The sequence below is a fragment of the Actinacidiphila polyblastidii genome, from assembly GCF_036353415.1.
Taxonomy (GTDB): Bacteria; Actinomycetota; Actinomycetes; order Streptomycetales; family Streptomycetaceae; genus Actinacidiphila; species Actinacidiphila polyblastidii.
The window spans coordinates 54,745-105,255 of sequence record NZ_JAZEWV010000023.1 but is presented as its reverse complement, the minus strand read 5'-3'; the positions used below and the strand labels follow the sequence as shown (position 1 = coordinate 105,255).

The window sequence follows — 50,511 nt, the reverse complement described above, 5'->3', positions numbered from 1 at the left end:
CGGTGGGGCGGGGGGGGGCGGCGCCGCTGAGGGCGCCGCCGCCGGGCTCCGGGCCACCGGGCACCCGTGGGTCAGTGCGTGATGATCGCCGGGTCGCTGACGCCGGGCCTGCCGGTCTCGACGTGCCCGGCGAAGCGCCGGGAGAAGGCCGCGTCGTGGTCGCTCACCACCGTGAGGTCGTACCAGCGCCCGCTGCGCGCGAGGTCGGCCGTGTACCTCTCGCTGTGCCCCGCGCGTACCACGACGGTGCGGTGCCGGCCGTCGTAGGCGTTGCGGACGGTGAGCCGGACGTCGTGCCGGCCGGGGTTGGCCAGGGTCAGCTCGACCCGTCCGCTCGCCGCCTCATGACGGGCTGTCACCTCGGGACCGGCGGTGTGCGCCGTGCCCTGGAAGCCGCGCAGGAAGCCGTTCGGGCCGTGCACGGTGAGGTCGTACCCGCCCTGCGCCGCGGAGGTGTCCCAGCTGCCGGAGATCTTCTTGCCGGCCTCGGCGGTGTACGTCCAGGGGCCGTCGGCGCGGTCGGCGGCCGTGACGTGGAAGCACACGCCGGCCGCGGCGCCGCCGCCGAAGGTCAGCGTCGCCCGGCCGGTGGCCGCGGTGACGGCCGCGTCGGCGAGCGGCGCGTACGCGAGCGGGCGGGTGGGCCGGGCGCCCCGCTCCTGCTTGGGCAGCACCGCGGTGGCCGGCGGCACCGGGACGTAGCTGTCGTGCCGCCGGCCGTCGGTGGGCCGGTAGCCGTCGGTGCCCGGCAGGTCGGCGGGGCGGTCGTGCCCGAGGGAGAAGTCGAAGGCGGAGGTGAGGTCGCCGCACACCGCGCGCCGCCACGGCGAGATGTTGGGCTCGTGGACGCCGAAGCGGCGCTCCATGAAGCGGATGATCGAGGTGTGGTCGAAGACCTCGGAGCACACGTAACCGCCGGTGCTCCAGGGCGAGACGACGAGCATGGGCACCCGCTGGCCGAGCCCGTAGGGGCCCGCGGCGTAGGTGCCGCCGCCCTGGTACACCTCGCCCTCGGTGCTCACCGTGGAGGCGCCGCGGCCGGCCGCGGGCGGTGCGAACGGCGGCACGACGTGGTCGAAGTAGCCGTCGTTCTCGTCGTAGGTGATGAACAGCGCGGTCCTGCTCCACACCTCGGGGTTGGAGGTGAGCGCGTCCAGGACCTGCGAGACGTACCAGGCGCCGTAGTTGGCGGGCCAGTTGGGGTGCTCGGAGAACGCCTCGGGGGCGGCGATCCAGGAGACCTGCGGCAGCCGGCCGGCCTGGACGTCGGCGCGCAGCACGTCGAAGAAGCCGTCGCCCGCCTTGGCGTCGGTGCCGGTGCGGGCCTTCTCGTAGAGCGCGTCGCCAGGCTGGGCGTTGCGGTACTGGTCGAAGTACAGCAGCGAGTTGTCGCCGTAGTTGCCGCGGTAGGCGTCCTCGATCCAGCCCCAGGAGTGCTCGGCGTCCAGGCCGTCGCCGACGTCCTGGTAGACCTTCCAGGACACCCCGCGCTCCTCCAGCCGCTCCGGGTAGGTGGTCCAGGAGTAGCCGGCCTCGGAGTTGTCGAGGACCGGGCCGCCGCCCTTGCCGTCGTTGCCGGTGTGACCGGACCACATGTAGTAGCGGTTGGGGTCGGTGCCGCCGATGAACGAGCAGTGGTAGGCGTCGCAGACGGTGAAGGCGTCGGCGAGCGCGTAGTGGAACGGGATGTCGTCGCGGGTCAGATACGCCATGGTGCCGGCCGACTTGGCGGCGATCCAGCGGTCGTAGCGGCCGTCGGCGAAGGCCGCGTGGCTGCCGGTCCACTCGTGGTTGAGGCCCTCGATGAACTGCAGCCCCAGGTCCTCGGCGTCCGGGCGGTACGGCAGCACCTCGCGGTCGCCGTCCGGCTGGTGCCACACCGACCTGCCGCTCGGCAGCGTCACGGGGCGCGGGTCCCCGAAGCCGCGCACGCCGCGGAGCGAGCCGAAGTAGTGGTCGAAGGACCGGTTCTCCTGCATCAGGACGACGATGTGCTCGACGTCCTTCAGCGTGCCGGTCCTGCGGGCGGCGGGGATGGCGGCAGCGCGGGTGATGCTGCCGGACAGGGCGGTGAAGCCCGCGGTGGCGCCGGCGACCTGGAGGAAGCGCCGCCGGTTGAGTTCGGTCATGGCTGCGAGGACCTCTTCGGGTGGGAGGGGGATCGTGAGGTTCCACCAAGGTCAGCGAGCGCAGGCGAAGGGGCGGTGTCGCACGCGTGACGGCGCCCGGTACGCGGCACGAACAGCCTGGCCCGCGCGGGGCGGCGGGACGGACGGGATGGCTGGGGCGGAAGGGTGAACGGCTGCGCGGTCGCCTCGTCACAGCGCGTTCCGACGCCGTCCCGCAAGGCGGCGTTCAACTGGGCGTCGCCGCCGGGCGCGAGTCTTCACGGGTTCCCCGTCCAGGCACCAAGGAGCAACCATGGTTGCACAGTTGGACTCGTCGACGCCGTCCGGTGACGGCAGTGAGACGTCCGGCGCCACCTCCGGGCCGGCCGCCGGTGCGGCCGACCGGTCCGCCGGCCGCGTCACCCGCCGCACCGCGGTCGGGCTGCTCGGCACCGCGGGCGTCGGCGCCGTCGCCGCCCCGCTGCTGACGGCCGGGCCCGCGGCGGCCGAGCCGGCCGGCGCGCCGGCCTTCCACCCCTCCCCCGACGTCGGCGGCGCGCCGCCGGTGCAGGGCCTGCACCTGACCTTCGGCGCCGACCCGTCCAGCCAGATGGTGGTCTCCTGGATCACCGACGGCCCGGTCAGGCGCCCGCGCGTGCTGTACGGCACGCTGGGCCACGGCCTGGGCTCGGGCGCGTCCGCGCGCACCAGGACGTACACCGACGGCAAGTCGGGGCGCACCGTCTACGTGCACCACGCGCCGCTGACCCGGCTGCGGCCGGAGACCGACTACCTCTACCTGGTCTCGCACGACGGCGCCACGCCGGACAGCGGCACCTTCAGGACGGCGCCGCGCGGCCGCCGCCCGCTGACCTTCACCAGCTTCGGCGACCAGTCGGCGCCGCAGGTGACCTGGTCGGCCGCCGGGGTGGCGACACTGGACGCCAACTCGACGCCCGCCACCAAGGACATCGTGACCGGCGTGGAGTCGGTGGCGCCGCTCTTCCACCTGCTCAACGGCGACCTGTGCTACGCCAACCTGGACGTCGACCGGGTGCGGACCTGGAACAACTTCTTCACCAACAACACGCGTTCGGCCCGGTTCCGGCCGTGGATGCCGGCCGCCGGCAACCACGAGATCGAGAGCGGCAACGGCCCGGTCGGCCTCGGCGCCTACCAGACCTACTTCGATCTGCCGTCCACCGAGACGGACGCCGAACTGGCCGGTCTGTACTACGCGTTCACCGCCGGCTCGGTGCGGGTGATCGTGCTGCAGAACGACGACAACTGCCTCCAGGACGGCGGCGACCTCTACGTCAACGGCTACTCCGGCGGGCGCCAGATGGCCTTCCTGGAGCGGGAGTTGAAGGCCGCCAGGTCCGACCGCGAGGTCGACTGGGTGGTCGTCGCCATGCACCAGGTGATGATCAGCTCCTCCGACGCCAACGGCGCCGACCTCGGGCTGCGCGCCAAGTACGGTCCGCTGTTCGACCGTTACGGGGTGGACCTGGTGGTCTGCGGCCACGAGCACAACTACGAGCGGTCGCTCGCGGTGCGGGGCGTGGTCAGCGGCAGCGAGACGCTGACGCCGAACCCGGCCTCGACCCGCACCGACGACATCGACACCGGCCTCGGCACCGTGCACATGGTGCTCGGCGGCGGCGGCGTGTCCGGCACGACCAACCAGGCCTTCTTCAAGGACGGCACCGCCAAGGTCATCACCGCGGTCGCCGACACCCGGCCCGAGGGCGGCAAGCGCGCCGCCACCTACGTCAGGGAGCAGGCGGTCTGGAGCGGCGTCCGCGACCTGGACCACCCCTACGGCTTCGCGGCCTTCACCGTGGACCCTGGCCGGTTCCCCGGCGACACCACCCGGCTGCACGTCACGTACTACAACGTGAACAAGCCGAACGGCGACCTGTCGGTCTTCGAGCGGTTCACGCTGCACAGGAAGCGGTCGGACGGGCACCGCTGACCCCCCGCCCGGGACGCCGATCCGTCCCGGGTGCGGCCCGCCGCCGCGTCGCGGCGGCGGGCCGCCCGCTCACCCGCGCCGCTGCCGGTCCAGGGTCTCCAGCAGCCGCAGCCAGACCTCGCTCGGCGTCGGGTAGCTGGGCACGGCGTGCCAGAGCAGGTCGAGCGGCACCCGGCCGACCACCGCCACCGTGGCGGAGTGCACCAGGTCGGCGACGCCGCTGCCGACGAAGGTCGCGCCGACCAGGGTGTCGCCGCCGCGGTCGACGACCAGCTTGGCGCGCCCCGTGTAGTCCTCGCGCTGCACGTAGGTGCCGGCCAGCTGGGCCATGTCGTACTCGACCGTCTCCACGTCGACGCCGGCCTGCCGGGCGTCGCGCTCGGTCAGGCCGACGGAGCCGATCTCGGGGTCGGTGAAGGTCACCTGCGGCAGGGCCCGGTGGCCCTCTGCGGCGCTGAACCGCCCCTGCGGCGCGCCGGCCGGCATCCGTCCGAGCGCCCGCGCCGCGATCACCTCTCCGGCCACCCGGGCCTGGTACTTGCCCATGTGGGTGAGCAGCGCCCGGCCGCAGGCGTCCCCGATGGCGTAGAGCCACTGCCCGTCGACGCCCCTGACGGTCTGCTGGTCGTCGACGTCGAGGTACCGGCCCTCGCTCTCGGCGAGTCCCACGCTGGACAGCCCGATGTCGGCGGTGTTGGGGGCCCGGCCGGTGGCGACGACGATCTCGTCCACGGTCCGCTCCGAGCCGTCGTCGAGGGTCAGCGTCACCTCTCCGCCGTGCACGTGCCCGACGCCGGTGTCGCGGGCGTCCTGCCGCCGCACCGCGGTCACGCTGCGGCCGAGCAGCAGGTCCACGCCGCTCTCGCGCAGCCCGGCGGCGACCATCTCGCCGGCGAAGGGCTCCTGACGCGTCAGGAGGGCGGCGTCGCGGTGGATCACGCTCACCTCGGCCGCTCCCAGGCCGCGCAGCCAGGTCGCCGACTCGCAGCCCACCACGCCGCCGCCGAGGACCGCCACCCGGCGGGGCACCTCGTGCAGGTTGGTCACGTCCCGCGACGTCCAGGGCAGCGCCTCGCGCAGCCCCGGCAGGCCGGGGACCAGCGGCGAGGAGCCGGTGTCGATGACGACGGCGTGCCGTGCGGTCAGCGTGCGGACGGCGCCGTCCGGCCCGGTGACGGCGACCGTGCGCTCCCCGGTCAGCCGCCCGTAGCCGCGGACCACGTCGATGCCGGCGCCGAGCGCCCAGGAGATCTGGCTGTCGTCGCTGAGGTGGTTGACGATCGCGTCGCGGCGGGCCAGGGCCGCGGCGACGTCGATCGAGGCGCCCTCGACCACGGAGGCGACGCCGGGGAGGTGGCGGGCGGTGTTCATGATCTCGACCGGCCGGAGCAGGCCCTTGCTGGGCATGCAGGCCCAGTAGGAGCACTCGCCGCCGAGCAGGGCCGCCTCCACCAGGACCGTGTCCAGACCGGAGAACTGGCCGGCGTACTGGGCGGCGTTCTCGCCCGCGGCGGCGCCGCCCACGACGATGACATCCCACTCGGACCGTTCTGGGTCGACCGATGCCGCCATGACCACCTGTCCCTCTCTGCGCGGACCGGGTCCGCCGGCCGGACCTGGCGGCCACCCTACGGGCGGCGCGGCCGGGCCACCGCGACCCGGCTCGGCGTGCCGCCCGTTCTTCCCGCCGGGCGGCGGCCCGGCGGGCGGCACCCGGCGGGCGGCACCCGGCGGGCGCGCCGCGGGGCAGCCGGCCTCGGCGGGTCAGCCGGCCTCGGTCGGTCCGGCCTGGTCCCAGTGCGCGGCGACGGTCTCGCGGTGCAGGTCGCGGCCCTCGACCTGCCGGCCGCACACCGTGCAGACGACCTCGCTGCGCAGTTCGTGCCGCTCGCCGCTGTCCGGGTCGGTGTGCCAGAACCGCTGGGGCGGTTCGGTCACCACCCACCGGTCGCCCCAGCGCACCAGCTCCCGGATGACCGGTCCCAGGTCCCGGCCGGCCTGGGTGAGGTGGTAGCCCTGGTAGCGGGAGTTGCCGGGGCTGGGCCTGCGCTCCAGGACGCCGGCCGCGACCAGGTCCTTCAGCCGCGCCGCCAGCCGGTCGGTGGGCGCTCCGGTGTTGCGCGCGATCTGCCCGAACTGGTGGTTGCCGAAGCTCACTTCGCGGATCGCCAGCAGCGCCCACCGGTCGCCCACGAGCTGCAGCGCCGAGGCGGCCGAGCACGGCCGGCCGGGCAGCGTGGCGGGGTCGATACGGAGGTCTGTCATTCCTCCACGGTGGCACACCGGGGTTTGATTTCCAAAGTCCGCCGTGCTTGGCTGGGCCCATGCCCTCAGCACTTGGATTCTCAAAGCACAGCTTCCCGCAGCGCGAACGGGTCGCCTCCGTCGTCGTGGTCCTCGCGGTCTTCATGACCAACCTGGACCTGTGGATCGTCAACGTGGCGCTCCCCGCGATGGGGCACAGCTTCACCAGCGGCGGGCACGCCGCCTCGCTGGGCAGCCTGTCCTGGGTGCTGAACGCCTACGCGATCACGCTCGCCGCCCTGCTGGTCGTGCTCGGCCGGATCGGCGACCGGATCGGCCAGCGGCCGGTGTTCCTGGCCGGGGTCGCCGTCTTCACGCTGGCCTCGGTCGGCTGCGCGGTGGCGCCGTCGCTGTGGGTGCTGGTCGTGGCCAGGATCGTGCAGGCGGTCGGCGCCGCCGCCCAGCTGCCCACCTCGCTCGCGCTGCTGCTGGCCACGGTCCCGGCCGGGCGCCGCACCCGCGCCACCCGCGGCTGGGCCGCGGTGGGCGGGCTGGCCGCGGCCGCGGGGCCGGTCTTCGGCGGACTGCTGGTCCAGGTCGACTGGCGCTGGGTCTTCGTGGTGAACGTCCCCATCGGGGCCGCCACCTTCGCCGCGGGACTGGCCGCGCTGCCCCGGCCCGCCGCCCGCGAGACCGGCCCCTTCCCCGACGTGTGGGGCGCCGCCCTCGTCACCGCCGCGGTGGCCGCGCTCTCCGGCACGCTGGTGCAGGCTCCCGACTGGGGCTGGACCGCGCCGCGCACGCTCGTACTGCTCGCGGTGGCCGTGGCCGCGGGGGCGTGGTTCCTGCGGCGCTCGGCGCACCACCGGGCGCCGCTGCTGGAGCTGCACCTGCTGCGGCTGCCGCGCTTCGGGGTCGCCAACGCCGGGACCTTCATCTACGGCACCGCGTTCGCCATCATGCTGCTGTCCAACGTGCTGTGGTGCCAGGACGTCTGGCACTGGAGCGCGCTGCGCACCGGCCTGGCCCTGGTGCCGGGACCCGCCCTGGTGCCGGTCGTCACCGTCCTCACCGCGCGGGCCGCGCACCGCTTCGGGCACGGGCCGCTGATCGCGGCCGGCGCGCTGCTCTTCGCGGCCGGCCTGACCTGGCGGGCTGTCTTCGTGTCCGTCGCCCCCGACTACCCCGGCGACCTGCTGCCGAACATGCTGCTCGGCGGCGCGGGCGTCGGGCTGGCGCTCGGGACGCTGGTCGCCGCCGGGGTGCAGTCGCTGCCCGGCGACCGGGCCGCGACCGGCTCCGCGCTGGTCAACTCCGTGCGGCAGATCTCCTCAACCGTCGGCGTGGCCGTCCTGGTCACCATCCTCGGCTCGCAGGTCACCGCGGGGTCGGTGTCGGACTTCCGGCTGGCCTGGGCGATCGGCGCGGGACTGAGCCTGGTCACCGCGCTCCTCGGCGTCCAGCTGGCGAGGACCGCCGCGCCCGCCCCGGCCGGCTCGCCGGTCTCCGCGGCCGGCCGGGCGGCGCGTCCGGCGCGGGCCGGGGCGGACGGCGGGGACGCCGCCTCCTGAGCCGGCGCGCACCGCGCCCCGGACCCGGATCGTGCGCAAGTGCTTGACGTGGCCGCGTCACCGCCCGAGACTCCAGCTCGGCCCCACGACTGAGAGCGCTCTCAGACCGAGGGTCCGCAGCTTCTTCTCCTTCCCCTCGGGCGGCGGAAAGGTCATGACGCCTTATGAGCACTTATGCAGGTCCGGACCGGGGTCCGGGCAGCCGGCGCGGCGGCCGGCGGATGCGCCGGCTGCCGCTCGTCCTCTTCGGTGCGCTCCTCCTCGTCCTGTCCGCGGTGGCGGGGCTCGCGGTGACCGGAGGTTCGGCCGCGGCCGCGGTGCCGGGGCCGCCGGCAGGCTGGAGCACCGTCTTCAGCGACGACTTCAGCGGCGCTTCCGGCAGCGGGCTGAACCGCGCGAACTGGCTGTACGACCTCGGCACCGGATACGCCTATCCGGGAGCCGCCGGCAACTGGGGCACGGGTGAGCTGGAGTCGGCGACCGACTCGACGGCCAACGTCTACCAGGACGGCTCCGGGCACCTGGTGATCAAGCCGGTCAAGGACGCGTCCGGACACTGGACGTCCGGCCGCGTCGAGACCCAGCGCACCGACTTCGCCGCGCCCGCGGGCGGCCAGCTGAAGATCAGCGCCTCCATCCAGCAGCCCAACCCCCAGCACGGACTGGGCTACTGGCCGGCGTTCTGGGCGATGGGCGCGGCCGCCCGGCCGGTCGGCGCGACCAACTGGCCGAGCATCGGCGAGCTGGACATCTTCGAGGACGTCAACGCGCTCAGCCAGCACTCGACGACCTTCCACTGCGGGGCGTGGGCCGGTGAGTGCCACGACCCGGACGGCATCAGCAGCGGCCTGCAGGCGTGCGCCGGCTGCCAGACGGGCTACCACACGTACTCGGTGATCGTGGACCGCACCAACACCGCGGCCGAGCAGCTGCGGTTCTACCTCGACAGCACGCTGACCTTCACGGTCAACGAGAACCAGGTGTCCACCGCCACCTGGCAGGCCGCCGTGGACCACGGCTTCTTCGCCATCTTCGACGTGGCGATCGGCGGTTCGTACCCGAACAAGGTGTGCGGCTGCACCTCGCCGTCGGCGGACATCAGCTCCGGCGCCGGCATGAGCGTCGACTGGATGGCGGTCTACCAGACCGCCGGCGGCAGCGGCACGACCGGCGGGACCACCGGCAGCACGACGGGCTCGACCACCGGCAGCACCACCACCGGCGGCTCGACCACCGGAACCACGGCCGGGACCACCACCGGCGGCTCGACCACCGGAGCCACCACCGGCGGCACCACCTCGCCCGACTACACGGCCAACGCGGTGGCCACCGGCGCCGGCCAGGCGAGGATCACCTTCACCCCGACCACGCCCGCGGCCTACGTGGACGTGCACTACCTGGTCAACGGCGGCGGCCAGCAGAACCTCCGGATGACCAACAGCGCCGGGACCTGGACGCAGAACGTCGGCGGCCTGGCCGCGGGGACCGTGCTCACCTACTGGTTCACCTACGAGAAGAGCGGCCCGCAGTACGACACCCCGCACTTCAGCTACACCCAGCCCAGCTGACCGGCGCGGGCCGCTCCCGTACCCCGTGAGGACCGGGGGCGGCCCGCCTCGCTAGGCGGTGTCCGACGCGGCTTCGCCGGACTCGCGCGGCAGCGTCACCGTGAAGGTGGTGGCGCCGGGGCGGCTGGCCACGTCGGCCGCGCCGTCGTGGGCGGCGGCCACCGCCGTGACGATGGAGAGGCCCAGGCCGGCGCCGGACTGCGGGTGGCGCTGCGGGGCCCGCGTGAAGCGCTGGAAGACGGTGGCGCGCAGCTGCTCGGGGATGCCGGGACCGTCGTCGTGCACGACGAGCGTGGTGGCGTCGCGCGACTGGCGCAGCCGTACGGTGACGCGGGTGCCTGACGGCGTGTGCACGCGGGCGTTGGCCAGCAGGTTCGCGGCGAGCTGGTGGAGGCGGTGGGCGTCGCCGGTGACGGTGACCGGCTCCTCCGGCAGGTCGAGGTTCCAGCGGTGGCCCGGCCCGGCGGCGCGCGCGTCGTCGACCACGTCCAGCACCAGCCGGGTCAGGTCCACCGGTTCGCGGGCCAGCGGCCTTCCGGCGTCGAGGCGGGCCAGCAGCATCAGGTCGTCGACCATGCCGCCCATCCGCGCGGACTCCGCGGCGATCCGCGCCAGGGACCGCGCCACGCCCTCGGGCACCGGCTCCGGGTGGCGCAGGGCCAGCTCCGCGTGGCCGCGGATCGAGGCGACCGGGGTGCGCAGTTCGTGGCTGGCGTCGGCGGCGAAGCTGCGCAGCCGCTCCTCGCTGGCGTGCCGCTTGCCCAGCGCGCTCTCCACATGGCCGAGCATCCGGTTGAAGGCCGCGCCGACCCGGCCGACCTCGGTGCCGGGGTCGGTGTCCGGTACCCGGTCGGGCAGCACGACCTCGCCGCTGTCCAGCGGCAGCGCGGTCACCGCGGCCGCCGTCGACGCGACCCGGCTGAGCGGGCGCAGCGACCACCGCACCCAGAACGCGCCGGCCGCGCCCGCGACGACCAGCGCCCCGCCGAAGACCGCGGCCTCGATCACGATCAGCCGCTGCGCGGCGTCCCGCACGCTGCGCAGGGACATGCCGGTGACCAGGACGTCGCCGTCGTCGCCGGGCATCGCGGTGACCCGGTAGTCGCCGAGCGCGGACAGCTCCAGGCCGTGGCAGTGCCCGTCGGCGGGGATCGCGGCGATCGCCGACCGGTCGCCCGCGGTCAGCCGCACGGAGGTGTCGGCGCCGGAGCGGACCACGCCCGCCGCGGTGACCTCGCCGTCGAGCAGCCGGGCGCCGAAGGTGCCGGGCGCCTGGCGGCGGGTGTCGGCGTACAGGTTGTCGGCGTCGGGCTCCTTGCCCGCGGGATGCGCGGAGCCGCCGGGCTGGTCCGGGCCGGCGGGGTGCTCCAGGCTGGCGGGGAAGCGGCCGCCCGCGGCGGCGAGCTGCCGGTCGAGCTGACCGGTGAGGAACGACCGCAGGCCGACCACCGCCGCGATGCCGACGGCCGCGCAGCTCACCGCGAGCAGCACCACGAGCCCGCAGGTCAGCCGGGCGCGCAGGGTCCGGGGCAGCAGGGCGCGGGGCCGCAGCGTTCGGGGCCACAGGCTCCGCGGCCGCGCTCGCGGCCCGCGCGGAGCCGCCGGGCCGGCCGCCGGACCGGTCACCTCTGTGCCGCCTTGAGCAGGTAGCCGGCGCCCCGGACGGTGTGGATCATCGGCTCGCGCCCCGCGTCGATCTTGCGCCGCAGGTAGGAGATGTACAGCTCCACGACGTGCGCCTGGCCGCCGAAGTCGTACGACCACACGCGGTCGAGGATCTGCGCCTTGCTCAGCACCCGGCGCGGGTTGCGCATCAGGTAGCGCAGCAGCTCGAACTCCGTCGGGGACAGTTCGACGACCTGACCGCCGCGGGTCACCTCGCGGGCGTCCTCGTCCATCAGCAGATCGCCGACGGCCAGCACCGCGGCCTCGTCGCGCGCCCGGGTCATGCCGGCCCTGCGCAGCAGCCCGCGCAGCCGGGCGAGCAGCTCCTCCAGGCTGAACGGCTTGGTGACGTAGTCGTCGCCGCCCGCGGTGAGGCCGGCGATGCGGTCCTCGACGGCGTCGCGGGCGGTCAGGAAGAGCACGCAGACCTCCGGCTGCCCGGCGCGCAGCTGCCGCAGCACGGCGAGGCCGTCGCCGTCCGGCAGCATCACGTCGAGCACGACCGCGTCCGGCCGGAAGGCGCGGGCCTCGGCGACGGCGGCGGCGACGTCCCCCGCGGTGCGCACCTCCCACCCCTCGTAGGCCAGGACGCCGGCCAGCACCTCGGCGAGGTCGGGCTCGTCGTCGACGACGAGGACGCGCACGGGTGTGCCGTCGGGATGGGCGAGCGGATGCGCGGTGGTGTTCATGGTCCGTCCAGCATCGCGCGGCGGGCCGCGGGCGCGGGCGCCGGGTTCCTCTGGATCGGCTGTGAATCATGACCGGCGGCGCCCGCTCAGAGCCGGTTCAGAGGTTTCCCCCGCAAGCTGGCGACGGCGGCGGACCCCGGCGTCCGCCGCCGCGGCAGGAAGGAACCCCCTGTGACCGTCACGACTCCCCCTCGTCCCGCGGCCGCCCGGCACTCGGCGGCGGCCCGTCCAGGCCGCCGCTCCCCCGCCGCGGCGGTGCTCGCCCTGTGCTGGGCGGGTGCCGCCGCGGTGGTCGCGCTGTGGTGGAAGGACACCGGCCCGGTCGTCGGCCCGGCCGGCTGGCTGATCGGCGGCGGCCGGATCGCCGGGCTGCTGACCGGCTACAGCTGCGCCCTGCTGATCGGCCTGATGGCCCGGATACCGGCGCTGGAGGCGGGTGTCGGCAGCGACCGGGTGGCCCGCTGGCACGCGATGGCCGGGCGTTACACGATCTGCCTGCTCACCGCGCACGCCGTGCTGATCCTGTGGGGGTACGCGGTGCAGGCGCACACCCCGGTGGTCGGGGAGAGCTGGACGGTCGCGACGACGTACCCGGACATGCTGAAGGGCACGGTGGGCGGGCTGCTGCTGCTCACCGTGGGCGTGCTGTCGGTGCGCGCGGTGCGCCGCCGGATCGGCTACGAGACCTGGTACCACCTGCACCTGCTCACCTACCTCGCGGTCTTCCTCGCCTTCTGGCACCAGCTCGCGCTCGGAGCCGACCTCCGCGGCGGCGGCGCGGGCCGGGCCTACTGGTACGGGCTCTACGGGTCGGCCGCCGCGGCCGTGCTCTGGTTCAGGCTGCTGGTGCCGCTGCGGACGAACCTGCGCCACGGGCTGCGGGTGCGGGCGGTGGTCCAGGAGGCGCCGGGCGTGGTGTCGGTGGTGATCGGCGGGCGGCGGCTGCCTGAACTGGCGGCGCGCCCCGGCCAGTTCCTTCGCTGGCGGTTCCTCACGCCCGGCCTGTGGTGGACGTCGAGTCCGTACTCGCTGTCCGCGGCGCCCCGGCCCGACCTGCTGCGGATCACCGTGAAGGCGGTCGGCGGGCACAGCGCGGCGCTGGCCCGCCTCGCGCCCGGCACCAGGATCTGGGCGGAGGGTCCGTACGGTGCGCTGACCGCGGACCGGCGGACCCGGCAGAAGGTACTGCTGCTGGCCGGTGGTGTCGGGGTGACGCCGCTGCGGGCGCTCTTCGAGGCGCTGCCCGCCCGGCCCGGCGATCTGACGCTGATCTACCGGGCCCGGTCCGCCGCCGACCTCGCGCTGCGCGGCGAGCTGGAGTCGATCGCGCACGCCCGCGGCGCGCGGCTGCACCTGGCGGTGAACTCCCCCGACGGACGGCGGCCCCGGCTCTCCGTGGAGGGGCTGCGGGCCGCCCTGCCGGACATCGCCCAGCACGACGTGTACGTGTGCGGGCCGCCCGGCCTGCTGCGCGAGTCGTACGAGGCGCTGCGCGCCGCGGGCGTGCCGGCCGGCCGCATCCACCACGAGTCCTTCGAGCTGTGAGCCGGCCGTGCGTCTGACCCCGTCGCCGGCCGCGTGCCCGTCCGCCGTCCCGCCCACCCCTGGGAGCGTGTCATGAGTGCCCTTCCGTCGCGGCCGCTGCGACGCGTCGTGATCACCAGCGTCTCGACGGTGGCCGGCGGTCTGCTGCTGCTGTCCCTGAAGCCGCACAGCACGGCGGGTGCGGCGCCGCTCACCACTGCTCCCGCGCCGACGGCGACCTCCTCGGGGCCGGCCGGCTCCTCGGGCGCCGCCACCGCACCGCCCACCGGTGGCGGCTCGACGTCCGGCACCCGCACCGTGGACGGCGACGCGGTGCAGACCCGGTACGGCCCGGTGCAACTGCGCGTCACGGTGACCGGCGGGAGGCTCACCGCCGTGACCGCGGTCCAACTGCCGCAGTCCAACCCGCGCGACGAGGAGATCTCCTCCTTCGCGGTGCCGCAGCTCACCCAGGAGGTGCTGGCCGCGCAGAGCGCCCGGGTGGACACGGTCTCCGGGGCGACCTACACCAGCGAGGGCTATCTCCGGTCCCTGCAGAGCGCATTGGACAAGGCCGGTGGCTGAGCGAGCGGCGGGTCCCGCCGACTGGCGTGCGCCGCAGGCCACTTCGCTGCGGGCGGCCGGTCCCGCGCGGGTGCGGCGGGTCGAGCACACCATGGGCACCGTGTTCTCGCTGGACGTGCGCGGCGGCGCGCCGGACCGGATCGCGGCGGCCGTCGAGGGCGCGGCGGCGTGGCTGCGCCACGTCGACGAGGTGTTCTCCACGTACCGGCCCGGCAGCCAGATCAGCCGGCTGGCCGCGGGCGGGCTCACCCTCGCGCGGTGCTCCGCCGAGGTGCGCGAGGTGCACCGGCTGTGCGAGGACGCGAGGCGGCGCACCGGCGGCTGGTTCAGCGCGGCGTACGCGGGCGGCTTCGACCCGACCGGGCTGGTGAAGGGGTGGGCGGTGGAGCGCGCCGCCGAGATGCTGCGGTCCGCGGGCGCCGACGCGGTGTGCGTCAACGGCGGCGGCGACGTGCAGACCTTCGGCGGCCCGTGGCGGATCGGCGTGGCGGACCCGCTGCGGCCCGGTGCGGTCGCCGCGGTGGTGCGCGCCGGCGAGGGCGCGGGCGGAACGGCGCACGGCGACGGCCTCGCGGTGGCCACGTCGGGGCCCGCCGAGCGCGGCGGCCACGTGCTCGACCCGCACACCGGGCGTCCGCCGCGCGACGCCCTCGCCTCGCTGACGGTCGTCTCGCGCACGCTCACCGAGGCGGACGTGGCGGCGACCGCGGCGTACGCGATGGGCGCGCGGGCCCGCGGCTGGCTCGCCGCCGAACCCGGCACCGAGGCGTTCGCGGTGACCGCGGGCGGCAGGACCTGGCACACCGCCGGGTTCGGCGCCCTCGCGGACCCGCCGGCCGGCCGAACTCCGGGGCGGTGACGGCCGGCGCCGCCCTCCGGGCGGGGAAGGCCCTCGCACATCCGCGGCGGCCGCGTGGTGTGGGCCGCATCCACGACCGGCGGCGCGCGGCCTCCCCATCCTGCTCCGGCCGTACGGGACGGCGGGAAGGCGGGCGCGGGGATGCGGGCGTACGAGGACACGGGTGCCGACGTGCCGGGCGGGCACCTGGCGGTGCGGCGCTGGCCGGGCGTGCCGGGCGCGGGGGTGGTCCTGGCCGTGCACGGCGTCGCGGGCAGCGGCCTGGGGCGGCTCGGGCTCGCGCTGGTGGGCCGCTGGTCGGCGGCGTCGTGTACACCTGGGCCGGCCAGCGGCTCGGCGACCTGGCCGCCTCAGGCGCGGTCTCCGAGCTGCTGTCGGGCCTGCGGGTACCAGAGCAGGGAGCACCCCTGGGCGCTCGGTGTCGCCGCGGTGGTGCGCGGCCGGGTCGGGGCGGTCGCCGCGGTCGCCGGCTGCTGTCTGATCGCCCAGGTGCCGCTGCTGGGCGACGCGCTGCGCGAAGGCGGCCAGGACCGGGACGCCCTCGCGACGCCTCCGTGCTTCGGCACCGCGAGCGCCTCGCGGGGCGGCCAGGGCTACTCCCTGCTGTGGCTCGGCTCCTCGGTGAACGTGTGCCGTGGCCTGCAGGACGGCATGGTGGGCGGCAGCGGCCGGCTGGCCGCGGTCGACGCCGGGGCGACGGCGGCGCTGCGCTCCGGCCCGTCCACCGGCGACCAGGTGCTGCGCGACGTGCCGCCGGGCACGCTGGGCCGGGTGGACTGCGTGACGGCGGACGGCCCGGCGGACGGTGACGAGCTGTGGGCGCACGCCGACATCCTCGGCAGCACCGGATACCTGGCGGCGGCGCGGCTGGACGACGGCGCCGCGGTCGGCGGGGCCGGCGTCGGCCGCTGCGAGGGCTCCGCCTCCCCGACGTACTCCCCGACCGCGTCCCCCAGCGACCCCTTCACCGGACTTGCGACCGACACCCCGTACGTCCCACCCTCCGACGGCGGCTCCGGCAGCTCGCCGGGCGCGCCGGAGGTCTCCACGCCGGACGTCTCCATGCCCTCGGACGCCAGTGAGCTGCCGACGGACGCGCCGTCGGGCGGCTGACGCCGGGACCGGTCGGCCGGGCTACGGCCTGCGCTCCCGCGCGGTGGCAGGCGGCAGGCGGCAGGCGGCAGGCGGCAGGCGGCAGGCGGCAGGCGGCAGGCGGCAGGCGGCAGCGGGGCGACGGTGGACGCGCTGCCGGACAACAGGTGCAGCCGGAGCGCGAGTCGGAGTTCCAGCGCGCGCTCCGGGTCGTTCCGGCCGGCGCCGGGCAGCGTCTGGATGCGGTCCAGGCGCTGCACCACCGTGTGGACGTGCAGGTGCAGTTCGTCCTTGGTCGGGCAGAGCGCCACCAGCACCCAGTCGCTGCCCGGCAGCACCACGCTGAGCGTCTACGCCGACTCCGCGGGCAGGCCCGCCGCGGAGCTGTACACGATCTCCGGCATGCGACACGGCCTCGCGGTCGACCCGGCTTCCGCGGCCGAGCAGTGCGGCGCCACCGGCGCGTACGTCCTCGGCACCGTCTGCTCCAGCTACCAGCCGCGAGCACGGACTCACGGCCGCCGGGCCAGCACCAGTCGGCAGCGCGGGCTGCCGTCGGCGCGGCGGCCGAACTCCTCCAGCGGTGCGAGTCCGACGTCGAACCCGGCGCGCCGCAGGTCGGCGCGGACCGCGGCCAGCGGGAAGGTGCGGTAGTACATCACGAAGGGCGGCCGCCACAGCGCGTTGCGCACCCGCAGCGCCGCGTCGAAGCCCGCGAAGGCCCAGTGCCAGGGCGAGGTGACGGGGGGCGGCGCGCCGATCGGGAAGGCGAACAGGCCGCCGGGGCGCAGCGCCCGCCGCACCTGTGCGAAGAGCCGCGGCCGCTCGGCGGGCAGGAAGTGCCCGAACGCGCCGAAGCTGACCGCGAGATCGAACGCGGAGTCGAAGGGCATCGCCCGCACGTCCGCCCGCACCCAGCGCGCCTGCCCGGTGGTGTCGGCGGCGCGGGCGGCGGCCAGCATCCCGGCGCTGAAGTCCACCCCGGTGATCGCCTCGCGGCACACCGGCCGCAGCGCCCGAAGGCCCGCGCCGGTGCCGCAGCAGACGTCGAGGCCCTGTCCGAACGGCCCCATTGGGGCGAGGGCTTCGGCGACCGCGTCGAGGAAGCGGTCCGGGGTGCGGAACGGCGTCCGGTCGAACTTCGGCGCCAGCAGGTCGTAGCCGCGGTCCACGGACGACAGTGCCTGGACGGCCAGTTCGCGCAGGGTCGGGCCCTGAGGGGAGAACACCCGGTCAGCGTATGCCAGGCGGGCCGCCGTCCGGTCGGCCGCGCGCCGCGGTCCCGCCTGCCCGCCGGACCGGCCCCGGCAGGCAGCTCACGGTCTGCGCCGGGTGCGGCGCCCGTTGCGCGCGGCCCGCGCCAGGCGTGCCCCGGCTCGCGCTGGACCGCCGCGCACCTCGACTGTGGGCAAGACCTCACCGGAACGAAACGGAATGGTCATTCCTGATGCGCTATTCTGAAGCCCTAACGGAACGACAATTCCGCTTCAGACTTCGCTGTGAAGGAGTTCCATGGCGTCCGAGACCCGGCGCACGCACCACCAGGTGACGTTCGCGGTGCTGGCGGCGAGCGTGATGGCCTACGCGCTGCTGCAGTCCCTGGTCACCCCGGTGTTGCCGACGATCCAGGAGGACCTGCACACCAACCAGAACACCGTGACCTGGGTGCTGACCGCGTACCTGCTGTCGGCGTCCATATTCACCCCGATCATGGGCCGCATCGGCGACATGATCGGCAAGGAACGCGTCTTCGTGGTGACGCTCGCCGCACTGGCCGCAGGCTCGCTGCTCGCGGCGCTCGCCACCAACGTGACGGTGATGATCGTCGCCCGGGTGATCCAGGGCATCGGCGGCGGTGTGCTGCCGCTGACCTTCGGCATCATCCGCGACGAGTTCCCGTCGGAGAAGCTCAGCGGAGCGGTCAGCGCGATCGCCTCGCTCATCGCGGTCGGCGCCGGCCTCGGCATCGTGCTCGCCGGCCCGATCGTCAACGCGCTGAACTACCACTGGCTCTTCTGGATGCCGATGATCCTCACCATCGTGGCGGGCATCGCGGCCTTCGTGTTCGTCCCGAAGTCCCCGGTGCGCACCCCGGGGCGGATCAGCTGGGCGCCGGCGCTGCTGCTGTCCGCGTGGCTGGTCGCGCTGCTGGTCGCCCTCAGCCAGGCGCCGGTCTGGGGCTGGGGCTCCGGCAAGGTGATCGGCCTGTTCGTCGCCGCGGCGGTGCTGGCCGTGGGCTGGGTCGAGATCGAGCGCAGGGCGTCGATGCCGCTGATCGACATGGCGATGATGCGCCGCCCCGCGGTGTGGACCAACAACCTGGTGGCCCTGCTCTTCGGCGTCGGCATGTACGCGGTCTTCGCCTTCCTGCCGGAGTTCGTGCAGAGCCCGAAGTCCACCGGGTACGGCTTCGGCGCGAGCATCACGCAGTCCGGCCTGATCCTGCTGCCGATGAGCGTGGCGATGTTCGTGGTGGGCCTGTTCTCCAACCGGATGGCCGCCCGCCTGGGCGGCAAGACGGTGGTGCTGATCGGCTCGCTGGTCGGCACCGGCTCGATGGCGCTGCTCGCCTACGCGCACACCCACACCTGGGAGCTGTACGTGGCGACCGGTGTGATGGGCGCCGGCTTCGGCCTGGCCTTCGCGGCCATGTCCAGCCTGATCGTGAGCGCGGTGCCGCCGGAGCAGACCGGCGTGGCCAGCGGCATGAACGCCAACATCCGCACCATCGGCGGTTCGATCGGCGCCGCGCTGATGGCCAGCGTGGTGACCGCGAGCCCGGCCGCCGACGGGCTGCCGCGCGAGTCGGGGTACACCAACGGCTTCGCGATGCTCGGCGGCGCCCTGCTGATCGCCGCCTTCGCGGCGACGCTCATCCCGGTGACCCGGCGCAGCAGCGTCGTGACGCAGGGCGGCGGCGCGGGGCAGGAGCCGGCGGTGGCTCCCGGCGGTACGGTCGTGGGCGAGCAGGCCCAGGTCCTCGGCGGGTCCGCCCAGGTCGTCGGCGAGCAGGCACCGTAGGGCGGCGACACGGGGTAAGAGGCTCAAGGGACGGGCACAGCACCGAGCGGGAGTGACCATGGCAGTGCAGGCGCAGGACACGCACCCCAAGCCGCTGCGGCGCGATGCCGTGCGCAACCACCAGCTGGTGGTCGCGGCCGCCCGCGACGTGCTGTCCGAGTTCGGCACCGACGCCAGCATGGAGCTGATCGCCTCCCGCGCGGGCGTCGGGGTGGGCACCGTCTACCGCCGGTTCCCGAACAAGGAGGCCCTCGTCGACGAGATCGCCGCGCAGATGCTCGGCGAGCTCGTCGGCGAGGCGCGCGCCTCGCTGGCGCTGCCCGGCGGCACCGGCCTTGAGGCGTTCGTCCGGGTGATCGGCCGGTCCCTGGTCGCGCACCGCGGCTACGCGCACAAGCTGATCGGCCACTCCCGGGCGGCGTGCGTCGAGCAGCTGCGCGACCTGATGGGCGAGCTGCTCGTGCAGGCGAAGAGGGCGGGCCGGGTCGCCCCCGGCATCGAACTCGGCGACGTGATGGCCCTGACCTGGGGGCTGCGCGGAGTGGTCGAGACGGCAGGCGAGGTCGCGCCCGAGGCGTGGCAGCGGTACGTGGACATCCAGTTCTCCGGGCTGCGCTGCTCGGCGCCGACGGATTCGGGACCCGCGGTCACCCGGCAGCAGCTGGGGCAGATCAGCGGCGGCACGGACGACGGCTCGGCGTCCTGCACCTGACACCCCGCCGGACAGCTCCGGCCCCGGCGCGGAGCCATCCGCGCTACGTCGACGCCTCGGCCGCCGGACTCCCCCTGACGGGGCGTCATGTCCCAGCAACCTCAACATTCCCACCGATTGGTCTAGACCCCAGCGGGGTCGACACGGCATAGTTCGAGGCGACGGGACCTGCGGACCGCGGTCCCGGACGCCCCCGCCGCCGGCCGCGGAGCGCCGAACACCCGGCGCCTTCCGGTCAGCGGCGGACAGGGGGCCGTAGCGGTGCCGCGCCGGCGCCACATGCCGGCGCGGCGCCCCGGAACGCGGCGGAAAGTCCCGTAGACAGCGCGGCGCCCGACCCCGTAGGGGTCGGGCGCCGTCCGTCTGTCGGGTCGGCCCGGCGGGGCCGGTCCGCCGGGTCAGCCCTGGCGGGCCTTGGAGCGCGGGTCCTTGCGGTTGATCACGTAGACCTTCCCGCGGCGGCGGACGATCTGCGCGCCCGGCCGGTTCTTCAGCGAACGCAGCGAGTTGCGTACCTTCATCGGGGCGCCTTTCTGCTGGATGCCACTTGCCTCGGCACGGCCCGCCCGCCGGACTCGGCCGGTGGGCTCACGTCGTGCAGGGTCGACAACCACGTCGGACCCGCGTTCATTCCGCCTCATCCGGCGGGCGCGGCGGCCCCGTCCTCCAGGCAGTCGGCCACGTGGGCGAGCATCGTGTCCAGGGCCGCCTCCAGCGGCGCGGTCTCGCGCCGCGTCTGCGTCAGCAGCAGCCCGCCCTGCAGCGCGGCGAGGATCGCCAGCGACAGGCGGTCGGGGTCGGCGCCGGGGCGCAGCTCGCCGCGGTCGCGCATGGCGCGCAGCCCGCTGCGGATGCCGTCCTCCCAGCGGGCGAACCCCGCGGCCAGTTCGGCGCGGGCCTCGGGGTCGATCTCGGCCAGTTCGCCGGCGAGCGAGCCGATCGGGCAGCCGCCCTCGCACTGCCGCTCGCGCTGGAGCCCCACGACCAGATCCCGCCAGGCCCGCAGCGCCTCCATGCTGTCCAGCCGGCCGAGCAGCGGGCGCTGGGCGTCGAGCACCGCCTCGGTCTGGTGCGCGATCACCGCTCTGACCAGTGCGGACTTGTCCGCGAAGTAGTGGTAGATCTGCGAGGTGCTCACGCCCGCCGCGGCCCGCACGTCGTCCGTGCTGGTGCCGGCGACGCCGCGTTCGAACACCAGGGCCGAGGCCGCCGCCACGATCCGGGCCCGGGTGGCCTGCCCCTTGCGGGTGAGCCGCGGCTCGGCCACCGCTGACGGCGAGCCGGTCGCTGCCGTCGCGCCGGACCCCGCTTCCGGCCCCGCCTCCGACGCCACGACCGGACCCCCCGCCCGCCCCGCCGGCTGCCGCGCTCCCGGACTGCTGCTCATAGGACCACCGTACCGCCCCCCGCGCGTTTCTGGAGTTGACACTCCAGACTTGACGGACAAAGAATGGAGCCATCGCTCCAATTTGTTCCACCGGACGGATCGCGAGCGCCTTCCTACAGAAAGCCAGGCGGCACACCATGGAACTCTCAGGCAGCACAGCACTGGTCACCGGTTCGACCTCCGGCATCGGCCGGGAGGTCGCGCTGCAGCTCGCCCGCGCCGGAGCCGAGGTGATCGTCAGCGGGCGCAGCGAGGAACGCGGCGCGGAGACCGTCGCCGCGATCGAGGCCGAGGGCGGCAAGGCGCGCTTCGTCGCGGTGGACCTGGCCGACCTCGACTCGGTGGGCCGGCTCGCCGAGGCCGCCGCGGACGTCGACGTGCTGGTCAACAACGCGGGCGTCTTCGAGTTCGCTCCGACCGGGGAGCAGACGGTCCCGTCCTACGACGCCATGTTCCAGGTCAACGTCCGCGCGCCGTACTTCCTCACCGCGTCGATCGCGCCGCGGATGGTCGAGCGCGGCAGGGGCAGCATCGTCAACATCAGCACCATGGCCTCCGAGATCGGCCTGGCCGGCGCGTCCGTCTACAGCGCGACGAAGGCCGCCGTGAACTCGCTGACCCGCACCTGGGCCGCCGAGTTCGGCGAATCGGGGGTCCGGGTGAACACCGTCTCCCCCGGCCCGACGCTCACCTCGGGCGCCTCCGTCGAGATGGTCGGGCCGCTCGGCGAGACCACCCTGCTCCGCCGGCACGCCGGGGTCGAGGAGATCGCCGGCGCGGTGGTCTTCCTGGCCTCGCCGCGCGCCGGCTACGTCACCGGCGCGAACCTCCCCGTCGACGGCGGCCGGCTGGTCGCCTGAGACACTCCGCCCGCCCCCGCTCGCCGCGCGAGCCGGGGCGGGCGGGGGGACGCCGGACGGGGGGGACGGTGAGGTGACACTCCGACGGGCACGATCCGCCGGTTCCCCGCAGCGCTGCTCCTGGCCGCGGCCGCCCTCGCCACCACGGCGGCGTGCGGGTCGTCCTCCGGCGGCGCGCCACCGTCCTCGACGCCGACGGTGACCGTGACGTCGAGCCCCTCGCGGCCCGCGGCGACGCCTCCCGCGTCCGGAGCACCGACGCAGCACACCACCAGCCGGCCGCCGGCGCCCAGGCCGAGCACCCACGCCCCTCAGGACGCGCCGAGGACCGTCGGCGCCTACTTCTCCGCGATCGACGCGCACGACTATCGCGCGGCCTGGGACCTCGGCGGCAAGAACCTCGGCGGCTCCCACGCCTCCTTCGTGCAGGGCTTCGCCGGCACCGCGCGCGACACCCTCCGCATCACGGGCTCCTCGGGGGACACCGTCTCGATCACCCTGGACGCCAGGCAGACCGACGGCTCGGTCAGCAGCTACGCCGGTACGTACACGGTGCGCGACGGGGTCGTCGTCGGCGCGAGCGTGCACGCGGTGGGCGGCCCGCAGCCGTCCCGGCCGGCCCGCGGCGGGCGGTACGAGAACTGCTCCCAGGCGCATGACGACGTCCGCTACGACATCCCGCGCGGCGACCCCGCCTACGCGCCGCACCTGGACCGGGACCAGGACGGGCGGGCCTGCGAAGCGCACGAGTCCCCCACGCCCTGACCGGGCGGCGGCGGCTCAGGGCGTCCCGGGCCGCGGCGGCTTGAGCGCCCTGGCCGCGGCCGCGGCGACGGCGTCGGCGAGCGCGGCCAGCGGGGGCGAGTCGAGCTTCCACTGCTGCCAGTGCAGCGGGACGTCCACATGCCGGCCGGGGGCGAGGTCGACCAGGGTGCCGGTGTCCAGGTGCGCGGCTCCCTGGGCGTCGGGGATCATGCCCCAGCCGAGTCCGGCGGCGACCGCCTCCACGAAGCCCTCGGAGGACGGCACATGGTGACGGCGCGGACCGGCGCCCCCGCCCGCGCCGGCGGGGGCCGACGTCAGCTCGCGAACGAAACGATCCTGCAGGTCGTCCTTGCGGTCGAAGACGACGACCGGCGCCGCCGGCAGCGTCTCGGCGAGCGGGCCGCCGGCCAGCCGGCGCCCGGCGAACTCGGCCGTGGCCATCGCCCGGTAGCGCATCCGGCCCAGCGCCCGTACCGAGCAGCCCTGGACCGGCTCGGGCGAGGAGGTGACGGCCGCCATCACCCGGCCCTCGCGCAGCAGCCGCGTGGTGTGGTCCTGGTCGTCGCGGTGCAGGTCGAAGGTGACGTCGAGATGCTCGGCGACCTGGGCGAGCGCGGGCAGGAACCAGGTGGCGAGCGAGTCCGAGTTGACGGCCACCGGCAGCGGGGAAGGACCCGCGGCCGCGGTGAGCCCCAGCTCCGCGCCCGCGTCGCGTTCCAGCCGGGCGAGCTGGCGGCCGAAGCGGACCACGACCTCCCCCGACGCGGTCGGCCGGACCGGCTTGGTGCGCAGCAGCAGCACCCGTCCGGTGCGCTGCTCCAGCGCCTTGATCCGCTGGCTGACCGCGGACGGCGTGACGTGCAGCGTCTCGGCGGCCGCCTCGAAGGTGCCCTCGTCCACCGCGGCGAGCAGTGTACGGACCTGGTCCAGGGGTATGTCGGTCATCACGATTTCTCATGCTACCTAAGAATCATTAGCTGGTCTGATGAGGCCGTGGGCTTCTAGCCTCGGACCATGCACACGGCATTCATCGCGGCCCTCGCGGGTCTGGGCACCGGTCTGTCGCTGATCGTGGCGATCGGCGCGCAGAACGCCTTCGTCCTGCGCCAGGGCCTGCGCCGCCAGCACGTGGCCCCGATCGTGACGATCTGCGCGCTCTCCGACGCCGTGCTGATCGCGATCGGCGTCAGCGGCATAGGCGGCGTGATCAAGCAGTGGCCTGCGGTGCTGACCGCGACGGCCTGGGTCGGCGCGGCGTTCCTCGTCGGATACGGGCTGCTCGCCGCCCGCAGGGCGACCCGCCCGGTGTCGGCGCTGACCGTGCAGGACACCCTCGGCTCCTCCCCCTCCGGCGGCCGGCCGGGTCAGCGCGGCGGCTCGCTGCGCGCCGCCGTGCTGACCTGCCTGGCGATGACCTGGCTCAATCCGCACGTCTACCTCGACACGGTGCTGCTGCTCGGCTCGGTGGCCAACGGCTACGGCGGGGCGCGCTGGCCGTTCGGCGTCGGGGCGGCCGCCGGCAGCGTGCTGTGGTTCGGCGGGCTGGGCTTCGGCGCCCGGCTGCTGCGCAGGCCGTTCGCCCGGCCCGGCTCCTGGCGGGTGCTGGACGCGGTCATCGCCTGCACGATGATCACCCTCGGCGTGCTGATGGCGCTGCGGGCCTGAGCAGCGCCGAGCGCCGGCCGCTTCCGGCCGCCGCAGCCCAGCTCCAGCCGGCCGGCCGCACCCGGGCGCCATGGATCAGCGCGAACCGGTCCACCACCCCCCGGCCGACGGGGATCAGGTCCAGCCGGCCGGCCACACGCCGGCGACGGCGGTCGGCCGGAACCCGATCACGGCCGCGTCGTCGCGGCGGTCCTCGACCGCCGCCAGCAGCTGCGCGCACAGCTCGGTGAGCGACATGCCCGCCGTCCTGCCCGCCTCCGCGCGCAGCGCCAGCCGCCGCATGCCGTCGGCCAGATCGGTGCCGGGCACCTCGATCAGGCCGTCGGTGTAGAGCAGCAGCGTGTCGCCGGTGTGCAGGTCGTGGTGCCAGGTCGTACGGACCGTCGTGGGCGCCACGCACAGCGGCAGCTCGGCGGCGGTGCCCTCCAGGAACCGCGGCGGGCCGCCGACCGGCAGCAGCAGCGGCGGCGGGTGCCCGGCGTTCGCCCACGCCGCGTGCCACCTCCCGCCACGTCCCGGCGTCAGGCTGGCGTGGACGGCGGTGACCAGCGGCGCGATGGCCAGGCCGTCGGCGACCCGGTCCAGCTGCGCCAGGCTCTCGGCCGGGGTGTGCGGCATGGACTGGTCGAAGGCGATGACCCGCAGCATGCTGCGCAGCTGGCTCATCGAGGTGGCGGCGTCCAGGTCGTGCCCCGCGATGTCGCCGATGCTCAGGGTGACCGAGCCGTCGGGCAGCAGCAGCGCGTCGTACCAGTCGCCGCCGATCTCGGCGGTCCTGCTCGCCGGCTGGTAGTGCGCGGCCAGTTCGGCGCCCGGGACGCGCGGCGTCGGCGTGAGCAGGGCGCGCTGCAAGGTGAGCGCGGTGTGCCGGGTGCGCTGGAGCTCCAGGGCCTGCCGCAGCGGCTCGCGGACCTCGTGCAGCACCTCGCCGAGCAGCTCCTGGTCGGCCGGGCCGGGCGGCGGGCTGTCGGCGCATCCGGCGGCGCAGGCGAACGCCACGACCGCCGAGTCGATCACGATCGGCACCAGCGTGAGGCTGGTGGCGCGCGCTGTGCGCAGCCACGACAGCGACACCTCGGGCACCACGCCGGCGGGCGGCCGGCCGCTGGGGAAGACCAGCAGCCTGGGCCGCCGGCTCTCGATGACCTGCTGGGCGATCAGGCCGACGGTGTGGGTCTGGTTCGCCAGCGGCGGCAGTTCCGGCAGCCCGGGCCGGGCGACGGCGGCCACGCGGGTCGCGGTGAGCGGTCCGCCGCCGCCGGACGGCCCGGGCACCGGCAGCAGGAAGACCGCGCAGGCGTCGGTCAGCTCGGGCACGACGGCGGCGGCGACCGCCGCGAACGCCTCGGGGACGTCGTCGGCCGCCGTGACGGTGGCGACCCGGGCGAGCAGCCGCTCGCGCAGCCGGTTGCGCCACTGGTCCTCGATGTCGGCGGTGGCGCCGATCCACTCGACGGCCACGCCGCCGCGCACGATGGGCACCGCCCGGGACTGGACGTGCCGGTACTCGCCCGAGGCGGTGTGCAGCCGGAAGGTGCAGACGAAGAACGAGGGGGGGTCGGCGGCCGCCTCCTCCCACGCCCGCAGCAGGTGGCCGCGGTCGTGCGGATGGACGCCCTCCAGCCAGTCCGTGTCGATCATCGGCCGCCACGGACGGCCGGTGAACTCCTCGAACCCGCCGACCAGCTCGCTGATCTCGCCGTTCGGCTTCATCAGCCAGACGATCTGGGTGACCGCGGACATCAGCGCCTCGTAGCGGCGCAGCGCCCGGTGGCGCTCCTCCGACAGCTCCTCGGCCCGCTCGGTCGCGTCGACCTGCGCGGTGGTGTCGACGGCGACGGCCAGCACGCCGGCACCGTAGCGGGACACGACAGGTGAGGCGCTGTACATGAAGTGCCGGCGTCCCGGGGCGCCCGGCGCGGTGCCCTCGGTGGTGCGCGGCGAGGTGACCTGGCGGGCGATGCGGTCGGCGTAGACCTGGTCGAGCATCACGATGAACGGGGCGGCGTTCGGCTCGGTGAAGGCGTCGGCGGCGCGGGCGCCGATGTCGCGGGGGCCGAAGAGCTTGCGGAAGGCGTCGTTGAGGTACACCAGGCGGTGGTCGGGGCCCGCGGTGAGCGAGACGGCCACGATGGCGTCGTCGAACACCTCCGGTTCGAGTTCCGGGACGCCTGCGGTGCCGCCGATCCGCGTCATCCTCCGATCATCGCTCGGCACGCCCTCTCGGGCGCGCCGAGCGGTGCCGCGCCGGGCCGGCCGGCGCCGTTCCGACCGGGTCACGCCGAGGCGCGGACCACCAGCCGGGTCGGGGTGACGATCGAGGACAGCAAGGGCGGCTGGAGGTCGCCGGAGCCGGGGGCCGTCGCGTGGGCCAGCGAGCGCAGCAGCAGCCGGGCCATCAGCCGCCCCATCTCCTCGATGTCCTGGCGGACCGTGGTGAGCGGCGGATCGGTCCACTCGGCCACCGACACCATGTCGTCGAAGCCGACCACCGCGACGTCCTCCGGAACCCGCCGGCCCCGCTCCCGCAGCACCCGCAGCGCGCCCGAGGCCATCACGTCGGATGCGGCGAAGACCCCGTCGAGATCCGGAGAGCGCTCCAGCAGCAGGCGCATCGCACGGGCCCCGCCGTCGGGGGTGAAGTCGCCCTCCACGATCAGCTCGGCCGGGGTGTCGGGCAGCACGTCCCGGAAGCCGTCCAGACGGTCCACCGAAGCCGGCTGGTCCAGCGGGCCGGTGATGTGGGCGATCCGGCGGCGGCCGAGTCCGGCCAGATGGCGTACCGCGTCCCGGGCGCCGCCGCGGTTGTCGCAGTCGACGTAGAGGGTGCCGCGCCCGGTGTGCTCCTCGCTCCAGGTGGGCCGGCCGCCGATGACGACCGGCACGCCCGCGCCCCTGGCCAGGCCGGTCAGCGAGTCGTCGGCGTGCAGGGACAGGATCAGCGCGCCGTCGACATGGCCGCCGGCCAGGTAGCGGCCGAGCCTGCCGTCGTCGGACGCGCCGTCGCTGAGCAGCAGCACGAGCTGGTTGTCGTGGCCGGTCAGCTCACGGCTGATGCCGCGGACCTGCTGGGCGAAGAAGGGGTCGGTGAAGACCCGGGTCTCGGGCTCGGCGACGATCACCGCGATGGCGTCGTTGCGCCGGGTCACCAGGGTGCGGGCGGCCTGGTTGGGGATGTACCCCAGCTCGTCGACCGCCTGCCTGACCCGCTCCACCAGCGGGCCTCTGACCCCGGCCCCCCCGTTCACCACGCGTGAGGCGGTCGCTCTCGACACCCCGGCACGGGCGGCGACGGCCTCAAGCGTCGGGCGGGGCGCTGAGACGGGGTCGGACAACGGAGTTCTCCCATGAGGCGCGGCGGACCGGACGGCTCCGCGGCGCGGCGGCCGTCGCGGGTGGTGCGACCGAGGCCAGAGTAACGGTTTGGAGCGCTCTCAGAGAGCGCTCTCCGAGACTGGCCGGCGCAGCGTGTGGCATCGGCCGGCCCGCGCTGGGCAGGCGGGAGGTGCGGGCGGGTCCGCGGCGGGTGCACGTCGGCGGGCCGGGCACGGTCGCCGCGGCTAGCGTGAGGACGGTGCCCCGGGCAGCCCGCCCCGGCGGTCCGCCGCACGCAGGCGCCGCCCGACCGAGCAGAACAGCCGAACAGAGCAAGGAAGTCACCCCCCATGACCTCAGTGCCCACCGTCACCCTCAACAACGGCGTGGAGATCCCGCAGCTCGGCTTCGGGGTGTTCCAGATCGAGCCGGAGAACACCCGCGACGCGGTGCTCGCCGCGCTGGAGACCGGCTACCGGCACATCGACACCGCCGAGATGTACGGCAACGAGAAGCAGGTCGGCGAGGCCGTCCGCGACTCCGGCGTGCCGCGCGAGGAGGTGTTCGTCACCAGCAAGCTCAACAACGGCCACCACGCCTACGACGACGCGCTCGCGGCCTTCGCGCGCACCATGGACGACCTGGACATGGACTACCTCGACCTCTTCCTGGTGCACTGGCCGCTGCCGGGCGTCGGCGACTTCGTCGAGACCTGGAAGGCGATGGAGGAGATCTACCGCTCCGGCCGGGCCAAGGCCGTCGGCGTCTCCAACTTCCAGCCCTCCCACCTGCAACGGATCTTCCATGAGGCCGACGTGGTGCCCGCGGTGAACCAGGTCGAGATCCACCCGTACCTCGCGCAGGACGACCTGCGGGCCTTCGACGCCGAGCACGGCATCGCCACCGAGGCTTGGTCGCCGATCGCGCAGGGCAAGGTGCTGGACGACCCGGTGATCACCGCGATCGCCGAGCGGCTCGACCGCACGCCCGCGCAGGTCACCCTGCGCTGGCACCTGCAGCGCGGCGACATCGTCTTCCCGAAGTCGGTGACGCGCTCCCGCGTCGAGGAGAACTTCCGGCTCTTCGACTTCGAACTGACCGGCCAGGACATGGCCGCGATCACCTCGCTGGACCGCGGCGAGCGGAGCGGCCCCGACCCGGACACGTTCAACTGGATCCCCTGAGCGGGCGGTTCACGGCGGCTCGGCCGTGCGGGGGCCTGCCGCCGGTGCCGCCGGCCCCCGGTTAGAGTGATCCCCGGTCGGAGGGCAGGGGGTGGCGGGATGGCGGGGTCCGGGTTCTCGTGGATGCGTGCGGGACGGACGCGCCGGGCAGGCGCCGCGGCCGCCGTCTGCGTGCTCGTTACCGCGGTCCTGGTCGCCCTGGTGGTCCTGCTGCCGCCACGCGGCTCGGCCAGCGAGGCGCGGCCCCGCGCGGTGCGGGTGATGCCGCTCGGCGACTCGATCACCTGGGGCAAGGGCAGTCCGAGCCACTCGGCGTACCGCGCGGAGCTGTGGCGGCTGGTCGCGGGCCAGAGCCTGTACACGGTCAGGTTCGTCGGCTCGCAGCTGTCGGGGACGCTTCCCGAGCCGCAGAACGAGGGGCACAGCGGCTACACCGTCGACCGGATCAGGGCCGGCGTCGACCGCTGGACGGCGGCGGCCGCGCCCGACGTCGTGCTGCTGCACATCGGGATCAACGACCTGCACCGCCACGTCGACCCGGCGCACGCCCCCGACCGGCTGGCCGCCCTGGTCGACCGGATCTACGCCGACCGGCCCGGCGTCTCGGTCGTGCTGCTCGGCCTGATCCCGACCACACCGCACCTCCAGGCGCAGGCGGTGGCGTACAACAGGCGCGCCGCCGCGCTCCAGGGCATCGAGCGGCATCGCGGACGCGCCTTCTGGTACGTCGAGCCGCCGCGGCTCAGCCGTGCGCAGATGGCGGACAGCCTGCACCCGAACGACGCGGGCTACGCCCGGATCGCGCGCGCCTTCTTCCCCGCGCTCAGCAGCGCGGTGGCGGCGAGGGCGACGGCCTCCGCGCCCGTCACGCTCCCCTGACGCGCCGTCCGTCCGCCCGGGACCGCGCCATCGCCGGTCCGGTCCGGTCCGGTCCACCGTGCCGGACCCGTTCACCGTGCCGGTCAGGCAAGGGACTTGAAGAAGAAGGTGGCGGGGCGCAGCGTGCCCTGCGGGTCCGCGGCGTAGTCGGGGACGGTGCCGACGGCGGTCCAGCCCTCGGCGCGGCAGAGCCGCTCGGCGTCGCTGCCGGTCTGCGTGTCGAGCAGCAGCAGCCGCACCCCCGCGGCGCGGGCGGAGGTCTCGGCGGCGCGCAGCAGTGTGCGGGCCAGACCGCGGCCGCGCACGTCGCGGCGGACCATGAGCTGGGCGATCTCCGCTCGGTGCCCGCCGTTGGGTGCGTGCGCGCGGTGCAGTCGGACAGCCCCGCAGACCGCTCCGCGCTCATCCTTCACGGCCCACAACTCGGCGCGGCCCGCGGCGATCTGGGGAGCCAGCGCCTGCCACCAGGCGACGGCATCGTCGGCGGCGAGGGGGCCGTGGAAGCCGACGGAGGCGCCCGAGTCGACGCTGTCGCCCAGCAGGGCGGCGAACGCGGCGGCCTCGTCGCGCAGTCGGGCCGCGGTGACGGCGAACGGTGTGAAGGCGGGCGGCGGTTCGCGGTCGGGGAGCGGTGGGGCGCCCAGGAAGTCGCGCAGCACGGTGAGGAACTCCCGCGGCCGCTCGTCGTGGACCATGTGCCCGGCCTCGATGGTGGTCAGCCGGGCGCCGGGAATGCGTTCCGCGGCCTTGGCCAGCTGGTCCTGCCGCAGGTGGCTGCGCGGCCCGCCGGCGATCACGAGGGTCGGCGCGGTGATCGCGGCGAGCCCCTCCCAGTGGCGCGCGGGCGGTGCGTTGCGCTGCACCGCGATGCCGGGCACCACCCGCCAGTCGTACCGCGTCGGACCGTCGGGAGCCTGCGGCACCGGTCGCGGCGGGTCGGCGGGGAAGGGCAGCGGGCCCTCCTCCAGGACCAGCCGGCGCACCGCGCCGGGGCGGTCCATGGCGACCAGCGACGCGGGGACGGTCCCCATCGAATGGGCGACGAGGGTCACCTGGTCGATCCGCAGCACGTCCAGGAGCGCCAGCACGTCGTCGCGCATCGACTCGTAGGCGTAGGAGCCGGGGTGACCGCTGTCGCCGTGGCCGCGCAGGTCGACGGCGAGCGTCCGCCAGCCGTCGCGCGCCAGCGCGGCGGCGACCTCGCGCCAGGACCCGCGGTCCTCCCCCAGCGCGTGCAGGAGCAGCACCGGCGGGCCGTCCGGCGGCCCGTCCGCCTCGCAGACCAGCAGGACCCCGTTGACCTCGTACGCGGACACCTCTGCCATGCCTGCGAGCGTATCCGCCGGCGCCTTCGGAGGACCCGGAGCCAGGGCTGATCCGGTTGCGCCCAGAGCGGATGCGGCCGCCGGGCCCGCCCGGGGGCCCGGCGGGCTCAGAGGCGCTCCGGCGCCTCGCCGGCCGTGGCGGCGACCTTGCGGTAGAGCGCCTGCGCCTCGGCGGTGCGGCCGAGGTGCTCCAGGCAGCGGGCCTCGTCGTTGCGGCTGGTCAAGGTGTCCGGGTGGGCCGGCCCGAGGACCCTCTCCCGCGCCGCGGTGACCTCGTGGTAGACGACGAGCGCCCCGGACCAGCGGCCGAGCCAGCCCATGCACACGGCGATCTCGCGCTTGCTGACCAGGGTGTCGGGGTGGCCGGCGCCGAGCACCCGTTCCCTGACGGCGGCGACGTCGCGCGCCTCGGCCAGTGCGCGGTCCCAGTGGCCGAGCAGGCCCAGGTTGACGCCGAGCGCGTGGCGGGCGCGCAGCGTCTCGGCGTCGGCGGAGCCCGCGGTGCGGGTGCGGGCGGCGACCAGGTCCTCGAACAGGGCCAGCGCCTCGCCGCTGCGGCCGAGGCTGCCCAGGCAGATGCCGGTCTCGTAGCGGGCGGCGAGCGTGTCGGCGTGGTCGGGCCCCAGCAGCCGGGCACGGGCGGCGGCCACGTCGCGGTAGGCGTCGAGCGCCTCGGCCCAGCGTCCCGCGCGGCCGAGCGCGTAGCCGACCTCGAAGCGGGTGGTGAGGGTCTCGGCGTGCTCGGCCCCGAGCACTCTGGCGCGGGCCTGCGCCACCTCGACGGCGGTGGTGTACGCCTCCGCGTCGCGCCCCAACTGCCCCAGGTTGAAAGCGAGGTTGTGCTTGCACTGCAAGCTGTCCGGGTGGTCGGCGCCGGCGGTGCGCTCCAGGCCCGCGAGCACCGCCGTGTACTCGCGGTGCGCCTCCAGGTGGCGGCCGAGGCGGCCGAGTTCGTAGGCGGCCTCGTGCCGCGCGGCGAGCGTGTCCGTGTGGTCGGGGCCGAGCACCCGGCGGCGGACCTCGGCCACGTAGGCGTAGAGGCGCAGCGCCTCCTCGGTGCGGCCGAGCCGGGTCAGGCAGTACGCCGCCTCGTGGCGGCTGGTGAGCGTGTCGGGGTGCTCCGCGCCCTGGGCGCGGTCGCGGTCCGCCGCGACCGCGGTGTGCAGGTCGTACGCCTGGGCCCAGTTGCCGATCCGGGCGAGGTCGCCCGCCTCGGCCTGGCGGGCGTCGAGCGAGGCGAGCGAGCCGGGGTCGGCGGTGGCGACCACGGCGCGGGTGGACCAGGCGCCGGTCAGCGCGTCGTGCGGGGCGCCGGCGATCCGGTGGGCGCGGGTGGAGCGGGCCGCGGCGCCGGTGGTGAGGCTCCCCGCCCACGCGGGCAGCGCGGTGACGGGCTCAGGGGCGGCCGGGGCGGCGCCGGCCGCGGCCCGCATCGCCTTGAGCCGGCCGCCGACGTCCGCGGCGTCCTGCGGGCGGGCCTCGGGGTCCTTGGCGAGCAGGTCGAGGATGAGGCGTTCGAGCTCCGCGGGCAGCTCCGGGCGGCGCGCCGACGGCGGTTCCGGCTCGGTGTCGCGGTGGCCGACCAGGATCGACCAGGCGTCACCGAGGTCGAACGGCGGTGCTCCGGTGGCCAGTTCGTACAGCACGCAGCCCAGCGAGTACAGGTCGCTGCGGTGGTCGACCTCGGCGGCGTCGATCTGCTCGGGGGACATGTAGTGCGGCGTGCCCATGGCCATGCCGGTGCCGGTGAGGCGGGAGGTGAAGCCGATGTCGTGGCCGAGCCGGGCGATTCCGAAGTCGCAGATCTTCACGGCGCCGTCGGTGAGCCGGACGATGTTGGCCGGTTTCAGGTCGCGGTGGACGACCCCCTGGGCGTGGGTGTAGGCGAGCGCGGAGGCGACCTGCTCGGCGACGTCGGTGATGTCGGGGACGGGCAGCGGATGGCGGCGGGCGTCGTCCAGCACCTGCAGCAGGTTGCGGCCGTCGAGCAGCTCCATCACCAGGAAGAGCAAGCCGTCGTGCTCGCCGAAGTCGTGCACGACGGTGATGCCGCGGTGCTGGAGCGCGGCGGCCACGCGGGCCTCGCGCCGGAAGCGCTCCTGCAGGACGCGGTTGAACCCGGCGTCGTTCGAATGGCCGACCGGTTTGAGGCACTTGACGGCGACGCGGCGGCCCAGCGACTCGTCGAGCGCACGCCAGACCTCGCCCATGCCGCCGCGCCCGATGAGTTCGTGCAGCCGGTACCGGCCCTGGATGAGCGCGCCCGCGCCGCCGGCCGCCCCCGGGCCCGGCGTGTGGTGTGCTTCCTCGTGTCCTTCGTGGTGTCCAGCCGCCATCGCGTGCCGCCCGCCCCCGTGCTTCTCGGTGCTTCCCCGATCCCAGTATGGCCGGGAGCACCGGCCACGGGGACAGCGGATCAGGGCAGAACGGAGCCGGCGGGAGGCAGCCGCAGGACCGAGGGCCGGGAGCCGGGGCCGAGCCGGGCGACCGCTCGGAGTATGTGGCCGGGCGGCAACTTCCAGCGCAGCGTGGCCGGCACGGCGCGCAGCAGCCGGCCCGCGACGCGCAGCCGGCGGTCGGCGGCCGCCTCGCCGGGCGCCGAACCGCCGTACAGCTCATGGGCGTACGGTGGCAGCGCCGCGAAGGCGGCGCCGGCCACCGACCGCCACACCGCGAACCGCACCGGCAGCAGCGCGCGGGGCACCGGTGGCGCCTTGAGGAACCGCACCACCTCGTACGCCTCGGCGGTGGCGGCCAGTTGGGGGCGGATCTTCTCGAAGTAGCGGGCGAGTTCGCCGGTGTCGGCGGGCACGCCCGCCGGGTCGAGGCCGACCAGGCGGGCGGCCTCGCGCTGCTCGTGGACGTAGCGGTCGGCGTGCGCGTCGTCGAGCGGGAAACCGGAGCGGCGGGCGACCTCCAGGTAGGAGTCGATCTCGGCGCAGTGCACCCACAGCAGCAGTTCGGGGTCGTCGACGGGGTAGGTCTCGCCGGTCGCCGGATCGGTCGCGGACAGCCTGCGGTGGATGCCGCGGATGCGGGCCCCGGCGCGTTCCGCCGCCGGTGTGGTGCCGTAGGTGATCTCGCCGACGAAGGACGCGGTGCGCAGCAGCCGGCCCCAGGCGTCCCGGCGGAAGTCGGAGTTCTGGGTGACCCCGCGCACCGCCCGCGGATGGAGGGCCTGGAGGTACAGGGCGCGCACACCGGCGATCCACATGACCGGGTCGCCGTGCAGCTGCCAGGTCACCGATTCCGGTCCGAAGAGCCCCGGGTCCGCGTCGCGCATGGCCGCCTCCTTCGTGACCCCACGGTAACCGCGGGGGCCCGCGGGCGGCAGGGGTCTGCCGACGGCGGCAGCGCCTTCGGCGCGACCCGGCGCCCCGGCCGCATCGCCCGGTGGTGCACGTCACCCGGCCGGCGGCGCCCGCCACCCGTACGGCCCAGCGCCGCAGGACCCGTCCGCGGGCGACACCCCGCGGCCCGGTCGCCGGGATTCGCCGCGGTCCTGGGCGATACTGCGAAGGCGCTGGTGGGCGGCTTGTCCGCCGGCTCGCGGACGGACGCGAGGACGACACACGCATGGCCGACGGGCAGCAGGACCCCCACCGTCACACCGGCTGGCGCGATCCGCGGCGGCTCGCGCCCCGCGGCGGGGACGACACCCCGGACCACCCGTCGGCCGAGCCGTCGGGCGGCCGACCGGGCGAGCCGGGGGACGGCGGCGGCGCCCCCCGGTCGGGGCGGCGGCGCCTCTTCCGCTGGCTGACGCTCGGCCTGTCCGCGGCGGTGCTGCTCACCGCGGCGGCCGGCGCGCTGGTGTACCTGCGGCTGAACGGCAACATCCGCGATCTGCCGCTGTTCGGCGGGATCGGCGGCGACGCGGGCACCGAGCGGCCCGACGCCTTCGGCCGCACCCCGGTGAACGTGCTGGTGATCGGCTCCGACACCCGCGCCGGCCGCGCCGACTGCCGGCTGGGCGGCGACTGCGGCCCCGGCCAGAACGCCGACGTGGAGATGGTGCTGCACCTGGCCGCGGACCGCTCGCACGCATCGGTGCTGAGCATCCCCCGCGACACCGTCACCGACCTGCCGGCCTGCCGCGCGTCCAGGGGCCGGATCTCCGCGGCCCACCGCGGCGCGGTCAACTCCACCCTCCAGTACGGTCCCGGCTGCACCGTCGCCGCGGTGCACACGCTCACCGGCATCCCGATCGACCACTTCGTGATGGCCGACTTCGCCGGGGTGGTGCGCATGTCGGACGCGGCCGGCGGGGTGCCGGTGTGCGTGGACCGCGCGCTCTACGATCCGTACTCGCATCTGCGGCTGACCGCCGGCCGGCACTCGCTCAGGGGGCAGGGTGCACTGGAGTTCCTGCGCTCACGGCACGCCTTCGGCGACGGCGACGACCTCGGCCGCACCGACGCGCAGCACCTGTTCCTCGCCTCGCTCACCCAGCGGATGCGCAGGAGCGGCTCGCTGGGCGACCCGGCGGGGCTGCTGTCGCTGGCCGACGCGGCGACGAAGGCGCTGACCGTGGACCCCGGGCTGGCCGCGGTCAGCCGGCTGACCGGGCTCGCCGCCGACGTGCGCAAGGTGCCGCCGGCGCGGTTCGCCTTCACCACGATGCCGACCAGCCCCGACCCGGCGAACCGCAACCGGCTGGTGCCCGCGCCGGCCGCCGACCGGCTCTTCGCGGTCATCGCCTCCGACCTGCCGCTGCGCGTGACCGGCGCGCCGCGGGCCGTGGCGGCGGCGCCGCCGGTCGCGCGGCCCGCGGTCGTCCGGGCGGCGGGTCCGCCGGACGACGAGACCTTCGAGGACGCCCGCCAGGCCCAGGTCCTCGGCGCGCTCACCGGACCGGGCACCGCCCCGTACCCCGCGCCGAACGACCCGCTGCCGGGACGCACCGCCGCGGGCCGGGCCGGCTGCGTGGCGGTGGCCAGGAAACGCACCGTGCGCCTGCACGGCGTCGCGATGACGCCGACGGCGGCCTTCGCGGCGAGCCGCGCCGTCCCCCTTTCGGCCCACTGACGGCTGCCGGCCCCGCCCGGATCGGGGCATACGTCGCCGTACGGGCGCGTTCCCCGGCCGCGGGACGTGGCGGGAAGGCCAGGCGCACGGCGGCGAGGACGGGGCCGGCACGGGGGAAGACGGGCAGTACCGAGGCAGAGGAGCATGAGCCCATGCGCGTAGCGGTGGCAGGCGGGACCGGACTGGCAGGACGGCACGTGGCGGCGGCGCTGACCGCCCGCGGACACGAACCGGTGATCGTCGCGCGCTCGCGCGGCGTGGACCTGCTCGGCGGCGACGGTCTGGACGCGGCCCTGGCCGGCGTCGACACGGTGGTCGACGCGTCCAACGTCACGACCGTCAGCCGCAAGGCCGCGGTCGACTTCTTCGAGCGGGCGGGCCGCAATCTGGTCGCGGCCGGCCGCCGCGCCGGCGTACGGCATCACGTGGTGCTCTCCATCGTCGGCATCGACCGGGTCGGCTGGGGCTACTACCAGGGCAAGCTCCGGCAGGAGGAGCTGGCCGAGGAGGGCGCCGCCGCCTGGACGGTGCTGCGCGCGACGCAGTTCCACGACTTCGCCGACCAGATGCTCGGCACGGTGCCGGGGCCGGTCGCCCTGGTGCCGCGGATGCGGGCGCAGCCGGTCGCCGTCCGCGAGGTGGCCGAGACGCTCGCCGAGCTGGCGGTGGGGCCGCCGCGCGGCCTCGCGCCGGAGTTCGCGGGGCCGCGGGTGGAGTCGGTGCCGGACATGGCGCGCAGGCTGCTGCGGGCCCGCGGCAGCCGCCGCCCGGTCCTGGCGCTGCCGCTGCCCGGGGCGGCGGGCAAGGGCATGGCGGGCGGCGCGCTGCTGCCCGCGTCCGACGGCCCGCGCGGCCGGCAGACCTTCGACGAGTGGGTCGCGGAGACGACCGGTACGGCCGTGCGCGGGGGCGCCGCGGCGCGCGGCTGACCACGCGGCGGCGTTCGCCGCCGCCGGTCCGGGCCGCGCCTGCCTGCGGACCGGCGCTCAGCCCCAGATCGCCTCGGCGATCGCCGTCCCGGTGAAGGCGGCGCCGAGCCCGGCCGCGAGGCTGCCGACGACGTTGGCGACGGCGTAGAACCGGGCGCCGTCCTCGGCCAGCCGCAGCGTCTCGTAGGAGAACGTCGAGTACGTGGTCAGCGCCCCGCACAGCCCGGTGCCCAGCAGGAGCTGGACGTGCGAGGAGGCGGCGCCCGCGGTGGCCGCGCCCGCCAGCACGCCCAGGACGGCGCAGCCGACGACGTTGACGGCGAAGGTCCCCCAGGGGAAGACGGTGTCGTGCCGGGCCTGCACACCGCGGTCGGCGAGGTAGCGCAGCGGCGCCCCGACCGCGGCCCCTACGATCACCAGCAGCCAGTTCACCGCGCCTCCGCTTCGCCGCCGGTGCCGGCGGTGTCGGCGCCGTCCCCGCCGTTCCCGCTCGTGTCGCCCGTGCCGGCGCCGACGCGGACCACCTCGCACCGGTCGAGCGTCACCAGGCCGTCGGCGACCAGCTCCTCCAACCGGGGCAGGAAGCCCCTGACGCGCTCCTCGGTGTCCACGACGACCACGGCGACCGGCAGGTCCTCGCTGAGCGAGAGCAGCCGGGCGGTGTGGATCAGCGAGGACGCGCCGTAGCCCTCGACGCCGCGGAAGACCGAGGCGCCGGCCAGGCCGGCGCGGTGCGCCCGGTGCACGATCTCGGCGTACACCGGCTTGTGGTGCCAGGTGTCGTTCTCGCCGACGTAGACGGTCAGCCGCAGGGCCGAACCGGTAGGTGTCACTTCTGCCTCCACTGGACGGTCCTGCGGGTGGCGGTGGCCGCCGCCCAGACCGCGGCGAGCGCGGCCAGCAGCGTCAGGGCCAGATAGGCCAGGGCGGTACGGGGATGGCCGCCGTCGGCCAGCCGCTGCACGTCGGTGGCGTAGGTCGAGAAGGTGGTGAAGCCGCCCAGCACGCCGGTGCCGAAGAACGGCCTGACCAGCCGGTGCGCGGCCCAGACGTCGGTGATGAGCACCATGAACACGCCGATGACGGCGCAGCCGGCCGCGTTCACGCACAGGGTCGTCCAGGGAAAGCCGCCGGCCGGGGTAGGCCAGGCGAGGGCGGCGCCGTAGCGCGCGCAGGCGCCGATGGCGCCGCCGGTCGCGACCACGGCGAGGACCGAGGGGGTGCCGCGCTGCCAGGGACGGCGGCGACCGGCGCGGGCCGGCGGCCGTCCGCCGGGGTCCGCGGCGCCGCGGACCGTCGGGGCGGGGGTCTCTGCCACGGGAAGACGTCTCCTACTCGCAGGCACGGTTGATGGCACGACGTGCACGTCGCAAGCAGGGACCGTTGGCGGCGGCGTCGCCGCGGTTCGGGTACGGCGGGCCCCACCGCCGCGCGGCGGGTGGGACCGCCGCTGGCCCCAGCTTAGCCGGGCAGCCCGCGCCTCGCCGCCGAGGGCCCGGCGCGGCCAGCACGGCCGACCGGACCCCGCCGGGCCCCTTCCCCGGGCCCCGGGGAGCGGCGGCCGTCGCGCCGCCGCCGTGACGCGCATCGGCCGCCGGGCAGATACTGGACGGTGTGCGGGACCGGTGTGCACGGCTGTCTCACCAGGAGGTACCCATGAAGATGCTGATCAACGTCCCGGAGACCGTGGTGGCCGACGCCCTGCGCGGCATCGCGGCCGCGCACCCCGAGCTGACGGTCGACGTCGAACACCGGGTGATCGTCCGCAAGGGCGCACCCTACGAGGGCAAGGTCGGCCTGGTGTCGGGCGGCGGCTCGGGCCACGAACCGCTGCACGGCGGCTTCGTCGGCCGGGGCATGCTCGATGCGGCCTGTCCCGGCGAGGTGTTCACCTCCCCGGTGCCCGACCAGATGTCGCGCGCTGCGGCCGCCGTGGACAGCGGCGCCGGCGTGCTGTTCATCGTGAAGAACTACACCGGCGACGTGCTGAACTTCGACATGGCGGCCGAACTCGCCGAGGACGAGGGCGTGCAGGTCGCCAAGGTCGTGGTCGACGACGACGTGGCGGTCACCGACAGCACCTACACGGCGGGCCGCCGGGGCACCGGCGCGACGCTCTTCGTGGAGAAGCTGGCGGGCGCGGCCGCGGAGGAGGGCGCACCGCTCGACCGCGTCGCCGGCGTGGCCCGCCGCGTCAACGAGGCGTCCCGCAGCTTCGGTGTGGCGCTGACCGCGTGCAGCACCCCCTCCAAGGGCGGCCCGACCTTCGATCTGCCGGAGGGCGAGCTGGAGTTGGGCGTCGGCATCCACGGCGAGCCGGGCCGCGAGCGGCGCGCCATGATGACCTCGGGCGAGATCGCCGACGTCTCGGTCGAGGCGGTCGTCGAGGACCTGAAGCCGGACGCGCCGGTGCTGCTGCTGGTCAACGGCATGGGCGGCACCCCGCTGCTGGAGCTGTACGGGTTCGCCGCCGAGGTGCACCGCTCGCTCGCCGAGCGGCGGATCTCCGTGGCCCGTACCCTCGTCGGCAACTACGTGACCTCACTCGACATGGCGGGCTCCTCGGTGACGATCTGTCAGGCCGACGAGGAGCTGCTGCGGCTGTGGGACGCGCCGGTGTCGACCCCAGCCCTGCGCTGGGGCTGCTGACGGCGCACCGCCGGCAGGCGCCCCGCGACCATCCGTCCCACCCGGCCGCGGCCCGGACCCCGCGGACCTCGGACCCTGCGGAAAGGCATCGAATGAACGCGCTCCCCCAGGAAGGCCCGGCGATCGACGGCGCGTTCCTTCGCCGCTGGCTGGACGCCGCCACCCAGGCGGTGGACCGCGAGGCGGACCATCTGACCGAGCTGGACTCCCCCATCGGCGACGCCGACCACGGCGCCAACATGCGCCGCGGGTTCCTCGCCGCGCGCACCGCAGTCGAGCAGGAACCGCCGGACACCCCGGGGGCGGTGCTGGTCGCGGTCGGCCGGCAGCTCATCTCCACGGTGGGCGGCGCGTCGGGTCCGCTGTACGGCACGCTGCTGCGCCGTGCGGGCAAGGAGCTGGGGGACGAACCCGTGGTGACCGCAGCCCGGCTGCGGGACGCGCTGCGCGCCGGGGTCGACGGCGTGGCCCAGCTCGGCGGCGCCGCACCGGGCGACAAGACCATGCTGGACGCGCTGCTGCCGGCGCTCGACGCCCTCACCGGGGCGCTGGACGCGGGCGGTTCCACCGCGCAGGCGCTGGCCGCGGCGGCCACCGCGGCCGACGAGGGGGCCGAGGCGACGACGCCGCTGCGGGCCCGCAAGGGCAGGGCCAGCTATCTGGGCGAGCGCAGCGTCGGCCACCGGGATCCAGGAGCGACCTCGGCGGCCCTGCTGGTCACCGCGCTCGCCGACACCGCACGGGAGGCATCGGCATGAGCGCCACGGACAAGCCGCTGGTGGGCATCGTACTCGTCTCGCACAGCGCGGCGGTCGCCGCCGCGGTCGCCGAGCTGGCCAAGGGCCTGACCGGCGGCAGCGCGCAGGTGCCGGTGGCGCCCGCGGGCGGCGCCCCCGACGGCGGCCTCGGCACCAGCTCCGACCTGATCGCCGCGGCGGCCCGGGAAGTCGACCAGGGCGCGGGCGTGGCGGTCCTCGCCGACCTGGGCAGCGCGGTGCTCACCGTCAAGGCGCTGATCGCCGACGACGAGCTGCCGTCGGGCGCCCGCCTGGTCGACGCGCCGTTCCTGGAGGGCGCGGTGGCCGCGGTCGTCACGTCCTCCGCGGGCGCCGACCTCGACGCGGTGGCCGCGGCCGCGGCGGAGGCGTACGACTTCCGGAAGCTCTGAGCGCGGCGCGGTCCGCACGCCGGGCCCCGCTACGCTCGCCCCATGACCGACATCCTGGGGCTGTTCTCCCGTACCCAGAAGAGACTGCGGGCCGCCTCCGACGAGGCGATGAGCCGGCACGGCGTCCGCGTCGGCCAGAACGTGCTGCTCGAACTGCTCTGGGAGAACGACGGGCTGACCCCCGGCGCGGTCGCCAGGGCGCTGGGGGTCGCCACTCCGACGGTGGTCAAGTCCGCCGCCCGCATGGAGGCGGGCGGCCTCATCACCAAGCGCCGCGACGAGCACGACGCCCGGCTCGTACGGCTCTACCTCACCGAGCGCGGCCGGGCGGTGCACGAGCCGGTCCAGCAGGCGCGGCGCGAGCTGGAGGAGCGTGTGACGGCGACCCTCACCGAGCAGGAACGGGTCCATCTCAGGTCCGCGCTTGGCAAGATGTACGAGCAGCTGGCCGGGCAGGGCGCCGGGGACCCGGCCGAGGACGCGGCCGAGGACGGGTGAGGCCCCGCCCGGGGGCACGGGTGCGGCCCCCCGCGCCGCCGGCTGCGGCGCGGGGGGCCGGGGTCAACGGCCCTGCGGCCGCTGTCCGTCGGAGCGTGCGGTCAGCGCCCGTACCCGATCAGGGCGCGCACCATCCGGCAGGTGAGGTCGGACGGCGGGTGGACGCCGATCCGCTCCGCGGTCGCACGGATCCGCCGGTCGCCGGCCTGGGCCGGCTCGTAGACCCCCGAGTCGAGCAGGGCTATCACCAGGCGCATCGTCTTCAGCCGCCGGTTGTGAGCGATGTACCACTCACGGGGCCGCCCGGCGGGCAGGGGCTTCTTGGGCAGGGACAAGGGCAGGGGCAGTGCGGCAACGGCCATCGGCATCCTCCTGAGGCGTCGGCCAACCCTCTCGAACACTCTCGATTTTACCGCCAAGCACTGACAAAGTCCGCTGGCCAGAGCCGATATGACAGGTGGCCGGAAGATGTCTCCCCGCGCCCCGCGCGGCCGTCGCTCACCTCCGGGCCGGAGCCGCGTCGGCCTCGGCGGCGGCTTGCGCGGCGGCGATCTCCTCCTCGGTCATCGGCAGCCCGTGCGGGTTCGCCGAGGCTCCGTCGAACTTCTTCACGAACAGGCAGCACAGCGCGCCGGCTGCCATCACCGCCACCGACACCAGCAGCGTCGGGCGCATCGCGTCGACGAAGCCGTGGCCGAACACCGCGGCCGCCGCGTCCTGGACGCGGTGCGCCTCGGGTGCGGGCACGCTCGCGGGAAGGCGCGTCCCGGGGGTGTTCCCCGCGACGTCGAGGTGCCTGCCCGCGCTGTCGAAGCCGCGCAGGAAGGAGGCGCGGAAGTCCGGAGGCACCGACCCGGCCCTGCGTGCCGCCTGCTCCTCCAGCGAGGAGGCCAGCTGTCCCTGGAGCACCGCGCCCACCACGGCGCCGGCCAGCACGGAACCCACCTGCCGCAGGGCGTTGTTGACGCCCGAGGCGGCGCCGGTGAGCCGGGGCGGCACATTGCGCATCACCTCGGCGGCCATCGGCGCGAAGGTGCACCCGGCGCCCATGCCCATCAGGAAGAGCGGCGCGGCGACGCCGGTCCAGCTCCTGCCCACGTCGGCGACGGCCATCACCCAGGCCAGGCCGCCGCCGAAGCAGGACAGCCCGGCCATCAGGATCCACCGGCCGCCGAGCCTCTCCGCGAGCACGCCCGCGGGACCGGCCGTCACGAAGGTGCCGACGGACAGCGGCAGCAGCACGAGCCCCGCCTTCTGCGCGCTGTAACCGAGCACCGACTGCAGGTAGACGGTGATCGGCAGGAAGAGTCCGACGATGCCGAACGAGATGGCGATGCCGACGACGTTCATCAGGGTGAAGTTGCGGTCCCTGAACAGCGAGAAGGGCACCAGGGGTTCGTCGCCCTGCCGGGACCTCTGCTGCACCAGGAAGACGGCGGCCGCCACCGCGGAGGCGCCGATCACCGTCCATATCCAGCCGTTCCAGGCGTACTTCTCCCCCTCGATCAGCCCGAAGGCCAGCAGGAGCAGCGCGACCGAGGAGAGCGCCACGCCGGTGGCGTCGAACCGGTGCCTGACGCTACGGGCCGGCCGCGGCAGCCACAGCGCCGCGCCGACCACCGTCAGCACGCCCAGCGGCACGTTGACGAAGAAGATCCACCGCCAGTCAAGCCGGGTGACGAGCAGCCCCCCGACCGTCGGGCCCGCGGCGCCGGACACGCCCGCGACGACGCCCCACACGCCGAGTGCCGCGCCGCGCCTGCCGGGCGGGAAGACGTCCACGACCAGCGAGAGGGTCTGCGGCAGCAGCATCGCCGCGCCCACCCCCTGCACCGCTCTGAAGGTGATCAGCTCGGCCGGGTCCTGCGACAGGCCGCAGGCCAGGCTCGCCAGCGTGAACAGCGCCACCCCGTACAGGAAGAGGTTCTTCTTGCCGATCAGGTCGCCCAGCCGGCCCGAGGTGATCATCAGCACGGCCAGGGCGAGCGTGTAGGCGTTGGTGATCCACAGGATCTGGTCGAGCGACGCGTCGAGGTGGTCCACCATGTCGGGGATGGCGATGTTGACGATCGTCAGGTCGAGCAGCGTCATGAAGAACCCGAGGGACAGCACCGCAAGGGTCACCCACGGGTTGCCCCGCAACTTGTTCACGATTCCTCCTCGCCGTGCGCCCCGCCGGGGCGCACGGACTCGTCAGCGTTCCGTGCACCCAAGAGGCGCGCGGGCCGAGGAGGTGTGACATCGCCGCGGGGCCGGGCTCAGTGCGGGACCGGGCTCACCGGCGGGGCGCGCCGCGGGACCGGGCTCACCCCGCGGCGGGCGGGTCCGCGGGCACGAACCAGGTCGGCTGGTCGGTCAGCGCCAGCTCGATCCTGCTGAGCGCGATCGGGCCGAGCGGCGGCAGCTCGTCCCGCGCGAACCAGCGCACGTCCAGCGACTCGTCGTCGTTCACCCGCGCCTCGCCGCCGACGGCGCGGCAGCGCAGCACGATGTCGAGGTACTGGGCGTGGTCGCCGTTGGGGTAGACGATCGGCTCGTTGCTGAAGACGCTCAGCACCCGCTCCACCACCGCGGACACCCCGGTCTCCTCAAGGATCTCGCGGACCGCGGCCTGCGCGGGCTGCTCGCCCGGGTCGGGGATGCCGCTGATCAGCGCCCAGCGGCCGCTGTCCGTGCGCTGGTTGAGCAGGATCCGGCCCTGCTCGTCGAAGACCACCATCACCACGCCCGGCATGAGCAGCAGGACGTCCCCTGCCTTCGCGCGGATGTTCCGGATGAACTCGGGAATCGCCATGCCGGGAGCCTACGAGACGTACGGGCCCGCGAGCCGCCGGCGCCTGCGAGACGAAGGGGCGACGCCCCATCCGCACCAGATTCCACACGGTGCGAGGCGGTGCGGTCCGGCATATCCACAGCCGGCCCTTCACCCGTTACGGTGACGGAACACAGCGCGCCCACGCGGGGGACGCGGGCGTGACGGCACTCCGTCCCGCCCGGGTGGCGGCAGGGGGTACCGGGGGATGAACACCACGGCCGGCGGACCGCCGGACGCGCGGGGTGCGGGCGTGCGGGGTGCGGGCGTGCGTCCGCCGTCCGGCCGGCCGGCCTCGGCGCGCACCACCGCCGCCGGCGCCGGCGCACGCGGCGCGGCCACCGACGCGACGGGGGTCGCGCTGCTGGTCTGCTGCGCGGTCTGGACGCTGATCGCCGCCGCCGGGCGGCCGGCCCGGCCGGAGGGCACCCTGCTCGCGCTGCTCGCCGTCACCGCCGGATTCGCGGCCGGACGGATTCTCGGCGCGCTGCTGCCCGTGCTGGCTCCTGCGGCCGCTGCCGTGGCGGTCCTCGCCCTGGTGCTCGTCCCGCACGCCACCCACCGCCCGCGCCCGGGCCACGCCGACTCCGACGCGGCCCTGCTGGTCATCGCCACGGGTGCGGCCTGCTGCGCGGCCTGGTCGGCGCGCGGCCGGCCGGCGCGGGCGGCTCTCGGAGCGCTCGGGCTCGCCGCCACCGCCGCGGCGCTGGTGCTGGGCTCCGCCACGGGGGCCGCGGCGGGCGCCGCCGTCGTGCTGTGCTCGGCGGCTTCGGGCCTGCCGCGCCGCAGGGCGCCGGTCCTCGTCGCCCTGGCCCTGTTCGCGTCCCTCACGGTCGGCGGCTCCCTCGCGCTGGCCGCCGACGCCTTACCGCCCCGGCTCGCGCACGCGGTGTCCGCGCGGCTGAGCGGTCCGCGCGTCGGGCTGTGGCGCCAGGCGGCCACCCTCGCGCACCGCCATCCGCTGCGCGGCGTCGGCCCCGAGCGCTTCGCCGACGAGGCCGCCGCGGCCGACTCCGACACCCGGGCCTCCGGCACCTCCGTCGCCGGAACGCCCCGCTCGGCTCCGCTCCAGCTGGCCGCGGAGCAGGGCGTCCCCGGCGTCGTGCTGCTCGCGGCGTCCTACGGCTGGCTGCTCACCGCGCTGCGGCGCTCGCCGCGTCCCACGCCCGTCGCGCTCACCGCGGCGGCCGCCCTCACCGCCCTCGCGCTTCTCGCCGCCCTCGCGCCGGTCCTCAGCCACACCGCCGTCACGGCCGCCACCGGATTCCTCGCCGGGGCCGCCGCCGCGCGCCCGCTCGCCGACGATCCGCTCGCCGGCGAGCCCCGCTGAGCGCCGGCGTCCCGCGTCAGTGCGGCGGGGTCCTCACGCCAGGCCGGCGTGCGGCGCGCGCAGCAGGAGCAGGTCGCGGATCGCCTGCACCGCGCCCTCCGCGTCGTCCACCGTCACCGTGAACCTGTGCTGCCCGCCCACCAGGTAGATCACCAGGCCGGGACCGCGCCGGACGACGACCGCCGTGCCCTTCTCGGGCCGCCAGCGGTACCCCCAGCCGCCCCAGCCGCGCGGACTGATCAGCGGCACCAGCTGCGCGCCGCTGACCTGCTCCAGCGGAATGCGCCGCCGCGGCACCCCGATGTGCCCGCACCGCACGTGCACGCCCTCACCGTCGATGCGCACCGACACATGGGTGAAGGCGATCGTGCCGAAGAGCACGAGGAGCCCGACGGTGAGACACCCCACCACCGACATGACCAGCGGCACCAGCCCCGAGGTGTCCGGGCCGTTCACCGCGAGCAGGATGCCGAGCGCCAGGCAGGCGGCGCCCGCGGCTGCGAGCAGCCACTGGATACGGTTGCTGGCCCGGCCCGTCCACTCCTGGGACGCGGTGGACCCCGGCAAGGAGGCGTGCGTCATGGGACGAAGCGTACTCAGCCGGAGCGATTACGGCACGGTCCCGCGTCACGCCGTGGCGGGCGAGCCCGCCAGGACGGCGCCTTCCGGATAGCCGAGGGCCACCGCCGGCAGCTCCGCCGGGCGGCCGCCGAGGACGACGTCGACGCTGCCCGGGGCGGCGCCGGGAGTGCCGCCCGGTGCCGCGCCGATCCGGCGCAGCGCCTGGGCGGCGACCGCGTCGGCCGAGCCGAAGAGCGCCGCGCCCGGCACCGCCGCGGCGATGCGGCCGGCGACCAGTTCGTAGTGGGTGCAGCCGAGCACGACCGCGCCGACGCCGGCCGGGGTGAGCGCGGCGGCCGCCGCGACCGCCGCGTCGACGGCGGCGGCGTCACCGCTCTGCACCGCGTCGGCGAGCCCGGGGCAGGGCACCTCCGTGACGTCCGCGCCGTTGCCGAACTCGGCGATCAGGGCGCGCTGGTAGGGGCTGCCGGTGGTGGCGGGGGTCGCCCAGATCGCGACGCTGCGGTGCAGGGCGGCGGCCGGCTTGATCGCCGGCACGGTGCCGATGACGGGCAGGCCGGGCTCGAACGCGGCGCGCAGCGCGGGCAGCGCGTGCACGGAGGCGGTGTTGCAGGCGACGATGAGCGCGTCCGGCCGGTACGCCGCGGCGGCCCGCGCGCACCCCAGCGCCAGCTCCGCCACCTCCTGCGGGGTACGCGGCCCCCACGGCATGGTCTCCGGATCGGACGCCAGGACGAGGTCGGCGTCCCCCCGCATCCCCCGTACCGCCGCGGCCGCGGCGAGCAGCCCGATCCCCGAGTCAATGAGCCCGATCTTCACGCACCCACCCTAATCCGTCCTCCCGCGCCGCCGGTCGGGGGCACAGCCCCGGGCTCCGGGGCCCGACCCGCCGGGGCGACCCGCGGGGGCGGGCGGGCGCGGACCGCGGGCGCCGCGTGCGGCAGACTGCCCGGGTGATGGTGACAATGGTGACGATCGCAGGCGCCGCCCTCGCCGCCTGGCTCTGGCTGCTCGCCGCCCAGGGCGGTTTCTGGCGCACCGACGTGCGGCTCCCGCGCACGGGCCGCGAGCCCGCCGTCTGGCCCTCGGTGGCGATCGTGGTGCCCGCCAGGGACGAGGCCGAGGTGCTGCCGGTCAGCCTGGTGTCGCTGCTGGCCCAGGACTACCCGGGCCGCGCCGAGGTCATCCTGGTGGACGACGGCTCGACGGACGGCACCGGCGAGCTGGCCCGCGCGCTGAGCGCCCGGCACGGCGGGCTGCCGCTGACGGTGACCTCGCCGGGCGAGCCGCCGGCCGGGTGGACCGGCAAGCTGTGGGCGGTGCGCCACGGCATGGCGCTGGCCCGCGAGCGCGGCGCACCCGACTTCTTCCTGCTGACCGACGCCGACATCGCGCACCGCCCGCCGAGCCTGCGGAACCTGGCCGCCGCGGCGGTGACCGCCGACCTCGACCTGGTGTCGCAGATGGCGCGGCTGCGGGTGCGGACCGGCTGGGAGCGGCTGATCGTGCCCGCCTTCGTCTACTTCTTCGCCCAGCTCTACCCCTTCCGCCGGATCAACCGGCCGGGCGGCCGCACCGCCGCCGCGGCCGGCGGCTGCGTGCTGCTGCGCTCCTCCACGGCGGCCTCGGCGCGCGTGCCGGAGGCCATCCGGCAGTCGGTGATCGACGACGTGGCGCTGGCCCGCGCGGTGAAGCGCTCCGGCGGGCGGATCTGGCTGGGTCTGGCCGAGCAGGTCGACAGCGTGCGTCCCTACCCGGACCTGGGCGAGCTGTGGCGGATGGTCTCGCGCAGCGCGTACGCCCAGCTGCGGCACAGTCCGGCGCTACTGGCCGGCACCGTGCTCGGCCTCGCGCTGATCTACCTGGTGCCGCCGGTCGCCGCGGTCGGCGGCGCGGTGGCCGGTGCGTGGCCGCTCGCGGCGCTCGGCCTGGCCGGGTGGGCGGTGATGGCGGGCACGTACCTGCCGATGCTGCGGTACTACGAGCAGCCGCTGTGGCTCGCGCCGCTGCTGCCGTACACCGCCGCGCTGTACCTGCTGATGACGGTGGACTCCGCGGTGCAGCACTACCGCGGTCGCGGCGCCGCCTGGAAGGGCCGCACCTACTCCCGCCCGGAGCCCGAGCGGGCCGCCGCGCGGGACGCGGCGGCGCAGGACAGCACCCCGGTCTGACTCACTTGCGGCCGGGCGTCCAGGCCAGGCCCCAGCCGTACGCGTAGTCGACCGTGCGCTGGGGGCTGACGCCCCGGCGCGGCACCAGGTAGCGGGCCTCCCGCCGGACCACCAGGTCCTGGCCCTCGCGTACGAGCAGGGCCAGCGCGCAGACGTTGGAGTCGACGGTGCACTCGTCCAGCGTGAAGTCCACGGGCGCGCCGTGCTGGGGGCGCAGGGTGACCGAGGCGTGCAGCCCGGCGAAGCTGCGCGCGCCCTGGTAGATGGTCACGAAGAGCAGCACCCGCCGGAAGGACGCGACGCGGTCGAGGTTGAGCGTGAGGTTCTCCCCCGCCCCGCCCGCGCGGTCGTCGCCGTCGAGCAGGATGAACGGCGGCTGTCCCAGCGAGCCGAAGGCGCCGCCGAGCGCCTGCACGACGCCCTTGCTGCCGTCGGACAGCTCGAAGAGCGCGCACAGGTCGAGGTCGACCGCGCTGCTCCTGGCCCATCTGCCCTGGGGCGCCTGCCAGTCCAGGCTCACCCGCAGCGCGCCCGAGGTGCCGCCCTGCTTGGTGAGCGAGACGGCCGGCGCCTGCTTGGTCAGCGTGACCTTCGCCGGCGGCGAGGCGGCCGCACCGTGCCACTCGGAAACGCGCGTCGCGGGAACGGCCGTCGCGGGAACGGGCCTGGCGGGGGCGGACGTTGCGGCCCGGGGCGGCGCTGGGGCGGCCGGTGGGGCCGCGGAGGGTGGGGCCGCGGCCGGCAGCTCCGGCAGTTCCCCCGGCGCCAGCCCGTACGCGGCGGCGAGCCCGCCGGTCCCGCTCGCGTAGCCCTGCCCCACCGCGCGGAACCGCCAGCCGCCGGCCCGCCGGTAGCACTCGCCGAGCACGTACGCGGTCTCGGCGCCGGCCTGCCCGCAGTCGTAGCGTGCGAGCTCCGCGCCGTCGGCGCCGGTGACCCGTACCCGCATCGCGGGCACGTCCCGGAACGCGCCGCCGTCGCCGCGGGCGAACACCACCACGGAGGTCACCTCGGCGGGCAGCCCGGCGAGGTCGAGCGCGACGGTGTCGACCGCCGTCCCGCCGACCTCGGCGCCCGCCTGGCACCGCACCGCGCCGGCGGGGTGCCGGGGCGCGCCCGGACCGACGAGGTCGTCGGGCCCGCGCGCCGAACCGTCCACGAGGAGCAGCGCGCAGACGTCGGTGCGCGGCGTCCCCGGCTCTTGGCGCCGCCGGAACTCCACCTGGACGTCGGTCGTCCGCAGCGGGACGTTCTCCCCCTTGCGCAGCGTCATCGTCTCCCCCTCCGCGGTGCGTCCACGGCGCGAGCGGACCCCGGGTAACACCCCCGCAGCGCACGTTTTACCTGATCACATCATGAGACGGTGACTGTTTGACCCGGATTCGCTCATATTGGGGGCCCAGGGTCACTCACTGCACGCAAAACAACCTTCCAATCGGTCTCCCCAACGACCACATCGTGGGCTTAACTTATGGCCCATGACCACCCCCCGCGGTTCGTACGGTGGCGGCTACGGCGGCCACCCCTCGTCTGCGTCCTTCCCGGACACCCCGATCTACGACAGTCTCGTCGCCGAACGCGGCACGCCGCAGATCGCCCCCATCCGAGTGCCGTCGCCCTACTCCGCTTACGAGTCGACGGGCTACAACTCCTTCGGCGGGGGCAGCAACCTGCCCGCCCTGCCCGCGCTCCCGGCCCTGCCGTCGGGACCCTCGGCGCAGACGCACCAGCCGCAGTACCAGCAGCCGCAGCCGCAGGCGCACCCGCAGCAGGGCGGCTACCAGAACGGCGGCGGCTACCAGAGCGGCGGCTACCAGCAGCCCGCGCCCACGCCGTACATCCCGCAGCAGACCACCGCCCCGCGCGGCGGCTACAACGGCTACGGAAACGGTGCCGGTTACCCGGCGCAGGCCCCGCAGCCGTCGCCCAGCGGCTACGAGGCGGCCCGTCCGGTGCCGCCGCGTCCGATGCCGCCCCGGCAGGCGCCCGGCGGCCACCCCGAGGACCAGTACCCGCGCCGCAATCTGGGGCAGGGGTACTACCAGGGCTGACCCCCGGCACGTCGGCGGCGCCTGAGAAGATGGTCGTATGACCGCACCCCAGGTGAGCGCGCTGCACGTATACCCGGTGAAGTCGCTGCGTGCCACCAGCACGCGAGAAGCGGTCGTGGAGCCGTGGGGGCTCGCGGGGGACCGCCGCTGGATGCTGGTGGACGCGACCCGGCTCAAAGCCGTGACCCAGCGCGAGCAGCCGCGGCTCGCGCTCCTCACCGCCCTGACCACCGCGGGCGGCGGCGTGCGGCTCGAAGCGCCGGGCCGGGAGCCGCTGGACGTGCCTGTGCCGCCGCCGGG

At 75.5% G+C, this 50,511-nt stretch carries 47 protein-coding genes (1 of these 47 only partly in view); 24 read left to right on the top strand and 23 right to left on the bottom strand.

The window, feature by feature from the left end; all coding sequences use genetic code 11:
* Nucleotides 1–71 precede the first annotated feature (71 nt).
* Complete coding sequence (locus tag V2S66_RS23975; protein ID WP_330798273.1) at nt 72–2,129, bottom strand: phosphocholine-specific phospholipase C; 2,058 nt, start codon at nt 2,127–2,129, stop codon at nt 72–74.
* 292 nt (nt 2,130–2,421) lie between these two features.
* Between V2S66_RS23975 and V2S66_RS23970 the strand changes: the two genes are divergently transcribed.
* Nucleotides 2,422–4,083, top strand: coding sequence for a purple acid phosphatase family protein (locus V2S66_RS23970; protein WP_330798271.1), 1,662 nt, complete (start codon nt 2,422–2,424; stop codon nt 4,081–4,083).
* Between the two features lie 69 nt (nt 4,084–4,152).
* Here the strand turns inward: V2S66_RS23970 and V2S66_RS23965 are convergent, their stop codons facing one another.
* A complete protein-coding gene (locus tag V2S66_RS23965; RefSeq protein WP_330798269.1) occupies nt 4,153–5,655 on the bottom strand; it encodes a dihydrolipoyl dehydrogenase family protein in 1,503 nt (500 codons plus the stop codon).
* A gap of 192 nt (nt 5,656–5,847) precedes the next feature.
* Nucleotides 5,848–6,348, bottom strand: a complete 501-nt coding sequence (locus V2S66_RS23960; RefSeq protein ID WP_330798267.1) for a winged helix-turn-helix transcriptional regulator — start codon at nt 6,346–6,348, stop codon at nt 5,848–5,850.
* A gap of 59 nt (nt 6,349–6,407) precedes the next feature.
* On the opposite strand from V2S66_RS23960, the gene V2S66_RS23955 reads away from it, so the two are divergent.
* Both V2S66_RS23955 and V2S66_RS23950 read left to right on the top strand, forming a co-directional pair.
* Nucleotides 6,408–7,898 carry an MFS transporter gene (locus V2S66_RS23955; RefSeq protein ID WP_330798265.1) on the top strand — a complete coding sequence of 497 codons (1,491 nt, stop codon included), beginning with the start codon at nt 6,408–6,410 and terminating at the stop codon, nt 7,896–7,898.
* A 164-nt stretch (nt 7,899–8,062) separates the two neighbouring features.
* Nucleotides 8,063–9,466, top strand: coding sequence for a glycoside hydrolase family 16 protein (locus V2S66_RS23950; RefSeq protein ID WP_330798264.1), 1,404 nt, complete (start codon nt 8,063–8,065; stop codon nt 9,464–9,466).
* A 51-nt stretch (nt 9,467–9,517) separates the two neighbouring features.
* Here V2S66_RS23950 and V2S66_RS23945 read toward each other — a convergent pair whose 3' ends face one another.
* Together V2S66_RS23945 and V2S66_RS23940 are read right to left on the bottom strand one after the other, a co-directional pair.
* The gene (locus V2S66_RS23945) at nt 9,518–11,032 is read right to left on the bottom strand and encodes a sensor histidine kinase (RefSeq protein ID WP_330798288.1); all 1,515 of its coding nucleotides are present in this window, start codon (nt 11,030–11,032) and stop codon (nt 9,518–9,520) included.
* 56 nt (nt 11,033–11,088) lie between these two features.
* The gene (locus V2S66_RS23940) at nt 11,089–11,820 is read right to left on the bottom strand and encodes a response regulator transcription factor (RefSeq protein WP_330798262.1); all 732 of its coding nucleotides are present in this window, start codon (nt 11,818–11,820) and stop codon (nt 11,089–11,091) included.
* A gap of 171 nt (nt 11,821–11,991) precedes the next feature.
* Here V2S66_RS23940 and V2S66_RS23935 point away from each other — a divergent pair, with 171 nt between their 5' ends.
* The 4 genes from V2S66_RS23935 (at nt 11,992) to V2S66_RS23920 (ending at nt 15,901) form a co-directional block, all read left to right on the top strand.
* Entirely contained in the window at nt 11,992–13,365 is a 1,374-nt protein-coding gene (locus V2S66_RS23935) for a ferredoxin reductase family protein (RefSeq protein ID WP_330798260.1), read from the top strand.
* 72 nt (nt 13,366–13,437) lie between these two features.
* On the top strand, nt 13,438–13,929 hold the full coding sequence (locus V2S66_RS23930) for an FMN-binding protein (RefSeq protein ID WP_330798258.1): 492 nt from the start codon (nt 13,438–13,440) through the stop codon (nt 13,927–13,929).
* 91 nt (nt 13,930–14,020) lie between these two features.
* On the top strand, nt 14,021–14,788 hold the full coding sequence (locus V2S66_RS23925; RefSeq protein ID WP_330798286.1) for an FAD:protein FMN transferase: 768 nt from the start codon (nt 14,021–14,023) through the stop codon (nt 14,786–14,788).
* A 141-nt stretch (nt 14,789–14,929) separates the two neighbouring features.
* Nucleotides 14,930–15,901: a hypothetical protein gene (locus V2S66_RS23920; protein ID WP_330798256.1), complete on the top strand. Its 972-nt coding sequence runs from the start codon at nt 14,930–14,932 to the stop codon at nt 15,899–15,901.
* Nucleotides 15,902–16,392: 491 nt separating this feature from the next.
* On the opposite strand, the gene V2S66_RS23910 is transcribed toward V2S66_RS23920, so the two are convergent.
* Nucleotides 16,393–17,109: a class I SAM-dependent methyltransferase gene (locus V2S66_RS23910; RefSeq protein WP_330798254.1), complete on the bottom strand. Its 717-nt coding sequence runs from the start codon at nt 17,107–17,109 to the stop codon at nt 16,393–16,395.
* Nucleotides 17,110–17,392: 283 nt separating this feature from the next.
* On the opposite strand from V2S66_RS23910, the gene V2S66_RS23905 reads away from it, so the two are divergent.
* A complete protein-coding gene (locus V2S66_RS23905) occupies nt 17,393–18,901 on the top strand; it encodes an MFS transporter (protein ID WP_330798253.1) in 1,509 nt (502 codons plus the stop codon).
* A gap of 58 nt (nt 18,902–18,959) precedes the next feature.
* Nucleotides 18,960–19,613, top strand: a complete 654-nt coding sequence (locus tag V2S66_RS23900) for a TetR/AcrR family transcriptional regulator (RefSeq protein WP_330798251.1) — start codon at nt 18,960–18,962, stop codon at nt 19,611–19,613.
* Between the two features lie 398 nt (nt 19,614–20,011).
* Here V2S66_RS23900 and ykgO read toward each other — a convergent pair whose 3' ends face one another.
* Nucleotides 20,012–20,134 carry a type B 50S ribosomal protein L36 gene (gene ykgO / locus V2S66_RS23895; protein WP_033172643.1) on the bottom strand — a complete coding sequence of 41 codons (123 nt, stop codon included), beginning with the start codon at nt 20,132–20,134 and terminating at the stop codon, nt 20,012–20,014.
* A gap of 116 nt (nt 20,135–20,250) precedes the next feature.
* Nucleotides 20,251–21,000 (bottom strand): TetR/AcrR family transcriptional regulator, encoded by a 750-nt coding sequence (locus tag V2S66_RS23890; protein WP_330798244.1) that lies wholly within the window; start codon nt 20,998–21,000, stop codon nt 20,251–20,253.
* A 137-nt stretch (nt 21,001–21,137) separates the two neighbouring features.
* Here V2S66_RS23890 and V2S66_RS23885 point away from each other — a divergent pair, with 137 nt between their 5' ends.
* Both V2S66_RS23885 and V2S66_RS23880 read left to right on the top strand, forming a co-directional pair.
* Nucleotides 21,138–21,860, top strand: coding sequence for an SDR family NAD(P)-dependent oxidoreductase (locus V2S66_RS23885; protein ID WP_330798243.1), 723 nt, complete (start codon nt 21,138–21,140; stop codon nt 21,858–21,860).
* Nucleotides 21,861–22,058: 198 nt separating this feature from the next.
* A complete protein-coding gene (locus V2S66_RS23880) occupies nt 22,059–22,625 on the top strand; it encodes an excalibur calcium-binding domain-containing protein (protein WP_330798241.1) in 567 nt (188 codons plus the stop codon).
* 15 nt (nt 22,626–22,640) lie between these two features.
* Here V2S66_RS23880 and V2S66_RS23875 read toward each other — a convergent pair whose 3' ends face one another.
* Complete coding sequence (locus V2S66_RS23875; RefSeq protein ID WP_330798240.1) at nt 22,641–23,570, bottom strand: LysR family transcriptional regulator ArgP; 930 nt, start codon at nt 23,568–23,570, stop codon at nt 22,641–22,643.
* Nucleotides 23,571–23,639: 69 nt separating this feature from the next.
* Between V2S66_RS23875 and V2S66_RS23870 the strand changes: the two genes are divergently transcribed.
* Nucleotides 23,640–24,290, top strand: coding sequence for a LysE/ArgO family amino acid transporter (locus V2S66_RS23870; RefSeq protein ID WP_330798238.1), 651 nt, complete (start codon nt 23,640–23,642; stop codon nt 24,288–24,290).
* A gap of 114 nt (nt 24,291–24,404) precedes the next feature.
* Here V2S66_RS23870 and V2S66_RS23865 read toward each other — a convergent pair whose 3' ends face one another.
* Both V2S66_RS23865 and V2S66_RS23860 read right to left on the bottom strand, forming a co-directional pair.
* Entirely contained in the window at nt 24,405–26,486 is a 2,082-nt protein-coding gene (locus tag V2S66_RS23865) for a SpoIIE family protein phosphatase (protein ID WP_330798236.1), read from the bottom strand.
* A gap of 80 nt (nt 26,487–26,566) precedes the next feature.
* The gene (locus V2S66_RS23860; RefSeq protein ID WP_330798235.1) at nt 26,567–27,625 is read right to left on the bottom strand and encodes a LacI family DNA-binding transcriptional regulator; all 1,059 of its coding nucleotides are present in this window, start codon (nt 27,623–27,625) and stop codon (nt 26,567–26,569) included.
* A gap of 330 nt (nt 27,626–27,955) precedes the next feature.
* Here V2S66_RS23860 and V2S66_RS23855 point away from each other — a divergent pair, with 330 nt between their 5' ends.
* Nucleotides 27,956–28,789: an aldo/keto reductase gene (locus V2S66_RS23855; RefSeq protein WP_330798233.1), complete on the top strand. Its 834-nt coding sequence runs from the start codon at nt 27,956–27,958 to the stop codon at nt 28,787–28,789.
* 123 nt (nt 28,790–28,912) lie between these two features.
* On the top strand, nt 28,913–29,668 hold the full coding sequence (locus V2S66_RS23850; protein ID WP_330798231.1) for an SGNH/GDSL hydrolase family protein: 756 nt from the start codon (nt 28,913–28,915) through the stop codon (nt 29,666–29,668).
* A gap of 83 nt (nt 29,669–29,751) precedes the next feature.
* On the opposite strand, the gene V2S66_RS23845 is transcribed toward V2S66_RS23850, so the two are convergent.
* The 3 genes from V2S66_RS23845 to V2S66_RS23835 all read right to left on the bottom strand — a co-directional run bounded on the left by V2S66_RS23845 (nt 29,752) and on the right by V2S66_RS23835 (nt 34,276).
* The gene (locus tag V2S66_RS23845) at nt 29,752–30,993 is read right to left on the bottom strand and encodes an alpha/beta fold hydrolase (protein ID WP_330798229.1); all 1,242 of its coding nucleotides are present in this window, start codon (nt 30,991–30,993) and stop codon (nt 29,752–29,754) included.
* Between the two features lie 107 nt (nt 30,994–31,100).
* The gene (locus V2S66_RS23840) at nt 31,101–33,329 is read right to left on the bottom strand and encodes a serine/threonine-protein kinase (RefSeq protein WP_330798228.1); all 2,229 of its coding nucleotides are present in this window, start codon (nt 33,327–33,329) and stop codon (nt 31,101–31,103) included.
* An 80-nt stretch (nt 33,330–33,409) separates the two neighbouring features.
* Nucleotides 33,410–34,276 carry an oxygenase MpaB family protein gene (locus V2S66_RS23835; RefSeq protein ID WP_330798227.1) on the bottom strand — a complete coding sequence of 289 codons (867 nt, stop codon included), beginning with the start codon at nt 34,274–34,276 and terminating at the stop codon, nt 33,410–33,412.
* A gap of 293 nt (nt 34,277–34,569) precedes the next feature.
* On the opposite strand from V2S66_RS23835, the gene V2S66_RS23830 reads away from it, so the two are divergent.
* Nucleotides 34,570–36,021 carry an LCP family protein gene (locus tag V2S66_RS23830; protein WP_330798225.1) on the top strand — a complete coding sequence of 484 codons (1,452 nt, stop codon included), beginning with the start codon at nt 34,570–34,572 and terminating at the stop codon, nt 36,019–36,021.
* Nucleotides 36,022–36,173: 152 nt separating this feature from the next.
* On the top strand, nt 36,174–36,950 hold the full coding sequence (locus tag V2S66_RS23825; RefSeq protein ID WP_330798224.1) for an SDR family oxidoreductase: 777 nt from the start codon (nt 36,174–36,176) through the stop codon (nt 36,948–36,950).
* Nucleotides 36,951–37,007: 57 nt separating this feature from the next.
* Here the strand turns inward: V2S66_RS23825 and crcB are convergent, their stop codons facing one another.
* From crcB to V2S66_RS23810, 3 genes are read right to left on the bottom strand one after another with little or no spacing between them, the layout of a single operon-like run.
* Nucleotides 37,008–37,382 (bottom strand): fluoride efflux transporter CrcB, encoded by a 375-nt coding sequence (crcB, locus tag V2S66_RS23820; RefSeq protein ID WP_330798221.1) that lies wholly within the window; start codon nt 37,380–37,382, stop codon nt 37,008–37,010.
* On the bottom strand, nt 37,379–37,783 hold the full coding sequence (locus tag V2S66_RS23815; RefSeq protein WP_330798220.1) for a DUF190 domain-containing protein: 405 nt from the start codon (nt 37,781–37,783) through the stop codon (nt 37,379–37,381). The genes crcB and V2S66_RS23815 overlap by 4 nt, the downstream gene beginning before the upstream one ends.
* Nucleotides 37,780–38,268, bottom strand: a complete 489-nt coding sequence (locus V2S66_RS23810; protein WP_330798218.1) for a fluoride efflux transporter FluC — start codon at nt 38,266–38,268, stop codon at nt 37,780–37,782. Before V2S66_RS23810 ends, V2S66_RS23815 begins: the two co-directional genes overlap by 4 nt.
* Before the next feature lie 338 nt (nt 38,269–38,606).
* Here V2S66_RS23810 and dhaK point away from each other — a divergent pair, with 338 nt between their 5' ends.
* The 4 genes from dhaK (at nt 38,607) to V2S66_RS23790 (ending at nt 41,265) form a co-directional block, all read left to right on the top strand.
* The gene (gene dhaK / locus V2S66_RS23805; protein ID WP_330798216.1) at nt 38,607–39,599 is read left to right on the top strand and encodes a dihydroxyacetone kinase subunit DhaK; all 993 of its coding nucleotides are present in this window, start codon (nt 38,607–38,609) and stop codon (nt 39,597–39,599) included.
* 92 nt (nt 39,600–39,691) lie between these two features.
* Entirely contained in the window at nt 39,692–40,357 is a 666-nt protein-coding gene (dhaL, locus tag V2S66_RS23800) for a dihydroxyacetone kinase subunit DhaL (protein WP_330798215.1), read from the top strand.
* Nucleotides 40,354–40,767 carry a PTS-dependent dihydroxyacetone kinase phosphotransferase subunit DhaM gene (locus tag V2S66_RS23795; protein WP_330798214.1) on the top strand — a complete coding sequence of 138 codons (414 nt, stop codon included), beginning with the start codon at nt 40,354–40,356 and terminating at the stop codon, nt 40,765–40,767. The genes dhaL and V2S66_RS23795 overlap by 4 nt, the downstream gene beginning before the upstream one ends.
* A gap of 42 nt (nt 40,768–40,809) precedes the next feature.
* The gene (locus tag V2S66_RS23790) at nt 40,810–41,265 is read left to right on the top strand and encodes a MarR family winged helix-turn-helix transcriptional regulator (protein ID WP_330798213.1); all 456 of its coding nucleotides are present in this window, start codon (nt 40,810–40,812) and stop codon (nt 41,263–41,265) included.
* Nucleotides 41,266–41,366: 101 nt separating this feature from the next.
* Here the strand turns inward: V2S66_RS23790 and V2S66_RS23785 are convergent, their stop codons facing one another.
* The 3 genes from V2S66_RS23785 to V2S66_RS23775 all read right to left on the bottom strand — a co-directional run bounded on the left by V2S66_RS23785 (nt 41,367) and on the right by V2S66_RS23775 (nt 44,059).
* Nucleotides 41,367–41,627 carry a hypothetical protein gene (locus tag V2S66_RS23785; protein WP_330798212.1) on the bottom strand — a complete coding sequence of 87 codons (261 nt, stop codon included), beginning with the start codon at nt 41,625–41,627 and terminating at the stop codon, nt 41,367–41,369.
* 136 nt (nt 41,628–41,763) lie between these two features.
* On the bottom strand, nt 41,764–43,416 hold the full coding sequence (locus V2S66_RS23780) for an MFS transporter (RefSeq protein ID WP_330798211.1): 1,653 nt from the start codon (nt 43,414–43,416) through the stop codon (nt 41,764–41,766).
* A 154-nt stretch (nt 43,417–43,570) separates the two neighbouring features.
* Nucleotides 43,571–44,059, bottom strand: a complete 489-nt coding sequence (locus tag V2S66_RS23775; protein WP_330798210.1) for an NUDIX hydrolase — start codon at nt 44,057–44,059, stop codon at nt 43,571–43,573.
* A 226-nt stretch (nt 44,060–44,285) separates the two neighbouring features.
* On the opposite strand from V2S66_RS23775, the gene V2S66_RS23770 reads away from it, so the two are divergent.
* Nucleotides 44,286–45,407 carry an O-antigen ligase family protein gene (locus V2S66_RS23770; protein WP_330798209.1) on the top strand — a complete coding sequence of 374 codons (1,122 nt, stop codon included), beginning with the start codon at nt 44,286–44,288 and terminating at the stop codon, nt 45,405–45,407.
* 33 nt (nt 45,408–45,440) lie between these two features.
* Here the strand turns inward: V2S66_RS23770 and V2S66_RS23765 are convergent, their stop codons facing one another.
* Nucleotides 45,441–45,989 (bottom strand): hypothetical protein, encoded by a 549-nt coding sequence (locus V2S66_RS23765; protein ID WP_330798208.1) that lies wholly within the window; start codon nt 45,987–45,989, stop codon nt 45,441–45,443.
* 45 nt (nt 45,990–46,034) lie between these two features.
* Nucleotides 46,035–46,808: a glutamate racemase gene (locus tag V2S66_RS23760; protein ID WP_330798207.1), complete on the bottom strand. Its 774-nt coding sequence runs from the start codon at nt 46,806–46,808 to the stop codon at nt 46,035–46,037.
* A 146-nt stretch (nt 46,809–46,954) separates the two neighbouring features.
* On the opposite strand from V2S66_RS23760, the gene V2S66_RS23755 reads away from it, so the two are divergent.
* The gene (locus V2S66_RS23755; protein WP_330798206.1) at nt 46,955–48,160 is read left to right on the top strand and encodes a glycosyltransferase; all 1,206 of its coding nucleotides are present in this window, start codon (nt 46,955–46,957) and stop codon (nt 48,158–48,160) included.
* A gap of 1 nt (nt 48,161) precedes the next feature.
* Here the strand turns inward: V2S66_RS23755 and V2S66_RS23750 are convergent, their stop codons facing one another.
* Entirely contained in the window at nt 48,162–49,433 is a 1,272-nt protein-coding gene (locus tag V2S66_RS23750; RefSeq protein WP_330798205.1) for a TerD family protein, read from the bottom strand.
* Between the two features lie 205 nt (nt 49,434–49,638).
* Here V2S66_RS23750 and V2S66_RS23745 point away from each other — a divergent pair, with 205 nt between their 5' ends.
* Together V2S66_RS23745 and V2S66_RS23740 are read left to right on the top strand one after the other, a co-directional pair.
* Nucleotides 49,639–50,211, top strand: a complete 573-nt coding sequence (locus V2S66_RS23745; protein WP_330798204.1) for a DUF6643 family protein — start codon at nt 49,639–49,641, stop codon at nt 50,209–50,211.
* A 37-nt stretch (nt 50,212–50,248) separates the two neighbouring features.
* Nucleotides 50,249–50,511 carry the start of an MOSC domain-containing protein gene (locus V2S66_RS23740; RefSeq protein ID WP_330798203.1) on the top strand. It continues 565 nt past the right edge of the window, so 263 of the gene's 828 nt are visible here — the first part of the coding sequence; its start codon is at nt 50,249–50,251; the stop codon falls past the right edge of the window.

Coding starts and splice junctions, on each gene's coding strand:
- V2S66_RS23975 (WP_330798273.1), bottom strand. CDS start 2,129: ATGACCGAACTCAACCGGCGGCGCTTCCTCCAGGTCGCCGGCGCCACC.
- V2S66_RS23970 (WP_330798271.1), top strand. CDS start 2,422: ATGGTTGCACAGTTGGACTCGTCGACGCCGTCCGGTGACGGCAGTGAG.
- V2S66_RS23965 (WP_330798269.1), bottom strand. CDS start 5,655: ATGGCGGCATCGGTCGACCCAGAACGGTCCGAGTGGGATGTCATCGTC.
- V2S66_RS23960 (WP_330798267.1), bottom strand. CDS start 6,348: ATGACAGACCTCCGTATCGACCCCGCCACGCTGCCCGGCCGGCCGTGC.
- V2S66_RS23955 (WP_330798265.1), top strand. CDS start 6,408: ATGCCCTCAGCACTTGGATTCTCAAAGCACAGCTTCCCGCAGCGCGAA.
- V2S66_RS23950 (WP_330798264.1), top strand. CDS start 8,063: ATGAGCACTTATGCAGGTCCGGACCGGGGTCCGGGCAGCCGGCGCGGC.
- V2S66_RS23940 (WP_330798262.1), bottom strand. CDS start 11,820: ATGAACACCACCGCGCATCCGCTCGCCCATCCCGACGGCACACCCGTG.
- V2S66_RS23930 (WP_330798258.1), top strand. CDS start 13,438: ATGAGTGCCCTTCCGTCGCGGCCGCTGCGACGCGTCGTGATCACCAGC.
- V2S66_RS23925 (WP_330798286.1), top strand. CDS start 14,021: ATGGGCACCGTGTTCTCGCTGGACGTGCGCGGCGGCGCGCCGGACCGG.
- V2S66_RS23920 (WP_330798256.1), top strand. CDS start 14,930: ATGCGGGCGTACGAGGACACGGGTGCCGACGTGCCGGGCGGGCACCTG.
- V2S66_RS23905 (WP_330798253.1), top strand. CDS start 17,393: ATGGCGTCCGAGACCCGGCGCACGCACCACCAGGTGACGTTCGCGGTG.
- V2S66_RS23900 (WP_330798251.1), top strand. CDS start 18,960: ATGGCAGTGCAGGCGCAGGACACGCACCCCAAGCCGCTGCGGCGCGAT.
- ykgO (WP_033172643.1), bottom strand. CDS start 20,134: ATGAAGGTACGCAACTCGCTGCGTTCGCTGAAGAACCGGCCGGGCGCG.
- V2S66_RS23890 (WP_330798244.1), bottom strand. CDS start 21,000: ATGAGCAGCAGTCCGGGAGCGCGGCAGCCGGCGGGGCGGGCGGGGGGT.
- V2S66_RS23885 (WP_330798243.1), top strand. CDS start 21,138: ATGGAACTCTCAGGCAGCACAGCACTGGTCACCGGTTCGACCTCCGGC.
- V2S66_RS23875 (WP_330798240.1), bottom strand. CDS start 23,570: ATGACCGACATACCCCTGGACCAGGTCCGTACACTGCTCGCCGCGGTG.
- V2S66_RS23870 (WP_330798238.1), top strand. CDS start 23,640: ATGCACACGGCATTCATCGCGGCCCTCGCGGGTCTGGGCACCGGTCTG.
- V2S66_RS23865 (WP_330798236.1), bottom strand. CDS start 26,486: ATGACGCGGATCGGCGGCACCGCAGGCGTCCCGGAACTCGAACCGGAG.
- V2S66_RS23855 (WP_330798233.1), top strand. CDS start 27,956: ATGACCTCAGTGCCCACCGTCACCCTCAACAACGGCGTGGAGATCCCG.
- V2S66_RS23850 (WP_330798231.1), top strand. CDS start 28,913: ATGCGTGCGGGACGGACGCGCCGGGCAGGCGCCGCGGCCGCCGTCTGC.
- V2S66_RS23845 (WP_330798229.1), bottom strand. CDS start 30,993: ATGGCAGAGGTGTCCGCGTACGAGGTCAACGGGGTCCTGCTGGTCTGC.
- V2S66_RS23840 (WP_330798228.1), bottom strand. CDS start 33,329: ATGGCGGCTGGACACCACGAAGGACACGAGGAAGCACACCACACGCCG.
- V2S66_RS23835 (WP_330798227.1), bottom strand. CDS start 34,276: ATGCGCGACGCGGACCCGGGGCTCTTCGGACCGGAATCGGTGACCTGG.
- V2S66_RS23830 (WP_330798225.1), top strand. CDS start 34,570: ATGGCCGACGGGCAGCAGGACCCCCACCGTCACACCGGCTGGCGCGAT.
- V2S66_RS23825 (WP_330798224.1), top strand. CDS start 36,174: ATGCGCGTAGCGGTGGCAGGCGGGACCGGACTGGCAGGACGGCACGTG.
- dhaK (WP_330798216.1), top strand. CDS start 38,607: ATGAAGATGCTGATCAACGTCCCGGAGACCGTGGTGGCCGACGCCCTG.
- dhaL (WP_330798215.1), top strand. CDS start 39,692: ATGAACGCGCTCCCCCAGGAAGGCCCGGCGATCGACGGCGCGTTCCTT.
- V2S66_RS23795 (WP_330798214.1), top strand. CDS start 40,354: ATGAGCGCCACGGACAAGCCGCTGGTGGGCATCGTACTCGTCTCGCAC.
- V2S66_RS23790 (WP_330798213.1), top strand. CDS start 40,810: ATGACCGACATCCTGGGGCTGTTCTCCCGTACCCAGAAGAGACTGCGG.
- V2S66_RS23785 (WP_330798212.1), bottom strand. CDS start 41,627: ATGGCCGTTGCCGCACTGCCCCTGCCCTTGTCCCTGCCCAAGAAGCCC.
- V2S66_RS23775 (WP_330798210.1), bottom strand. CDS start 44,059: ATGGCGATTCCCGAGTTCATCCGGAACATCCGCGCGAAGGCAGGGGAC.
- V2S66_RS23770 (WP_330798209.1), top strand. CDS start 44,286: ATGAACACCACGGCCGGCGGACCGCCGGACGCGCGGGGTGCGGGCGTG.
- V2S66_RS23765 (WP_330798208.1), bottom strand. CDS start 45,989: ATGACGCACGCCTCCTTGCCGGGGTCCACCGCGTCCCAGGAGTGGACG.
- V2S66_RS23755 (WP_330798206.1), top strand. CDS start 46,955: ATGGTGACGATCGCAGGCGCCGCCCTCGCCGCCTGGCTCTGGCTGCTC.
- V2S66_RS23750 (WP_330798205.1), bottom strand. CDS start 49,433: ATGACGCTGCGCAAGGGGGAGAACGTCCCGCTGCGGACGACCGACGTC.
- V2S66_RS23745 (WP_330798204.1), top strand. CDS start 49,639: ATGACCACCCCCCGCGGTTCGTACGGTGGCGGCTACGGCGGCCACCCC.